This is a genomic window from Lawsonibacter sp. JLR.KK007 (assembly GCF_036941135.1).
In the GTDB taxonomy this organism is placed as follows: Bacteria; Bacillota; Clostridia; order Oscillospirales; family Oscillospiraceae; genus Lawsonibacter.
In genome coordinates, this window is record NZ_JAYWSY010000002.1 from 276,696 (window position 1) to 331,155 (window position 54,460).

The 54,460-nt window shown below is 61.4% G+C and carries 61 protein-coding genes, 2 tRNA genes, 1 pseudogene, 2 riboswitches and 1 other annotated feature (2 of these 67 only partly in view); of the genes and pseudogenes, 27 read left to right on the forward strand and 37 right to left on the reverse strand.

Annotation, left to right across the window (positions count from 1 at the left end; translation table 11 throughout):
* From VV088_RS11120 to VV088_RS11150, 7 genes are all read right to left on the reverse strand, one after another.
* On the reverse strand, positions 1–58 hold the 5' portion of the coding sequence (locus VV088_RS11120; RefSeq protein ID WP_334600749.1) for an ATPase domain-containing protein. Its footprint begins 698 nt before the window's first position; 58 of the gene's 756 nt are visible here — the first part of the coding sequence; the start codon lies at positions 56–58; its stop codon lies beyond the left edge, outside the window.
* 52 nt (positions 59–110) lie between these two features.
* Positions 111–476 carry a hypothetical protein gene (locus VV088_RS11125; protein ID WP_334600750.1) on the reverse strand — a complete coding sequence of 122 codons (366 nt, stop codon included), beginning with the start codon at positions 474–476 and terminating at the stop codon, positions 111–113.
* A gap of 53 nt (positions 477–529) precedes the next feature.
* Positions 530–688, reverse strand: coding sequence for a hypothetical protein (locus tag VV088_RS11130; protein ID WP_334600752.1), 159 nt, complete (start codon positions 686–688; stop codon positions 530–532).
* A 164-nt stretch (positions 689–852) separates the two neighbouring features.
* The gene (locus tag VV088_RS11135; RefSeq protein ID WP_334600753.1) at positions 853–2,202 is read right to left on the reverse strand and encodes an AAA family ATPase; all 1,350 of its coding nucleotides are present in this window, start codon (positions 2,200–2,202) and stop codon (positions 853–855) included.
* Positions 2,203–2,214: 12 nt separating this feature from the next.
* A complete protein-coding gene (locus tag VV088_RS11140; RefSeq protein WP_334600754.1) occupies positions 2,215–2,511 on the reverse strand; it encodes a hypothetical protein in 297 nt (98 codons plus the stop codon).
* On the reverse strand, positions 2,508–2,705 hold the full coding sequence (locus VV088_RS11145) for a DNA-binding protein (protein ID WP_334600755.1): 198 nt from the start codon (positions 2,703–2,705) through the stop codon (positions 2,508–2,510). Before VV088_RS11145 ends, VV088_RS11140 begins: the two co-directional genes overlap by 4 nt.
* 3 nt (positions 2,706–2,708) lie before the next feature.
* A complete protein-coding gene (locus VV088_RS11150) occupies positions 2,709–2,909 on the reverse strand; it encodes a helix-turn-helix domain-containing protein (protein WP_334600756.1) in 201 nt (66 codons plus the stop codon).
* Positions 2,910–3,058: 149 nt separating this feature from the next.
* Between VV088_RS11150 and VV088_RS11155 the strand changes: the two genes are divergently transcribed.
* A complete protein-coding gene (locus VV088_RS11155) occupies positions 3,059–3,463 on the forward strand; it encodes a helix-turn-helix domain-containing protein (RefSeq protein WP_334600758.1) in 405 nt (134 codons plus the stop codon).
* A 306-nt stretch (positions 3,464–3,769) separates the two neighbouring features.
* Complete coding sequence (locus tag VV088_RS11160) at positions 3,770–4,927, forward strand: site-specific integrase (protein ID WP_334600759.1); 1,158 nt, start codon at positions 3,770–3,772, stop codon at positions 4,925–4,927.
* 432 nt (positions 4,928–5,359) lie between these two features.
* Here VV088_RS11160 and VV088_RS11165 read toward each other — a convergent pair whose 3' ends face one another.
* Genes VV088_RS11165 through VV088_RS11175 form a run of 3 tightly spaced genes read right to left on the reverse strand, consistent with a single transcriptional unit; the run spans position 5,360 to position 6,419 of the window.
* On the reverse strand, positions 5,360–5,617 hold the full coding sequence (locus tag VV088_RS11165; RefSeq protein ID WP_334600760.1) for a spore coat protein: 258 nt from the start codon (positions 5,615–5,617) through the stop codon (positions 5,360–5,362).
* Between the two features lie 16 nt (positions 5,618–5,633).
* Positions 5,634–5,819 carry a hypothetical protein gene (locus VV088_RS11170; protein WP_334600761.1) on the reverse strand — a complete coding sequence of 62 codons (186 nt, stop codon included), beginning with the start codon at positions 5,817–5,819 and terminating at the stop codon, positions 5,634–5,636.
* A gap of 60 nt (positions 5,820–5,879) precedes the next feature.
* Positions 5,880–6,419, reverse strand: coding sequence for a hypothetical protein (locus tag VV088_RS11175; protein ID WP_334600762.1), 540 nt, complete (start codon positions 6,417–6,419; stop codon positions 5,880–5,882).
* A 318-nt stretch (positions 6,420–6,737) separates the two neighbouring features.
* On the opposite strand from VV088_RS11175, the gene rpsB reads away from it, so the two are divergent.
* From rpsB to VV088_RS11225, 10 genes are all read left to right on the forward strand, one after another.
* Entirely contained in the window at positions 6,738–7,466 is a 729-nt protein-coding gene (gene rpsB, locus VV088_RS11180) for a 30S ribosomal protein S2 (protein WP_334600763.1), read from the forward strand.
* Between the two features lie 73 nt (positions 7,467–7,539).
* Complete coding sequence (gene tsf, locus VV088_RS11185) at positions 7,540–8,460, forward strand: translation elongation factor Ts (RefSeq protein WP_334600764.1); 921 nt, start codon at positions 7,540–7,542, stop codon at positions 8,458–8,460.
* A 490-nt stretch (positions 8,461–8,950) separates the two neighbouring features.
* Positions 8,951–9,718, forward strand: a complete 768-nt coding sequence (locus VV088_RS11190) for a succinylglutamate desuccinylase/aspartoacylase family protein (RefSeq protein ID WP_334600765.1) — start codon at positions 8,951–8,953, stop codon at positions 9,716–9,718.
* A complete protein-coding gene (locus tag VV088_RS11195) occupies positions 9,715–11,151 on the forward strand; it encodes a sensor histidine kinase (RefSeq protein WP_334600767.1) in 1,437 nt (478 codons plus the stop codon). The genes VV088_RS11190 and VV088_RS11195 overlap by 4 nt, the downstream gene beginning before the upstream one ends.
* Positions 11,114–11,737: a response regulator gene (locus VV088_RS11200; RefSeq protein WP_334600768.1), complete on the forward strand. Its 624-nt coding sequence runs from the start codon at positions 11,114–11,116 to the stop codon at positions 11,735–11,737. Before VV088_RS11195 ends, VV088_RS11200 begins: the two co-directional genes overlap by 38 nt.
* 200 nt (positions 11,738–11,937) lie before the next feature.
* Entirely contained in the window at positions 11,938–13,758 is a 1,821-nt protein-coding gene (gene ggt / locus VV088_RS11205) for a gamma-glutamyltransferase (protein ID WP_334600770.1), read from the forward strand.
* A gap of 33 nt (positions 13,759–13,791) precedes the next feature.
* Positions 13,792–14,445: a DUF6305 family protein gene (locus tag VV088_RS11210; RefSeq protein ID WP_334600773.1), complete on the forward strand. Its 654-nt coding sequence runs from the start codon at positions 13,792–13,794 to the stop codon at positions 14,443–14,445.
* A 65-nt stretch (positions 14,446–14,510) separates the two neighbouring features.
* The gene (locus VV088_RS11215; RefSeq protein WP_334600774.1) at positions 14,511–15,797 is read left to right on the forward strand and encodes a TRAP transporter large permease subunit; all 1,287 of its coding nucleotides are present in this window, start codon (positions 14,511–14,513) and stop codon (positions 15,795–15,797) included.
* A 12-nt stretch (positions 15,798–15,809) separates the two neighbouring features.
* Entirely contained in the window at positions 15,810–15,959 is a 150-nt protein-coding gene (locus VV088_RS11220) for a hypothetical protein (protein ID WP_334600776.1), read from the forward strand.
* A 13-nt stretch (positions 15,960–15,972) separates the two neighbouring features.
* Positions 15,973–17,091: a succinylglutamate desuccinylase gene (locus tag VV088_RS11225; RefSeq protein ID WP_334600779.1), complete on the forward strand. Its 1,119-nt coding sequence runs from the start codon at positions 15,973–15,975 to the stop codon at positions 17,089–17,091.
* A 228-nt stretch (positions 17,092–17,319) separates the two neighbouring features.
* Here the strand turns inward: VV088_RS11225 and VV088_RS11230 are convergent, their stop codons facing one another.
* From VV088_RS11230 to VV088_RS11240, 3 genes are read right to left on the reverse strand one after another with little or no spacing between them, the layout of a single operon-like run.
* Positions 17,320–17,838 (reverse strand): hypothetical protein, encoded by a 519-nt coding sequence (locus tag VV088_RS11230; RefSeq protein ID WP_334600780.1) that lies wholly within the window; start codon positions 17,836–17,838, stop codon positions 17,320–17,322.
* Positions 17,835–18,611, reverse strand: coding sequence for a response regulator transcription factor (locus VV088_RS11235; RefSeq protein ID WP_334600782.1), 777 nt, complete (start codon positions 18,609–18,611; stop codon positions 17,835–17,837). The genes VV088_RS11230 and VV088_RS11235 overlap by 4 nt, the downstream gene beginning before the upstream one ends.
* Complete coding sequence (locus tag VV088_RS11240; protein ID WP_334600783.1) at positions 18,604–19,344, reverse strand: polyphosphate polymerase domain-containing protein; 741 nt, start codon at positions 19,342–19,344, stop codon at positions 18,604–18,606. Before VV088_RS11240 ends, VV088_RS11235 begins: the two co-directional genes overlap by 8 nt.
* Positions 19,345–19,486: 142 nt before the next feature.
* Between VV088_RS11240 and VV088_RS11245 the strand changes: the two genes are divergently transcribed.
* Entirely contained in the window at positions 19,487–20,920 is a 1,434-nt protein-coding gene (locus tag VV088_RS11245) for a carbohydrate-binding domain-containing protein (RefSeq protein WP_334602063.1), read from the forward strand.
* A 210-nt stretch (positions 20,921–21,130) separates the two neighbouring features.
* Here the strand turns inward: VV088_RS11245 and secA are convergent, their stop codons facing one another.
* Positions 21,131–23,887: a preprotein translocase subunit SecA gene (gene secA / locus VV088_RS11250; protein ID WP_334600784.1), complete on the reverse strand. Its 2,757-nt coding sequence runs from the start codon at positions 23,885–23,887 to the stop codon at positions 21,131–21,133.
* Between the two features lie 253 nt (positions 23,888–24,140).
* Positions 24,141–24,228: riboswitch (glycine riboswitch) on the forward strand.
* A 3-nt stretch (positions 24,229–24,231) separates the two neighbouring features.
* Positions 24,232–24,316, forward strand: a riboswitch (glycine riboswitch).
* Between the two features lie 109 nt (positions 24,317–24,425).
* Here secA and VV088_RS11255 point away from each other — a divergent pair.
* Positions 24,426–25,817: an alanine/glycine:cation symporter family protein gene (locus tag VV088_RS11255; RefSeq protein ID WP_334600785.1), complete on the forward strand. Its 1,392-nt coding sequence runs from the start codon at positions 24,426–24,428 to the stop codon at positions 25,815–25,817.
* A 78-nt stretch (positions 25,818–25,895) separates the two neighbouring features.
* On the forward strand, positions 25,896–27,257 hold the full coding sequence (gene rlmD / locus VV088_RS11260) for a 23S rRNA (uracil(1939)-C(5))-methyltransferase RlmD (RefSeq protein WP_334600787.1): 1,362 nt from the start codon (positions 25,896–25,898) through the stop codon (positions 27,255–27,257).
* Positions 27,258–27,489: 232 nt separating this feature from the next.
* On the opposite strand, the gene VV088_RS11265 is transcribed toward rlmD, so the two are convergent.
* The 3 genes from VV088_RS11265 to VV088_RS11275 form a co-directional block, all read right to left on the reverse strand.
* Positions 27,490–27,578: transfer RNA gene (locus VV088_RS11265), tRNA-Ser, on the reverse strand.
* Between the two features lie 36 nt (positions 27,579–27,614).
* Entirely contained in the window at positions 27,615–28,274 is a 660-nt protein-coding gene (locus VV088_RS11270; RefSeq protein WP_334600789.1) for a YigZ family protein, read from the reverse strand.
* A 5-nt stretch (positions 28,275–28,279) separates the two neighbouring features.
* Entirely contained in the window at positions 28,280–28,471 is a 192-nt protein-coding gene (locus tag VV088_RS11275; protein ID WP_334600792.1) for a helix-turn-helix domain-containing protein, read from the reverse strand.
* Between the two features lie 125 nt (positions 28,472–28,596).
* Between VV088_RS11275 and VV088_RS11280 the strand changes: the two genes are divergently transcribed.
* Positions 28,597–28,842: a hypothetical protein gene (locus VV088_RS11280; protein ID WP_334600794.1), complete on the forward strand. Its 246-nt coding sequence runs from the start codon at positions 28,597–28,599 to the stop codon at positions 28,840–28,842.
* A gap of 298 nt (positions 28,843–29,140) precedes the next feature.
* On the opposite strand, the gene hflX is transcribed toward VV088_RS11280, so the two are convergent.
* Together hflX and VV088_RS11290 are read right to left on the reverse strand one after the other, a co-directional pair.
* A complete protein-coding gene (gene hflX, locus VV088_RS11285) occupies positions 29,141–30,430 on the reverse strand; it encodes a GTPase HflX (protein WP_334600796.1) in 1,290 nt (429 codons plus the stop codon).
* A gap of 5 nt (positions 30,431–30,435) precedes the next feature.
* Complete coding sequence (locus VV088_RS11290; RefSeq protein ID WP_334600797.1) at positions 30,436–30,792, reverse strand: winged helix-turn-helix transcriptional regulator; 357 nt, start codon at positions 30,790–30,792, stop codon at positions 30,436–30,438.
* 139 nt (positions 30,793–30,931) lie between these two features.
* Between VV088_RS11290 and VV088_RS11295 the strand changes: the two genes are divergently transcribed.
* On the forward strand, positions 30,932–31,867 hold the full coding sequence (locus VV088_RS11295; RefSeq protein WP_334600798.1) for a radical SAM protein: 936 nt from the start codon (positions 30,932–30,934) through the stop codon (positions 31,865–31,867).
* Between the two features lies 1 nt (position 31,868).
* On the opposite strand, the gene VV088_RS11300 is transcribed toward VV088_RS11295, so the two are convergent.
* The 3 genes from VV088_RS11300 to VV088_RS11310 form a co-directional block, all read right to left on the reverse strand.
* On the reverse strand, positions 31,869–32,369 hold the full coding sequence (locus VV088_RS11300; protein WP_334600799.1) for a flavin reductase family protein: 501 nt from the start codon (positions 32,367–32,369) through the stop codon (positions 31,869–31,871).
* An 89-nt stretch (positions 32,370–32,458) separates the two neighbouring features.
* Positions 32,459–32,662, reverse strand: coding sequence for a 50S ribosomal protein L31 (rpmE, locus tag VV088_RS11305; protein WP_120395541.1), 204 nt, complete (start codon positions 32,660–32,662; stop codon positions 32,459–32,461).
* Positions 32,663–32,776: 114 nt separating this feature from the next.
* Positions 32,777–33,190 (reverse strand): dihydrodipicolinate synthase family protein, encoded by a 414-nt coding sequence (locus VV088_RS11310; protein WP_334600804.1) that lies wholly within the window; start codon positions 33,188–33,190, stop codon positions 32,777–32,779.
* Between the two features lie 109 nt (positions 33,191–33,299).
* Positions 33,300–33,537: a binding site (T-box leader), on the forward strand.
* A gap of 52 nt (positions 33,538–33,589) precedes the next feature.
* On the opposite strand from VV088_RS11310, the gene VV088_RS11315 reads away from it, so the two are divergent.
* Positions 33,590–34,204, forward strand: a complete 615-nt coding sequence (locus tag VV088_RS11315) for a hypothetical protein (protein ID WP_334600806.1) — start codon at positions 33,590–33,592, stop codon at positions 34,202–34,204.
* A gap of 27 nt (positions 34,205–34,231) precedes the next feature.
* A complete protein-coding gene (gene leuA, locus VV088_RS11320) occupies positions 34,232–35,917 on the forward strand; it encodes a 2-isopropylmalate synthase (RefSeq protein WP_334600807.1) in 1,686 nt (561 codons plus the stop codon).
* Positions 35,918–35,944: 27 nt separating this feature from the next.
* On the opposite strand, the gene VV088_RS11325 is transcribed toward leuA, so the two are convergent.
* Positions 35,945–36,103, reverse strand: a complete 159-nt coding sequence (locus VV088_RS11325) for a hypothetical protein (RefSeq protein WP_334600808.1) — start codon at positions 36,101–36,103, stop codon at positions 35,945–35,947.
* A 90-nt stretch (positions 36,104–36,193) separates the two neighbouring features.
* Between VV088_RS11325 and VV088_RS11330 the strand changes: the two genes are divergently transcribed.
* On the forward strand, positions 36,194–36,400 hold the full coding sequence (locus VV088_RS11330; protein WP_334600809.1) for a helix-turn-helix domain-containing protein: 207 nt from the start codon (positions 36,194–36,196) through the stop codon (positions 36,398–36,400).
* 36 nt (positions 36,401–36,436) lie between these two features.
* Here VV088_RS11330 and VV088_RS11335 read toward each other — a convergent pair whose 3' ends face one another.
* The 4 genes from VV088_RS11335 to VV088_RS11350 are packed head-to-tail and all read right to left on the reverse strand — an operon-like array spanning position 36,437 to position 39,565.
* A complete protein-coding gene (locus VV088_RS11335) occupies positions 36,437–38,344 on the reverse strand; it encodes a heavy metal translocating P-type ATPase (protein ID WP_334600810.1) in 1,908 nt (635 codons plus the stop codon).
* 13 nt (positions 38,345–38,357) lie between these two features.
* Positions 38,358–38,972 carry a class I SAM-dependent methyltransferase gene (locus VV088_RS11340; protein WP_334600811.1) on the reverse strand — a complete coding sequence of 205 codons (615 nt, stop codon included), beginning with the start codon at positions 38,970–38,972 and terminating at the stop codon, positions 38,358–38,360.
* Entirely contained in the window at positions 38,969–39,187 is a 219-nt protein-coding gene (locus tag VV088_RS11345; protein ID WP_334600814.1) for a cation transporter, read from the reverse strand. Before VV088_RS11345 ends, VV088_RS11340 begins: the two co-directional genes overlap by 4 nt.
* Before the next feature lie 18 nt (positions 39,188–39,205).
* Positions 39,206–39,565, reverse strand: a complete 360-nt coding sequence (locus VV088_RS11350) for an ArsR/SmtB family transcription factor (protein ID WP_251315742.1) — start codon at positions 39,563–39,565, stop codon at positions 39,206–39,208.
* Positions 39,566–39,817: 252 nt separating this feature from the next.
* On the opposite strand from VV088_RS11350, the gene VV088_RS11355 reads away from it, so the two are divergent.
* The 3 genes from VV088_RS11355 to VV088_RS11365 all read left to right on the forward strand — a co-directional run bounded on the left by VV088_RS11355 (position 39,818) and on the right by VV088_RS11365 (position 43,550).
* Positions 39,818–40,855 (forward strand): DUF4358 domain-containing protein, encoded by a 1,038-nt coding sequence (locus tag VV088_RS11355; protein WP_334600816.1) that lies wholly within the window; start codon positions 39,818–39,820, stop codon positions 40,853–40,855.
* A gap of 160 nt (positions 40,856–41,015) precedes the next feature.
* Complete coding sequence (locus tag VV088_RS11360; RefSeq protein ID WP_334600817.1) at positions 41,016–42,419, forward strand: MBOAT family O-acyltransferase; 1,404 nt, start codon at positions 41,016–41,018, stop codon at positions 42,417–42,419.
* A gap of 12 nt (positions 42,420–42,431) precedes the next feature.
* Positions 42,432–43,550, forward strand: a complete 1,119-nt coding sequence (locus tag VV088_RS11365) for a DHHW family protein (protein WP_334600818.1) — start codon at positions 42,432–42,434, stop codon at positions 43,548–43,550.
* Between the two features lie 48 nt (positions 43,551–43,598).
* Here the strand turns inward: VV088_RS11365 and VV088_RS11370 are convergent, their stop codons facing one another.
* From VV088_RS11370 to VV088_RS11380, 3 genes are all read right to left on the reverse strand, one after another.
* Complete coding sequence (locus VV088_RS11370; protein WP_334600822.1) at positions 43,599–45,233, reverse strand: anti-sigma-I factor RsgI family protein; 1,635 nt, start codon at positions 45,231–45,233, stop codon at positions 43,599–43,601.
* Positions 45,230–45,811: an RNA polymerase sigma factor gene (locus VV088_RS11375; RefSeq protein WP_334600824.1), complete on the reverse strand. Its 582-nt coding sequence runs from the start codon at positions 45,809–45,811 to the stop codon at positions 45,230–45,232. The genes VV088_RS11370 and VV088_RS11375 overlap by 4 nt, the downstream gene beginning before the upstream one ends.
* Positions 45,812–45,973: 162 nt before the next feature.
* Positions 45,974–46,531, reverse strand: a complete 558-nt coding sequence (locus VV088_RS11380) for a biotin transporter BioY (RefSeq protein WP_334600825.1) — start codon at positions 46,529–46,531, stop codon at positions 45,974–45,976.
* A 264-nt stretch (positions 46,532–46,795) separates the two neighbouring features.
* Here VV088_RS11380 and VV088_RS11385 point away from each other — a divergent pair, with 264 nt between their 5' ends.
* Both VV088_RS11385 and VV088_RS11390 read left to right on the forward strand, forming a co-directional pair.
* Positions 46,796–47,329 carry a hypothetical protein gene (locus tag VV088_RS11385; RefSeq protein ID WP_334600826.1) on the forward strand — a complete coding sequence of 178 codons (534 nt, stop codon included), beginning with the start codon at positions 46,796–46,798 and terminating at the stop codon, positions 47,327–47,329.
* A gap of 71 nt (positions 47,330–47,400) precedes the next feature.
* Positions 47,401–47,476 (forward strand) — tRNA-Gly (locus VV088_RS11390).
* Between the two features lie 76 nt (positions 47,477–47,552).
* Here the strand turns inward: VV088_RS11390 and VV088_RS11395 are convergent.
* The 7 genes from VV088_RS11395 to VV088_RS11425 form a co-directional block, all read right to left on the reverse strand.
* The gene (locus VV088_RS11395; RefSeq protein WP_334600827.1) at positions 47,553–49,205 is read right to left on the reverse strand and encodes a putative manganese-dependent inorganic diphosphatase; all 1,653 of its coding nucleotides are present in this window, start codon (positions 49,203–49,205) and stop codon (positions 47,553–47,555) included.
* A gap of 57 nt (positions 49,206–49,262) precedes the next feature.
* Complete coding sequence (locus tag VV088_RS11400; protein WP_334600829.1) at positions 49,263–49,553, reverse strand: hypothetical protein; 291 nt, start codon at positions 49,551–49,553, stop codon at positions 49,263–49,265.
* A gap of 217 nt (positions 49,554–49,770) precedes the next feature.
* Positions 49,771–49,905 carry a hypothetical protein gene (locus VV088_RS22785; protein WP_442913149.1) on the reverse strand — a complete coding sequence of 45 codons (135 nt, stop codon included), beginning with the start codon at positions 49,903–49,905 and terminating at the stop codon, positions 49,771–49,773.
* Positions 49,906–50,169: 264 nt separating this feature from the next.
* On the reverse strand, positions 50,170–51,024 hold the full coding sequence (locus VV088_RS11410; RefSeq protein ID WP_334600831.1) for an AAA family ATPase: 855 nt from the start codon (positions 51,022–51,024) through the stop codon (positions 50,170–50,172).
* 1 nt (position 51,025) lies between these two features.
* Positions 51,026–52,432 carry an AAA family ATPase gene (locus VV088_RS11415; RefSeq protein WP_334600832.1) on the reverse strand — a complete coding sequence of 469 codons (1,407 nt, stop codon included), beginning with the start codon at positions 52,430–52,432 and terminating at the stop codon, positions 51,026–51,028.
* A gap of 399 nt (positions 52,433–52,831) precedes the next feature.
* Positions 52,832–53,479, reverse strand: a complete 648-nt coding sequence (locus tag VV088_RS11420) for a hypothetical protein (protein WP_334600833.1) — start codon at positions 53,477–53,479, stop codon at positions 52,832–52,834.
* 57 nt (positions 53,480–53,536) lie between these two features.
* On the reverse strand, positions 53,537–54,094 hold the full coding sequence (locus VV088_RS11425; RefSeq protein ID WP_334600834.1) for a hypothetical protein: 558 nt from the start codon (positions 54,092–54,094) through the stop codon (positions 53,537–53,539).
* Between the two features lie 34 nt (positions 54,095–54,128).
* On the opposite strand from VV088_RS11425, the pseudogene VV088_RS11430 reads away from it, so the two are divergent.
* A pseudogene (locus VV088_RS11430) lies at positions 54,129–54,340 on the forward strand (ATP-dependent Clp protease proteolytic subunit).
* Between the two features lie 14 nt (positions 54,341–54,354).
* Positions 54,355–54,460: the 5' portion of a hypothetical protein gene (locus VV088_RS11435; RefSeq protein WP_334600835.1), read on the forward strand. Its footprint extends 95 nt past the window's final position; the window shows 106 of its 201 coding nt (coding positions 1–106); its start codon is at positions 54,355–54,357; the stop codon falls past the right edge of the window.

The window sequence follows — 54,460 nt, forward strand, 5'->3', positions numbered from 1 at the left end:
CATAGGTGGCACTGGCCTCACACTTCCGGTTGATGGTTGCCAGTAATTCAGGATTCATACTTGCAATCCTCCTTGTCTTTCTGTAGAATAGGAGGCGGAAACGGTTCTCTCTATTCCATTTCCGCCTTGCCGTCCTCGGTGTTCGCTGCACCGGGGGCGGTCTCTTTTTCCAAAATCCCAATCGTTTGGGATTTTGCCCTCTTCGCCTTTGCGAGTGTGCGGTCAAGCTCGTCCCGCTCCTGGGCCAGATGGGCCACGGCGGCGGTAAGCAGCTCAGGGTCTTTGCAGGTGTCCAGGCTGACCACCTCCCCCCGGTCCCGGAGGTAGACCACCGTCCGCACACCGTCCTGATCCCGGGCCTCCAGACACGTGACAAAGATCGCCAGCTCAGCCAGCCCGAAGGAGACTTCCTGAGGGCCATAGGGCTGGGGCTCGGGGTTGCGGCGCGCTGCTGCGTCCTTGGTATTGCTATTCATCGGTTTGCTCCTTCCTGATTTCGTCAGCGTTGACGGATTTGGGCGACTGCAGCTCATGCATCATCACGCAATTTATTTTGCAGGCTCTCCAAGCTATGAGCGATGGAGGTAATGGCACAGGTGCCATCATACGCCAAAGCGCAGCGGTCCGGTCTGCACACGAAATCTTCAAGATCAGCGGTACTTGCAAAGAACAGCGGGCAAACTCTCATATGGTCTCACCTCCTTCAAATCCGCAATTCATTCTTTTGCAGATCACTTATGATTTTCAATTCCACTCTCTTGTTCCTCCTTTGTGTGGCAGACATACCCCAAAATAAAACGTTCATTTCGTTCTTTTCGTTCTATGACTGGAATGGCAGGAACGAAATGAACGTTATTTTTCACTATCTGTCTGCCACGGCAATTCTTGTTGACCGTCATCAGGCAGTTCTTCAAACTGCCCAAAGTTCTGATAGTAGAAGCTGTGTTTCTTGCCCGCAGTCCCATGACTGGATGCAGCATGAACGATTCCGTCGTACTCAAACAGGGGCTTTTCAAGGGCTGTGATCTCTCTCCCCAGCTTCTTAGTGCTGAGAGACAGGTAAGTTTGGGCGATATACTTCCCGGCCTCCATCAGTTCTGATGCGGTGCCGTCCCAGCGGTACTCCAGGGACTGCTCCAGCAGTTTCTTGACGGTCTTGACAATGGGGCTCTGATTGTACTCCAGCCGGGCCCGCTGCTCCGCCAGCCAATCTACCGCCCCCAACTGCTCCCACATACAGCGCTCCTCATCGAAGCGGATCGCCGTGTCGCTTTGCCGCACATCCCGCCCCGTGATATGCAGCACGGCCTCGCAACCGTCGCGCCTGTCTTTTGTGATGGTCCATACGGTATCCGCCGCGCCCATAATTCCGTTTGTCCCGGAAATCATGTTGAATGGGTCCCCATCGTCTCTCATTTTCCGGTTGTGGTGGAGAAACTGGACAGATAGAGCGTACTTATCCATAAACTCCTTGACAACCCCCATTTCCCGATAGTCCTGGGCGTACGCCGCTTCTCTGGAAAGGCTCTGTCCCCTGATTTTCTGGAGCGTGTCAATGATGAAAAACTTGGTGTCCGGTTTGCGCTGTAAATGGTCGTCCAGCGTGTCCAGCAACCCCCTGTCCAACGTGGGCGCCTTTGTAGTAAAGCCGAACAACGGCGGCGCAGGAGCTTTGCCCCAGACTGTTTTCATACGGCTCTGCAGGCGCTGCAAACTGTCCTCCAAGGCCAGATACAACACACCAGTCTGATGGGTGTCGTGTCCCAGGAAGGACTTGCCAGAAGCGAGACAGAGGCCCAAATCAAGAACCATCCAGCTTTTCCCGATCTTGGAGGCGGCGGACAGTAGGCTTGTCCCCTCTGGGAGAATGCCGTCCACCAAATACTTGATTGGGGGCAGATTCGCTTTCTGGAGGTCTGGCGCGGATATTACTTCCAGCCCCTTTATCTCCTTTTTCGGTGCCTTCTCGCTCTGGTCGCTTCCGGCCCGCTCCTTAGCAAAGAACAGATCCGTGACCCCCAGCCCCATAGCCTGGACGATTTGATATCTTTTGCAGCCATGGGCGCACGCAAGCACTATCTCCGCCGCCCCCTTGGTCACGGTCAGGCCGGGGCCGTTATGGGCGGGACATACAGCGCTCCACTGATTCTGCCCGTGGGTCTCCACCCCCTCCAGGCGGCTTAGAAACTCATTGATGCTCAAGCTGCCGCCTCCTCATCCATACAGGTAATCCCACTTGGCCTTGTCCTCCTGGTGCTCTGCGTACTTTCGGATCAACTCCTCCAGGTTGATGGTCATGGACAGCTTGTCCGGCTGGCCGATCTCGATGACGGTGTAGCCCTGCCGGTCACAAATCCGCTCGATCAGCTCCGTGGAGCTCTGGCCCACCAGCTGGGCGGCCCGCAGCTGCTCCTTGGTCACGGGGACGGTGATGGCCTCCTCCTTGCCGGTTCTGTGGTCGTGAACCACCAGCGGGAACACCCGCGCAGTAATCATGATCTGGTTTTTCATGCTGTTTGCTCTCCCTTCAGATAGTCGATTAGCAGGTCAACATTGACCAGGTACTTGACGCCTGCCCGGACGCTGGGCAGCTGCCCGGTTTTGATAAGACGTCTGATGTAGTGCTCAGTGATGGCGCAGTCCGGGTCCTGCTCCCGCAGGAACTCTACAGCTCCATGGGGTGTGCGCATTCTTGGGATTGCCATGGTCTACACCTCCTCAATGAGGGCCGCCGGGTCCACACTGAGCGCCGCCGCCAGTCTCCGCAGGGTGGACAGCTTCACGGTCCCGCCGTTGTTGCTCCGGCTGATGGTGTTGATGCTCACCCCGGACACCGCCGCCAAATCCCGGATGGATTCCACTCCGGCGTTCAGCATGGCCAGCGCCAACTTGCTTTTGCTGATTCGCACTTTCTTCTTGCACTCCTTTCGATTTTGTGGTATGTTGTGGGTAGTTCTTACTACAATGAGATAATATCTTATTTGAGTAAGAATGTCAAGCCACATTTCTTACTCGAATAAGATTTATGAAATCTGCACAAGATTGGAGGTGTTTTTTGATGTTCTATGAACAATTTCTTGTTCTATGCCAGAAAAATGGCACATCTCCAGCCGCTGTAGCACGAGCATTAGGGCTTGGTAACTCAACCACCACTGTTTGGAAAAAAGGCTCCATCCCAAAAGGCGATACTCTCCAGAAGCTGGCGGACTATTTCGGGGTATCGGTGGATTATCTGCTGGGCATATCGGACAGCGCATGGGCAAAGGCTGAGCAGCAGATCAGGGACACATCCAGCCCGTCCATTCTGGGCGAACCGCTCCCGGAGGACGTGCAGCGGGTGGCAAGCTCCATGGAGCAGATGAATGAGGAGGGCCGGGGGAAGGTGGTGGATTACGCCGAGGACCTGGAAGCGTCGGGCCGATATAAAAAACGTGGTGCGGCTGGAATGGGCAAAGAGGCGTAACCAGGAGCGCCCATAGCGGCGTTTTCCCGCTCCGGAGGGTACAGCTACCACCCCGCCCCAGGATGGCTCAGATGGGCCGCAGGAGGGCTGAGAGAGGGCTTGAATCGGCAGGCGCTTGCCGATTTCCCTCAGCAAGACCAAATCCGACAGCGCCGTCGGATTTGAGCACAAAAAACCGCCTCGGTGCAGCGAACACCGAAGCGGTCAGAGATGCACAAAAATAACCCATCGACTAAACAAGGCACCTTTGCGCCCTTTTATGATATCATATCGGGGCAAGGGTTGTCAAACATGAAAGGAGCAATTATGGCAACCTATACAAAACGCGGCAATTCCTACCGGATTCGTGCCTCTGTGGGCTATACCCCGGAGGGCAAGCAGGTGATGAAGAGCCGGACCTGGACGCCCACACCAGGAATGACGGAGCGGCAGATTGAGAAGGAGCTTACCCGACAGATGGTCCTCTTTGACGAGGAGTGCCGCGGCTCGTCCCTCACCGATGGCCACATCAAGTTTGAGGCTTTCGCCAACCAGTGGTTCACGGAGTATGTGGAAAAGGCCCTGGGCAAGAAAACGCAGGCCAACTACCGGCAGATGGCCCCACGCATCTATGAGGGCATTGGGCACCTGTACATGGACAAGATCACGCCCAGGCAGCTCCAGAAGTTCGTCAACGGTATGGATGGGCTGTCTCCCAAAACCATCAAGAATCATCTGTCGCTGATCTCCTCCGTCTTCACCTACGCTGTGAGGATGGGGATGGTCCAGCACAATCCATGCCGGGCCGTCACGCTGCCGCCACTGGAGACAGGGAAAGAGAAGGCCTGCTACACCCTGGAGGAGGCCCAGGCTTTTCTTGACGCCTTGGCCAGTGCCCCGCTCCGGTGGCAGGTGTTCTTTTCCCTGGCCCTGTTCGGCGGCTTCCGCAGGGAGGAGCTGTGCGGCTTTGAGTTTGACGACTTCGACATGGAGCAGCACACTGTCTCTGTCCGTCGGGCATCACTCTACACCAAGAAGGACGGTATCTTTACCGCTCCCACCAAGACCGCCAAAAGCCGCCGCACCTTGAAGCTGCCTGCGTGGATCTTCGACATGGTAAAGCAGCTCCGGGCGGAGCAAATCACGCAACGGCTCGCCCTGGGGGATCAATGGCATGAGTGTGGGCGTCTATTTACCAAACTGGACGGTTCCCCAATCTCCCCCGAACAGCCCTATAAATGGCTGAAACGATTTTGCAAAGAAAATAGGCTCCCCTTCCTGGGCATTCATCAATTCCGCCATTTGAACGCCTCGCTGTTGATTTACACTGGTGAAGATGTGCGCAGCGTCTCCGCTGCCCTGGGCCACAGCCAGACCTCCACCACACTGAATATTTACGCCCACACCTTCGAGACCGCCCAGGCCCGTGCCTGTGATGCCTTGGCTAAGGCGCTGCCGGTGAAATTCGGGAAGAAACGGGCGTGATATGTGGTCATTATTTGGTCGTTATTTTGGCAAAAGGTAACGACCAATGGAGGCAGGATACAAAAGCCACAACACGAAAGTGCTTGTGCCACAATGGGTTGCGCAACTCACGCAACGACACAAAAGGCGGGGTATACTTTTCAAGTCCTGTCCCCCCAATCACGTCGGAGCAAGCTGCATATCGCTTGCTCCGACTTTTTTTCAAAAGTCAGAGCGCGCTCATTGCGCTGCTCCTCCTTTCCAAATCGAACCCGCTTCGCTGGGCTTCGATTTGGTTTTGGGCGCAGTCTCAAAAGAAAATCGATTTTACCCACTTATTACAAAAAACCGCTGTTTTCTGGTGAAAACAGCGGTTTTTCATTGGAGAACAGTGTGATAAGGACGTTTGGACTGCCAATCACATGGGCAGACGGTTCGTGGATGGCGGCGGGCTTAAGCCGTGGGCTGCTGATTGGAAAATTTGGTATATGCCAGGCTCACCTTATCCTTTGGCGCCTGCTCCACCTGATACCAGCCCTTGGCCTGGGCCATGCGGAACAGATCGCTCTGGGTCTGATGGCTCTGGTTCAGGATGCGGAGAAAGTCATCCCGCAGAGCCAGGTTGACGCATTCAGAGGCGTAGGTGTCATAGTTGGACGACATTTTCTTCTCGCTGCAGATAAAATCGGTCATTCGCTCCTGATCGTTCATGGGTGCTCCTCCTTTGTCAACGCAGATAGTTCAGCAGGGTGTTGTAGTTATTCCGGTGCTGGCTGGCGCAGGACTGAAACTTGCTGATCAGCTCCTGGTCCTGGCTCTCCTGGACGGCGGCGAGGTACTTGCAGTGGAGCACCCGTTCAAAATCCAGCTGGTCGGACAGGGCGGTGAGCTCCTTGCTGGTGAGATTGGCCATGGAAAACTGCCTCCTTTCAACGCGGGGTGATCCCCGGTGCTGGCAGTTAGTGTGTCTGGCTCAGCTGTTTTTATGCGGGACTTTTGGATTTCCCTGGGAATCAAACTCCCAGACCAAATGGAGCTGGCCGTCCCGGCGCTCCACCCGGGAGAAGCAGAACAGGGCGGGCAGGCGGACCGGCTGGTCGGTGCGGAAGGGGGCGGACAGGGAGAAGGCCCCCTCTTCCCGGCGGCACAGCATGGCCCCTCGGAGCCTGGCCTGGAGGAGCGGGTCCCGCACCATCCGCTCCGGGTGCTGTTCGCAGTACCACCGCCCGCCGGACGGAGCATCAAAGGCGAAGGCCAGCGCCGCCTCCGCCCGGAAGCGGGGCCAGCAGCCCGCCCGCTCCAGGACGCCGACGGACAGGGTGCGGCTCAGCCGCAGCACACCGTTTTCCGGAACCAGCGTGCCCAGCAGGAACCTGCCTCCGTGATCGCCGTGGAGCCACACCTTATACAGCCCCCGGCCGTCGGAGGGACGCTCCGCCGTAATCTGCACCCGCAGACCCTCCTGCCGCAGCGCCAGCACTCCGCCGCCCCCCATGGCCAGCCGTTCTTCCATTTGCTCCGCCCCCTCTCCCGCCATTCTATGCGGCGGGAACGGAAAAATCCACCTGGAAGCCTGCATTTCGGAACTGACCGCAGCGATCATACAGAATGGGAGGCCATGGCTTGGAGCGGGACTCGGCTGGAAAAATCAGATTGGAATAATTCCCGGAAAATCAGGAAAAAACTGTTGCAAAGGCAAAACAAGTGTGGTATACTACCAAGGCATTATGCGTGGGAGTGCGGATCATCCGCCCGGTGCCCGGAACAAACCGGGTTGGCGGAGGACATGATGCCCCCAGAAGAAGAACTGAAAAACAGGAGGAAACAAATTATGGCAGTCGTATCTATGAAGCAGCTGCTGGAGGCCGGCGTACACTTCGGCCACCAGACCCGCCGGTGGAACCCCAAAATGGCCACCTACATCTACACGGAGCGCAACGGCATTTATATCATCGACCTGCAGAAAACCGTGAAGAAGCTGGAGGAAGCCTATAACTTCGTCCGTTCCCTGGGCGAGAAGGGCGAAACCCTGCTCTTCGTGGGCACCAAGAAGCAGGCCCAGGAGGCCATCAAGGAAGAGGCCAGCCGTGTAGGCATGTACTGGGTGAACGCCCGCTGGCTGGGCGGCATGCTCACCAACTTCAAGACCATGCGGGGCCGTGTGGACCGTCTGGCCCAGCTGAAGAAGATGCAGGAGGACGGCACCTTCGACATGCTGCCCAAGAAGGAAGTTATCAAGCACATGGGCGAGATCGCCAAGCTGGAAAAATACCTGGGCGGCGTCACCGAGATGCGTAAGCTCCCCGGCGCCCTGTTCGTGGTGGACCCCCGCAAGGAGCGCAACGCCATCAACGAGGCCCGCAAGCTCCACATCCCCATCGTGGCCATCGTGGACACCAACTGCGACCCCGATGAGATCGACTACGTCATCCCCGGCAACGACGACGCCATCCGCGCCATCAAGCTGATCTCCTCCGTCATGGCCAACGCCATCCAGGAGGGCAAGCAGGGCCAGGACGCCGCCCCCGCCGAGGAGGCCGCTCCCGCCGCCGCGGAGTAAGCTAGGAATCTTTCAGCGCCCGCCCAGGCGGGCGGGCGCTGTCTTTTACAAAACAAATTGGAGGTAATTTATTATGGCAATTTCCGCAAAAGACGTACAGAAGCTGCGCGAGATGACCGGCGTAGGCATGATGGATTGCAAAAAGGCCCTGGTTGAGGCCGACGGCGACTTCGACAAGGCCATTGAGTGGCTGCGGGAGAAGGGCCTGGCCGCTCAGGTGAAGAAGGCCGGCAAGGTGGCCGCCGAGGGCGCCTCCTGCGCCTTTGTGGCCGACAGCGGCGTTGGCGTCATCCTTGAGGTCAACTCCCAGACCGACTTTGTGGCCAAGAACGAGGTGTTCCAGGGCTTTGTGAAGGACGTGGCCTCTGTGGTGGCCGCCGAGGACCCCGCCGATGTGGAGGCCCTGAAGAACTGCAAGTACCCCGGCACCGACCGCACCATCGCCGACGTCACCGCCGACAAGGTGCTGGCCATCGGTGAGAACATCCAGATCCGCCGCTTCGTCCGCTATGCCGGCGGCGTGAACGTGCCCTATATCCACATGGGCGGCAAGGTTGGCGTGCTGGTCAACCTGGAGGTCGAGGGCATCGACGCCGCCAAGGTAGTGGAGCTGGGCAAGGACGTGGCCATGCAGATCTGCGCCATGAATCCCACCTACCTGGACAAGTCCGACGTGAGCCAGGAGGTGCTGGACAAGGAGAAGGAGATCCAGCTGGCCGCCATGGCCAACGACCCCAAGATGGCCTCCAAGCCCGACAAGGTGAAGGAAGGCATCGTCATGGGCAAGCTTGGCAAGTACTATGAGGAGAACTGCCTGCTCCAGCAGGCCTTTGTCAAGGAGAACAAGATCTCCGTGGAGAAGCACGTGGCTGCCGTGGCCAAGGAGCTGGGCGGCAAGATCGCCGTGAAGGCTTTCACCCGCTTCGCCACCGGCGAGGGCATTGAGAAGGCCGAGGACGACTTCGCCGCCGAGGTCGCCTCCATGATCAAGTAAACGCCCCGGTCGTTGTCCACTTCACATCCGACAGAGTGTCCCTAATATCTTGACCCACAAAAGGGCCCGAGTGATTCACTGTCACTCGGGTTCTTTTCTTTATTTTCATCGGAATGTTTGCCGAAACATTTTGAATGAACGTGTTTGGACCGAGAGAAGATAATCCAAGCCTGCAAACTCAAGGGACCGGCTTGTTCGTGTTATTTTTCTCATATCTCTCTCTTGACGGACTAAAATATGCTCCTTTATCATGTTAATGTAGCGTTATCATCGTCTGGTTCACAAATGGACGGCGTCCAAGATACACGCGCCGGTGATTGCGCCCGCATCAAAACGCATCGTCTCAGGTACATCGGCCGGCCAACGATATTCTGGAGGGACCGTGATCAGGCCATCTTCGTCCAAAAAACGCCAACTGATGCAGACTGCCTCGATGCCCGCCTGATGAATCGCTCATAGAGACAGTCCATCCGAAATGGGGAGTGATATTATGTATGGCAGGAGCGGCAGCCACAATCGGATCTGGCTTCCGGCGCTTGCGGCGGGAGGACTGATCCTGTTTTTGGCGCTTCGGTTCAGCCCCGGCGGAGCGCCGGAGCAGTACACGCTGCTGCCCGGCAGTGAGATGGAGGTCCCCGTCTATGTACAGAGAGGGGGGCGGGACGGCCCCACAGTTTATGTCGTCGGCGGGACCCACGGGGATGAGACGGCAGGCTGGCAGGCGGCTGCTGAGCTGCGCCGGACAAAACCGGAGGCCGGAACGCTCTATGTGGCCGCTCCCCTGAACGCCTACGGCGCGGAGCACAACCAGCGAAAGACCCGGGAGGAGCGGGACCTGAACCGCAACTTCCCCGGCAATCCGGAGGGCTGCGATGCGGAGCGGATCGCCTGGGCTGTCTATCAGGACATCCAGGAGAAGGACCCTGACCTGGTCCTAGACCTCCACGAGGCCAAACCCCCGGAGGGGACCCGGGACGATCTGCGCAGCTCCCTGATATGTCAGGACATGCGGCCCGTGGCGGACCTGATCCTGGACCTGCTGGAGGAATTCGGGACGGACAGCCGGCCCCTTACCCTCTACGGCTCTCCCCCCCAGGGAAGTCTGAACCGCACCGTAACGGAGCAGCTGGGAATTCCCGTCATCACAATCGAGACCGGCCGCGACGAGGCACTGTCCAGCCGGGTGCGGCAGCAGCTGGATATCGTGGAATTTACACTGACCAGGTATGGCATGCGTTCAGAACAGGGGGCGTCATGACAAAGATTGGAACCATTCGAGGGCTGACGGTTTTTGTACACAGCCGGAGAATTTTACTTGTGGGCTTTGGGCTGATTGCGTTGAGCTTCTGTATGCCCCAGCTGTTCACGGTGGAAAACGTTCAGGTACGTCACTTTCTCCATCTGGCGTTGATCAACGGGGAACGGCTGGACCTGATCAACGCCGCTCTGCGGCTGGTGGTATTGAATACAGTGCGCGCCCTCCCGCACTATTGCGGCGCCTTTCTCGTTGCCGACGCCCTGGAATTCCGGTGGAACGGACGAGAGGCGTGGTTCTGCAACGCCGGGCTGATCCTGCTGCTGCTGTACGCCACTTACCGCAGCATTCATCTCGCCTACGGCATATACTACGACTTTGGCCTTCCTGCCATTACCGCGGCGTTTTTCATCATTTTATTCATCAAATTGAATTACCGGTATATTTCTTCCATCAAAAAAACGCTTTTTGTCACAATGGAGCTGGCCGCCTGGCAGTTTTTAGATATTATGCCTTCAGCCTCCTTCCTGCCCGTGGGCAGGGGCGAGATCTCGATCGCCATCAAGCTGGCCGGCCGGCTGCTGGATGGGGAATCCGCCCTGGACACCATGGGCACGATCGGCATATTTTCCTTTGCCTTCTGCGCGGTTCTGCTGTTCATTCTGCTGCGGGATGAGAACTACCTCCGGGAGATCGACGCCCTCAAAGAGCAAAACAGCGCCATCCAGGCCAAATCCCATCTGAACGAGATGCGCACCCGGACCTACCAGGAGATTCAGCATCTTGTCCACGATCTAAAATCTCCCTTGACGGTGGTGCAGACCCTGGTGGGGGCCTGCAAGCTGAAATGCGAGCAGAACGGCGAACTGGAACAGCTGGAGCTGCTGGGACGGGTGGAAAACTCGGTGGACCACATGAGCCAGATGATCTCTGAGATCCTCTATCAGGATAAGACAAGCCTTGTGTCCGTGGAAAAACTCTTGAACCGGGTATTGGCACAGATATCAATCGAGAATTACGCCCCCTACGTCCACCTTGAGATGGATGTTACCAAGGCAAGGATACGTGTCAATGGAATTCTCTTTTCCCGTGTGCTGGTCAATCTGGTGCAAAACGCCGCCAATGCCATTGAAACAAGCCGAGCGCCCAACATTACGATTCGCGCAGGCATGGATGGGGCCTGGGTCCGTTTTCAGGTGATCGACAACGGAACGGGAATCGAAATACAGAAGCTGAAGGACATTTGGACCAGGGGGTATTCCGGCGGCGGCTCCAGCGGACTGGGACTCTTTTTCGTTCGGGACGTGGTAGAGCGCTTTAACGGTATCATTGATCTGTGGAGCGAGGTAGGAAAAGGCACTGTAATCACCATCAAAATTCCAAAGGAGGCGCAAGAGGATGGACCAGAGACAAAACGTGACGATTCTGTGCATTGACGACGAGGAGGACATCTGCTTTGCCCTGAAAACGCTGTTCCGCACCCAGGACTGGAACACTGCCACGGCCTGCGATGTGGACGCAGGAATCAAGCTGTTTACCCAGCTGCGGCCCACCATCGTACTCATTGATTACCACATGCCTGGGATCAACGGGGTGGAGGGGGTGCGGATGCTGCGCTGTCTGTCGGCCACCGTGCCCATCATCGTGTTCACCATTGACGAGTGCCAGAAGGTGGCGGACGAGTTTTTAGCCGCCGGGGCCAGCGACTTTGCGCTGAAGCCCATCAAGGCCCCCGACATCATCAGCCGCGTCAGGCTCCACCTGCGGCTTCTGGAGCGGCAGAATATCGACATCAGCTTTACCAAGGGGATCAGCCATGGGACCCTGGAGCTGATCCTGAACTACATGCGCCAGTGCAGCGCCCCCGTAACCGCCAACGATATCTCCAAGGAGACCGGCCTGGCCTATCAGACCGTGTTCCGCTACCTCCAGCACATGACCCAGCAGAAGCTGGTGGATGTGGACAGCGTCTACGGAAAGGTGGGCCGGCCTAAACACCTCTACCGCATCCGGCAGATTTGAATATGAGGCTCCCGTCCGTGCGGCGGGAGCTTTTTTGTCCCAAGAGAGGACGCCGAAAATTTCTACATAGAAAATAAGAGAGATATGAGAGAAATATAGACAAAAACAGAGCTATTTTTATATCATTGTTCTGTCAAAAGCGCGACAGGATCAGGCGCGCGACTGTCCTGGACCGTGAAATTGTAAAAGGAGGAATTTTGATGAAAAAACTCACAGCCCTGCTAACCACACTGGCACTGGCCCTCTCTCTGACCGCGTGCGGCCCCAAAGCACCCGCCGCCAGCTCTGGCAGCGGAACGCCTGCCGCCAGCAGCAACGCTCCCGGCGACAGCTCCGCACAGCCTGCGGACGACGGCTATACCTCTCTGGACGATTTCATCCTCTGGAACGAGGACGGCACCCTGACCACCACCGGCCGTGACGCCACCGGCCAGAACGCCGTGGTGTCCTCCGGTAAGTACGAAGCCTCCAAGATCGGCCGCACTATTATCGAGAACGGCGGCAACGCGGTGGACGCAGCCGTGGCTGTGGCCTTTACCCTGGGCCTGGTCGAACCCAATGCCACCGGCCTGGGCGGCGGCGGCTTTATGACCATGCGCTCCGCCGAGACCGGCGAGATCAAGTTCATCAACTTCCGTGAGTGCGCTCCCGCCGCCGCCACCCCCGATATGTGGCAGGTGGACGCCGAGGGCAAGGTGATCGGCAGCCAGAATATGTCCGGTGGCAAGGCCGTTGGCGTACCCGGCACAGTGGCCGGTATGCTGTACGCCCTGGAGAACTACGGCACTATGTCCCGGGATGAGATCGTGGCCCCCATCATTGAGCTGGCTGAGAAAGGCTTCACCGTTACCCCCACCTTATCTGCTGACATGAACAACACCTATGACAAGCTGATGCTTTACTCTGAGAGCGGCAAGATTTTCCTGAAGGATGTTGACGGTATACTTTTGCCCTACGATGTGGGGGACACCTTTGTCAACAAGGACTACGCCAAGACCCTGCGCCTGATCGCCAAGGACGGCGCCGATGTGTTCTACAAGGGCGAGATCGCTGAGGCTATGGTGAAGGCCGTCCAGAAATACGGCGGACTGCTGACCATGGAGGACCTGGCTAACTACCAAGTGGAGGTCATGGAGCCTGTCCACGGCACCTACCGTGGCTATGACATCTACTCCTCTCCCTCCCCCTCCTCCGGCGGCACCATCATCCTGGAGATCCTGAACATCCTGGAGAACTTCGACGTCCCCTCTATGGAGCATGACTCCGCCGAGAAGCAGCACCTGGTTGGCTCCGCCTTCGCCATGGCCTACGCCGACCGGGGCGAGTACATGGGCGATACCAAGTATGTTGACGTGCCCGTGAATGGCCTGGCTAACAAGGACTATGCCGCCAAGCTGGCCGCTAAAATTGACATGGACACTGCCATGACCAATGTACTCCCCGATGATCCCTGGATGTACGAGCATGAGGATACGACCCACTTCTCCGTGGCTGACAAGGAAGGCAATATCGTCTCCGTTACCTTTACCGTGAACGGCTACTTCGGCGCTGCTGTGGCCGCCGACGGATACGGCTTTATCCTGAACAATGAGATGGGCGACTTCAACGTAGGTGCTGGACACCCCAACTCCATCGCCGGCGGCAAGACCCCCCTGTCCTCCATGTCTCCCACCATCATCATGAAGGACGGCGAGCCCTTCGCCGCTATCGGCTCTCCCGGCGGTACCACCATCATCGCCACTGTGGCTCAGATCTGCTCCAACCTGATCGACCATGGCATGACCATGCAGGAGGCCGTGGACGCCCCCCGTATCTCCGGCTTCAGAGACACCACTCTGAACTATGAAAGCCGCTTCTCCTCTGAGACCATTGCTGAGATGGAGGCCAAGGGCTGGACCATGAACGCCAGCGATGAATTCAACCGCAGCTTTGGCTCCGTAAACGCAGTCCGCTACGCGGAGGACGGCACCTTGGACGGTGCCGGTGATCCCCGACGTGACGGCAAGGCCCTGGGCTTCTGAGCGTAGACAAAAAATGGAAAGGAAGTTTTGAACATGAAAAAACTGCTGATCTTGGGTCTGGCTGCGGCCATGACCCTCTCCCTGGCCGCCTGTGGCGGCGACAGCAAGACCCCCACCGCCTCCAACAATAACAACAACACCTCCAGCGCCTCCGGCTCCCAGGCCGGCGGCGACAGCTCCAGCCTGCCCGAGATCGAGGCTGGCTCCTGCGCCACCCCCGCCGTCCTCACCAGCGTTGGCCAGAGCGCCGACGTGGAGATCGTGGGCACCCTGTGCGGCAAGGCCGGCATTGAGGTCACCCTGGACAACACCATCAACGCCGAGGACCTGCCCTCCGACTGCAAAACCCTGATTCTGGCGGTGGGCGGCTCCTCCAAGGGCCTGGGCGCCGCCGGCATCGACGCCGACCAGGAGCTGGCCCGCACCGACGCCCTGCTGAAAAAGGCCGATGAGCTGGGCATTACCGTGGTGGCCATGCACACCGGCGGCTCCGCCCGCCGGGGCACCCTGTCCGATTCCTTCATCACCCCCTCCTTTGCCGCCGCTGACGTCGCCGTTGTGGTGGCCGAGGGTGACGGCGACGGCCTGATGAGCGGCATCCTGGCCGGCAACAGCACCCCCAGCGCCTACGTGGAGCAGGTGGCCGACTGCATCGCCACCCTGAAGACCCTGTTCGGCGTTGCGTAATGGAATCTAAACTTCCCGCTCCGGACTGGAGCGGGAAGCAAATAAATCTGGAAGAAGGAAAACATATGACCGCTTATGTCATCACATTTGTCATCATGGTAGGCGTGTTCATGGCGGGCTGCTTCGCGCTGAAGCTGCCGGTGGGCGTGTCTATGATGATCGCCGCCCTGTGCGGCGCGATCCAGGGCGGCCTTGGCCTGGAGACCCTGCGTATGATGGTAGAGGGCGAGTTCGGCTATGTGGACACCATCCTTACCATCGGCTGCGCCATGATCTTTATGAAGGTCATTGAGGACTCCGGCGCGCTGGATGCCCTGAGCAGCCTGATCATTGAGAGGTTCCACAAGGTCCCCGCTGTGCTGCTCATCCTCATCATGCTCATCATCATGTTCCCCGGCATGATCACCGGCTCCTCCACCGCCGCCGTGCTGTCCGCCGGGTCCATCATGGCCCCTGTGCTGGCCCTTATGGGCATCGACGCGGTAACCGCCGGCTCCATCATCGCCATGGGCGCCCTGCTGGGCATGATCGCCCCCCCGGTAAACACCGCCGCGCTGATTATCTGCGCCGGCATCGACGTGCCCTATGTGGGCTTTGAGGGTCCTCTGGCCCTGCTCACCTTCCCCCTGGCCATCCTGTTCGTGCTGCTGCTGGGCTACAAGCAGGCCCGGCATCTGGACTATGAGAAGCTCAAGCCCGCCCTGGTGGAGCAGGACGCTGTCCGCAAGCAGTACGGCTTCAAGATCTACATCCCCCTGGTGGTGCTGGTGGTCCTGATGGTGGTCTTCAAGGTGCTGAAGCTGGGAGAGGACATCGGCATGCCCCTCATGTTCATGCTCAGCGCGGTATCCGGCCTGTTTACCGGCAAGAAGATCAACGTGCTCCAGGCCGTCCCCGCCGCCATCCGCACCGCCGCCCCCGTCATGGGCATCCTGATGGGCGTAGGCATGTTCATCGAGGTCATGACCGCCACCGGCGTCCGCGGCCTGGTGGTCATCAGCTGCCTGCGCCTGCCCCAGGTCCTGTGGCTGGTGGCCTGCGCCGTCAGCATCCCCCTGTTCGGCGCGGTGTCCTCCTACGGGGCCTGCTCCGTGCTGGGCGTGCCCTTCGCCTACATCTACGCCTCCCTGCTGGGCGGCAACTCCGTGGTGGTGCTGGCCGCCATCAGCCTGATCGCCGCGGTGGGCGACATGATGCCCCCCACCGCCCTGGCCGGCCTGTTCGCCGCCCAGATCACCGGCGTCAAGCCTTACACCAAAATCCTCAAGCGCTGCATGGTGCCCATTGTGATCCTGCTGGTCTACGCCTGCTTCTTCCTGGCCAAGTCCAAGCTGATCGCGGGACTGTTTTAAAGGAGGGTATTTATGATTACATATATCTATTTGGGCATCGCCCTGATCGTGTTTGTCAGCACCCTCTATAACCTGATCTTCAAGGAAGAAAAGCTGGCCGACCAGATCAACGCCGGCATGATTTTGATTCCGCTGCTGCTGCGGATTCTGCTGATTAAGTAAGGGGGCGGGCCAAATGAAAAAGAATTACATGACCGGCGCCGCCATTGTACTGGCCGCCGCCATCATCGCGGGAATCGCCGGGATGAGCTTTTACGCCAAGCGCCATTTTGTGGAGGACGTGAAGCGGGGACCCGGCGTCACCGAGGTGTTCAAGCTGTCCACGTACAACGAGAACCTGGCCGGCACCATTGCCGACGTGGACGTGTATGTCATGAAGGGCGAAAAGGAGGGCGGCTCCCTGCTGGTGCTGGGCGGCACCCACTCCAACGAGCCCGCCGGCCACATGGCCGCCATCATCCTGGAGGAGAACGCCATGGTGGAGCAGGGAACCGTCTATGTGATCCCCAACATCAACAACTCCGCCCTGACCCACAACGACCCCCTGGAGGGCAACCCCCAGTACATGCACTTCACCACCAAAAACGGCGAAACCCGCACCTTCCAGTACGGCTCCCGGGCCACCAACCCCATCGACCAGTGGCCCGACCCGGATATCTACACCCACACCTCCGGCCAGACCCTGTCCGGCTCCGAGACCCGGAACCTGAACCGCTGCTATCCCGGCGTGAAGGATGGCACCATCTCGGAGCAGGTGGGCTACGCTGTGACCAACATGATTAACACCCTGGGCATCGACATGGAGATTGACCTCCACGAATCCAGCCCGGAGTACGCCGTCAACAACGCCACCGTGGCCCACGAGCGGGCCATGACCATCGCCTCCGAGGGCGTGCTGGACCTCCAGCTGGAGGGCATCAAAATGTCTCTGGAACCCTCCCCCGTCAGCCTCCACGGCCTGACCCACCGGGAACTGGGCGACTGGACTAACACCTATGCCCTGCTGATGGAGACGGGCAACCCGGTCCAGGGCCGCCTGCGGGGCTACACCGACGAGGACCTGATCATGACCGGCGAGGACCCCTGCTATGCGATCGCCTACGACCTGAATCTGCTGTATGTGGACTACAGCGCCGGCAACTTCCCCATGGAACTGCGTGTGGGCCGCCATTTAGCGGGCATCAGCGCCTACATCAATGCGTTCAACAACAACAGCGACAAACAGATTCTGGTCTCCGGCATCCCCAGCTACGACGAGATGGTCAACGGAAACGTGGGAGACTATCTGCTGTAACGAGCCAATCATCACAATCCAGAAATGGGGCCATCAGTTCTTCGGAACTGAGGCCCCATTTCGCTCCCCTCTCTCCGACTATTATACCGGGCCCCAGGGGCAACGTCCATCGTGGATGCGAAGAAATGTGGCAGGTTGGCTCGACTATTCTGGTTTGTCTTGGGCAATCGCGACAACTGCGGCGCGCTTCAGTGGCGCGAAGCTGAATCCGTCCTTCTGCGGCGCCGGTCACTCCCGCAGCGCCACACAGATGACCGCCACCAGCAGGGAGATGAACGCAAAGGTCCGGATGGAGTGCAGCTCCCGCTGGCAGTCCAGGAAAATGGCCATGTACCGGCCCTCCCCGACAGAGGTGACGGAGTATTTGTAGTTTCCCGTGTAGCCCATGCCCTCCCCATGGCGCAGCGCGATGGACAAATAGTGGCTGGTATCCTCCTCCCGGACGGCGGCGATATGCCGCATGTCGGTGCGGTCCAGGGAGCCGTCCGCGCTGTAGTACAGGACGAAATACCGGGTGGAGTAGGGGGTCTCCGGGGTGAACTGCCCTCTGGGGGGCTTTTCCGGCCTGCCGCCGGGGAACTGAGGGATCATGCCCTGGTTTTCCCCGATCATGTGGAGGGTATTGCTCAGACTCTGGCCGGTGGACAGGTAGTTGAACAGATTGATGGACACCGTCAGCAGGAGCACCACCAGGGTGACCGAGAGCATGGCGATCCTGATAAACTTCCGGCGCAGTCGGTTGATCATCCGGCGTCCTCCAGGGAGTAGCCCAGGCCCCGGCTTGCGCGGATGGTGACGGTGGAGCCGGCGGCGCTCAGCTTCTTGCGCAGATTGGAGATGTGGACCCAGACCACGTTGATCTCCGCCTCCGTGTCCCAGCCCCACACCCGCTCCATAATCCGCTCTGCGGAGAGAATCACCTGGGGGGAGCGCATAAACAGCTCCAGCACCTGGAACTCCCGGCCGCTGAGCCGCTGGAGCTGCTCTCCGCACCGGAGGGTGCTGCTGCCGCAGTCCAGCTCCAGGTCACCGAAGCGGAGCACCGGGGGCTTGTAGTCCCCCGCCCGCCGCAGCATGGCCCGTACCCGGGCCAGCAGCTCGTCGGGAGCGAAGGGCTTGGGCAGGTAGTCGTCCGCGCCGGCGTTGAAGCCGGTGACCCGGTCGTCCTTCTCCCCCCTGGCCGTCAGCAGCATAACGGGGGTGTCCACCCCGGCGGCCCGCAGCCGGGTCAGCACCGCCAGGCCGTCCAGCTTGGGCATCATGATGTCCAGAATGATGGCGTCGTACTCCCCCGCTGAGGCGTAGTCCAGGGCGGCGGCGCCGATGTTGCCGTTCACCAGCAGGATGATGACCTGCACCACGGCGGGGAGCATGGCCAGGGTGATGACAAAGCTCTGGGTATAGCTGCTTCTGTACATGGACAGCAGGGCGATGCCCAGCCCCAGCAGCAGAGAGGCGGCGGTGCAGATCAGAAAACCGTCCAGGGTGACCTCTGCCCCGATGATGATGGAATCAAGCACAGGCGCAGACCTCCTCTCGGATGGAGCCGGGCTGCGGACGGCCCAGAAGATTTTGCTGATAGCAGGCGCCGTATTTGGAGAAGGAGGTGGGGAAGGCGCCGGTCCGGCTGAGCAGCTGGGCCAGCCAGACGGGGGCGGCGCCGGGGATCTTGATCTCCATCAGGATCTGGCCGGGGTCCAGGAGGGGTGCGCCATAGTCCCCGGCGCGCAGATCCAGGTTCCGGTCCCGCCAGCGCAGGTTGGTGTCGAAGGTCAGGCGCAGCTCGGGGACCTCGATCCCGGCGAAGGCGGTGCGGTCGCAGGCGATGAACACCTTGGGGCTGGGGCGGTAGGTGTGCATGAACCAGTCAATCTCATGGCAGATCTGGTCCTCCCGCTCCGGGACGGCCCCGCTCTGGAGGTAGGATACCGCATCGGCGGCCGTCATGACCGTGCGGCGCTTGTAGACCACGCGGTCAAACTTCTTTTTCAGCTCCACAAAGACCTTGTCCTGACTGCCCGGAACGCCGTAGCTGCGCATCCGCAGCTTCTCCTTGTAGACGGGCTTTTCCAACGAAGTCCGGATCAGCTGATAGCTGTCGGTGTCGTAATAAAGGCTGCAGATGGTGTAGCATCCAAACTCGTCGGGGCGCATGTGCGCCTGGATGCCCGCCGTGATCTGCACAAGCTGCTGGGGGGTCAGCATATACTTTTTCTCATAGCGTTTGAAGCAGAACTGTAATGTACCGGCCATGAAGAAACCTCCTTGATGTGTGGTGTGAACAGCATAGAGGCCGTTCCTAAAGTGAAGCTAAAGAATGGGGACGGGCCTGTGAATATTTTGTAAACTCGGGGAAGGGGCCTTGGGCTTTAACTTCTCTTTAGGTTGACCGGGTATAAACAGAGAGGGGGCGGGGACGCTGACCGTCACGGCCAACTGCGGCAACGGCGTCACCAGCAAGGACACCTTGCAAATTTATGACGGCGTGCTCTCCGTCCAGGCGGTGAACAATGGCATCAACGGCAAGGATTCCAACACCATCGACAGCGCCTCCATCACCGTGACCTGCGGCGGGGATGCCATCCGCTCCACCAATGACACCGACGGCACGCTGGGCTGGGTCAGTATCTCCAACTCCCTCCTGGACCTGACCGCCGGGGAGGACGGCGTTCAGGCGGAGACGGCGCTGACCATATCGGAGGGCAGCTGTACCGCCGTCTCCGGCGGCGGCAGCGGCGTGCAGCCCTCCGACAGCATCAGCGCCAAGGGCCTCAAGGCGGGAACCACCCTGACCCTCAACGGCGGGACCTTCACGCTGGACTGCTCTGACGACGCAGTCCACTCCAACGGCGACGTGACCGTCTCCGGCGGCGTCTACACCATTTCCACCGGCGACGACGCCCTCCACGCCGATGAGGCCCTGACGGTATCCGCCGGGGAGATCAACATCCTGACCTCCTACGAGGGGCTGGAGGGTACCTCCGTCTCGGTATCCGGGGGGACGATTTACATTGTGTCCTCCGACGACGGCGTGAACGCGGCCGGGGGCGCGGACGGCAGCGGCTTTGGCGGCTTTGGCCGGGGAACTCCCTTCGGCGGCAATTCGGGTTCCCTGATCCACATCTCCGGCGGCTACCTGGTGGTCCGGGCAGGGGGCGACGGTCTAGATTCCAACGGAAACGCCATCATGTCCGGCGGCACGGTGATCGTGTCCAGCACCGGCCAGGGGGACGGCGCACTGGACTATGACGGCTCCTTCACCCTGTCCGGCGGCATTCTGCTGGCGGCGGACAGCGGGGCCATGTCCCAGTCCCCCAGCGAGGCCAGCCAGTACACCCTCTCCCTGGGCTTTGACAGCGTCCTCCCGGCGGGGACCTTCATCAGCCTGGAGCGGGAGGAGCAGAGCCTGGTCTTCGCTCTGCCGTCCAACGCCAGCCACGTTGTGATTTCCTCCCCCGAGCTGGAGGGAGGGGCCGTCTATACGCTCTCCTATGGAGGGGAGTACAGCGGCCAGACGGCGGACGGCCTCTGCTCCGGTGGGACCTGCTCCGGCGGCACGGAGGCGGCTGAGCTGACCCTTTCAGACTACATCACCACCTATGGCCGCGCGGACATGGGCGGCCGCCCCGGCGGACCGAGGGGCGGGACGCCCAGAGAGGACTGGGGCGAACCGCCCACAGAGGGCATGCCCCCGGACCAGCGGCCCGGCGGCGGAGAGCGGGTCCCCGGTACCGGCTGGGAGGGCCAGCAGGGTCACAGCGGACCGGACGGCATGCCGGACGGAAGGGGCGCAGGCCGCGGCGAACCGCCGGAAGAGGGCGCCCTTTGACGCCAGCCCGCTCAGGAAGCAAACAGAGGGCGGAGCCGGTTTTCGACTGCTTGGTCGAAAACCGGCTCCGCCTGTTCGATCTCTGAAGCTGTAATGGCCAAAATCCAGCCGCAGCCGGGAAAAAGGCCCATCGTCCCATGCCGTCCCCCTGCGGTCCGCACGTCAAACCCTCCCCTCCCCCGCCGCAGGGACGGGAGAGGGGAGGGTTGCTTACTTCAAATCCGGATGATACTGGGGGCAGGTACACTTTTTCCACTTCAGCCCGGAGCCGCAGGGGCAGGGATCGTTGCGGCCGATTTTGACCACCTTCTTGACGGGCTGCTTCTTCACGGTGCCGTCTCCGGCGCCGCTCTCGCTGGTGACCTTGGCCACCCGCTCCCGCTTGACCTCCTCGTTCTTCCGCAGGCGGACCAGGAACAGCCGCCGCAGCGTCTCCTCCTGGATGGCGGCCACCATGTTCTCGAACATCTCGAAGCCTTCCTCTTTGTAGGCCACCACAGGGTCGTTCTGGGCCAGCGCCCGCAAGCCGATGCCCTGGCGCAGCTCGGTCATAGCGTCGATGTTGTCCATCCAATACTCGTCCACCACCCGCAGCATAATGACCCGCTCCAGCTCCCGCATCAGGGGCGGGGTGATCTCCTGCTCCTTCCGGGCGTAGACCTCCTGAGCCTTGTCCAGCACCAGCTGAATCAGGCCGTCCCCGTCGTACCGGGCCAGCTCCTCGGTGGTGGGGTGGAGCTCACCGGGCAGGATGAACATGGAGCGGAAGTGGGCGATGGCCTCCTGGAAGGACTCCTCGTCCATGTGCTTCTGCTCGCCCATGTGGCCCCGGATGGCGTTGGCGACCATGGTGCGCAGCATGTTCTGGATGGAAGCCTGAATGTCCTCCCCGTCCAGCACCTGGCGGCGCTGCTTGTAGATGATCTCCCGCTGGGTGTTCATCACGTCGTCGTACTGGAGGACGTTTTTCCGGGTCTGGAAGTTTTTGGACTCCACCTGCTTCTGGGCGTTTTCAATGGCCCCGGACAGCATTTTTGCATCGATGGGGGTGTCCTCGTCCACGCCGAGCTTCTCCATCAGGTTGTACACCCGCTCGGAGCCGAACAGACGCATGATGTCGTCCTCCAGGGAGAGGAAGAACCGGGTCTCGCCGGGGTCGCCCTGACGGCCGGCGCGGCCCCGCAGCTGGTTGTCGATACGGCGGGACTCGTGGCGCTCGGTACCCAGGATGAACAGGCCGCCTGCGGCGCGGACCTTGTCCGCCTCCTCCTGGATCTCCCCCTTATACCTGGCCTCCGCCTCAGAGAATTTCTTCCGGGCATCCAGGATTTCCTGGTTGTCCGTCTCGGCAAAGCCGGTCGCCTCGGCGATGAGCTCGTCGCTCATCCCCGCCTTGCGCAGGTCGGCCTTGGCCAGGAACTCGGCGTTGCCCCCCAGCATGATGTCGGTGCCGCGGCCCGCCATGTTGGTGGCCACGGTGACCGCCCCGAACTTGCCCGCCTGGGCCACGATCTCCGCTTCCTTCTCGTGGTTCTTGGCGTTCAGAACGTTGTGTTTGATGCCCTTCCGCTTAAGGATGGCGGACAGCTCCTCCGACTTCTCGATGGACACGGTGCCCACCAGCACCGGCTGGCCCTTGGCGTGGCACTCCTCGATCTGGGCCACGATGGCCCGCAGCTTGCCGGACACGTTCTTGTACACCACGTCGGGCTGGTCGATCCGGGCCAGGGGCCTGTTGGTGGGGATCTCTACGATGTCCAGCTCGTAGATGGTGCCGAATTCCTCCTCCTCGGTGAGGGCGGTGCCCGTCATGCCGGACAGCTTGTCGTACAGGCGGAAGTAGTTCTGGAAGGTGATGGTGGCCAGCGTCTTGGACTCGTTGGCCACCTCCACCCCCTCCTTGGCCTCGATGGCCTGGTGGAGGCCCTCGTTGTACCGCCGGCCGAACATGAGCCGGCCGGTGAACTCGTCCACGATGATGACCTGGCCGTCCTTCACCACATAGTCGATGTCCCGCTTCATCACGCCCCGGGCCTTGATGGCCTGGTTGATGTGGTGGGACAGGGTGGTGTTCTCCATATCCGCCAGGTTCTCCACCTGGAAGGCTTCCTCCGCCTTCTTGATGCCCCGGGCGGTGAGGGTGGCGGTGCGGGCCTTCTCATCCACGATGTAGTCGGCGTCGATGTCCACATCCTCTTCTTCCTTCTCGTCCACCTTCCGCACCCGCTGGCACTTCAGCCGGGCTGCGAACTGATCCACGATGGTGTACAGCTGGGTGGACTTCTCCCCCTGGCCGGAGATGATCAGGGGGGTGCGGGCCTCGTCAATGAGGATGGAGTCCACCTCGTCCACGATGGCGAAGGCGTGGCCCCGCTGGACCAGCTCCTGGGAGTAGATGGCCATGTTGTCCCGCAGGTAGTCAAAGCCGAACTCATTGTTGGTGCCATAGGTGATATCCGCCTGATAGGCGGCCTTCTTGGCCTCCCCCATCACGCCGTGGATCACCAGGCCCACCGTCAGGCCCATGAAGCGGAAGACCTTTCCCATCCACTCCGAGTCGCGCTTGGCCAGGTAGTCGTTGACGGTGATGATATGCACCCCCTTGCCCGCCAAGGCGTTGAGGTAGGCGGGGAGGGTGGCCACCAGGGTCTTGCCTTCGCCGGTCTTCATCTCGGCAATGCGGCCCTGGTGGAGCACAATGCCGCCCACCACCTGCACCCGGTAGGGCCGCAGGCCGATGACCCGCCAGGCGGCCTCCCGGCAGGCGGCGAAAGCCTCGGGAAGGATGCCGTCCAGGGTCTCCCCCTTGGCCAGACGCTCCTTCAGCTCCGGAGTCTTGGCCTGGAGCTGGGCGTCGGTGAGGGCCTTGAACTCCTCCTCCAGGGCGTCCACCTTGTCCGCGATGGGATAGATGGACTTCAGCTCCCGCTGGGAGGAGGTCCCGAAAATTTTTGTAAACAGGCTCATAGTTATGAAACACCTCTCGGTCGTACTTGATCTGGAATATTTTTGGACATACTCATACAGTTTAATGTATCTTACAGAGTATACCACACTCTTTCCTCCAAAAAAAGAGCAAATTGTAAACTTTCTTCCGGGAAAATTCCGTCTCCTTCGTTCAATCAGCCAAAAATTCCACATCCGGCGCATTATTGTCCGCCAGACGTTGACAAGGCGCTGCATTGTGTGGTAAGGTAGGAATGTAATTGAATCGAGACAGACGAAGCGTACAGGAAAACGGCCCCACGGCCTGCCGAAGGAGCAACACTCTCAGGCGTCCCTCCCGGGATAAGGACTGCACGTGGATGTGACTCTGGAGAAGCTCGTTTACCGGGTGCCGAAGGTGCAACGGGCCAGGATCTGACCGGCTCGAATCTCTCAGGCAAAAGGACAGAGGAAAGCGGAGAACGGCGGGGCGCGCCCTGCCGGGATGGCGTTTTCTTTGGGCAGCGGGCAGTTCCGCGGCCCGTTTTTTGTCTGTCACGAGAAAAAGGAGAGAACATGTATGGAAAAATTCCTGGAGATCGTTGAGCTGGTCAACGGCAAGATCAACGACTTCGTCTGGGGCCCCATCATGCTGGTGCTGCTGGTGGGCACCGGCGTATACCTCACCTGCCGCACCGGCTGGGTCCAGGTGCGCTGGTTCGGCTACATCATGAAGAACACGGTGGGCTCCCTGTTCACCAGCAGGCAGAAGAAGGACGGCAGCAACCTGACCCCCTTCCAGGCAGTGACCACCGCCCTGGCGGGCACCGTGGGTACCGGCAACATCGCCGGCGTCACCGGAGCCATCTTCGCCGGAGGGCCGGGGGCTGTGTTCTGGATGTGGGTATCCGCCTTCTTCGGCATGTGCACCAAGTACGCCGAGATCGCCCTGGCGATGAAGTTCCGCAACACCGACGCCAACGGCGTCCACAAGGGCGGCCCCATGTACTACATTGAAAACGGCCTGGGCAAACGCTGGAAGTGGCTGGCGGTGATCTTCGCCATCCTGGGCGGACTGGCCTCCTTCGGCATCGGCAACATCGCCCAGTCCAGCGAGATCGCCGGCTCCCTCAACGGCCTGTTCGGCCTGGACCCCCTGGTCAGCGGCATTGTCCTCACGGTAGTGGTGGGCATCGTGGTGCTGGGCGGCGTGCAGCGCATCGGCCAGGTCACCTCCCTGCTGGTGCCCTTTATGGCTATCTTCTATATCCTGGCCGGGATCTTTGTCATCGTCCTGCGCATCGCCGACATCCCCGCCGCCTTCGGGGCGATCTTCTCCAGCGCCTTCAGCCTTGAGGCCGTGGGCGGCGGCATCTTTGGCTACGCCATCATGCTGGCCATGAAGAACGGCTTCGCCCGGGGCGTGTTCTCCAACGAGGCCGGTTTGGGCTCCGCCCCCATCGCCCACGCCGCCTCCTCCACCGAGGAACCCGCCGAGCAGGCCATTTGGGGCGTGTTCGAGGTCTTTATCGACACCATCGTCATCTGCACCATCACCTCCCTCACCGTTATCCTCTCCGGCGTGCTGGACGCCGCCGGCGGCCTGGATACCTTCGGCACCAAGGGCGCCGCGGCAGTGGCCGCCTTCAACTCCATCCTCCCCGGCACCCTGGGGGGACTGGTCATCCAGATCAGCCTGATCTTCTTCGCCCTGTCCACCATCCTCAGCTGGAGCTACTACGGCGAACGGTGCTGGGGCTATATCTCCAACGACAACAAGATCTTTGTCGCCGCCTATAAGGTGATTTTCGTGCTGTTCTGCATCGTGGGCACCACCGGCTCCGGCCAGCTCATGTGGGACATCTCCGACACCCTCAACGGCGCTATGGCCATCCCCAACCTGGTGGCCCTGCTGGCCCTGTCCGGGGTGGTGGCCAAGATCACCAAGGATTATTTCGGCTCCAAGAAGTAAACCCGTTGAAGCGGCTGTCCACTGGACGGCCGCTTTTTTATATGGTATGATAACCTGACTTCAAAGGGGGAATGCACCATGGCAGATATCCGAAAAAACACCGTTCACACCCTGGACATCACCGGCTACACCGCCGAGGGGATGGGGGTGGCCCGACTGGAGGGGCAGGTGGTCTTTGTCCCGTACACCATCCAGGGGGAGCGGTGGCGGGTCCGGCTGGAGAAGGTAAACAAAAACGTGGCCTGGGGCCGTGGAGTGGAGCTGCTGCTCCCCTCCCCCATGCGCCTCCAGCCCGACTGCCCTCTCTTCGGCAAATGTGGCGGCTGCCAGTTCCGCCACATGCGCTACGAGGAAGAGCTGCGGGCCAAGGGCCAGCGCATTGCCGATGCGCTGGAGCGGGTGGGGCACGTCAAGCTGGACCTGCCCCCCGTCCTGGGGGCGGAGCGTCCCGACCGCTACCGGAACAAGGTGCAGTTTCCGGTGTCCCAGGGGAAACAGGGACTCGCTGTGGGCTACTACCGCCCCCGGAGCCACGACGTGCTGGACGCCCCGGACTGCCCCCTCCAGCCCGAAGCAGTCACCCGGCTGCGGGCCGCCTTCAAGGGCTGGATGGAGGCGCACCGCGTTCCCCCCTACAGCGAGGGGACGGGCAGGGGGCTGATCCGGCACCTCTATGTCCGCGCCAGCAGCCGGGGGGAGAGTCTGGTGTGTGTCGTAGCCAACGGGGACAGTCTCCCCAACGGCAGCGCCTTAACAGACGCCCTGCGGCAGGCGGAGCCGGGGCTGGCCGGAGTGGTCCTCAATACCAACACCCGGGATACCAACGTGATTTTAGGGGACCGGTATGACACCCTCTGGGGCCGGGACTGGCTGGAGGAGGACTTATGCCAGCTGACCTTCCGTCTCTCCGTCCCCTCCTTCTTTCAGATCAACCGGGACCAGACCGAACGGCTCTACCGCACCGCCCTGGACTTCGCCCAGCTCACCGGAAGCGAGACCGTGCTGGACCTGTACTGCGGCATCGGTACCATCTCCCTGGCCCTGGCGAAACAGGCCGGGCGGGTCATCGGGGCGGAGCTCGTCCCCCAGGCCATTGAGGACGCCGGGGAGAACGCCCGGCGCAACGGGATCACAAACGCAGAGTTCTTCTGCGGCGACGCGGGGGCGGTGGCCCGGCGGCTGGCGGAGGAGGGGGTCCGCCCCCAGGTGGTCTGCGTGGACCCGCCCCGGAAGGGGCTGGCCCCGGAGGTCCCCGCCATCCTGGCGGGCATGGCCCCCGACCGGATGGTCTATGTCTCCTGCGACCCCGCCACCCTGGCCCGGGACACAGACCGTTTCCGCGCTTTGGGGTACCGGCCGGTCAAGGCCCAGGGGGTGGATCTGTTCCCCCGCACCGCCCATGTGGAGACGGTTGTGTTGCTACAAAGAGAAAACTCGTAGAAATCCTGCGTTTCCAGCACGTTGCCCGGCATAACGTCTGTTTGTTTCCCCGCCGCGGTCTGCTGATTGTTCCGTTAGCCGGGGTATACTGAGGATGCGTGTATCCAAGTATCAGGATTTCTCCCGAAATGCCATTCTGCCGCAGCTCCAGGTCGATGGCAAGCCCGGTCCAAGGTCAGGCAAAAAAGAAAAGCCTACAAACGGCGCAAACCCGCTTGTAGACTGATCTTTTTGGCGCAGCGGGAGGGATTCGAACCCTCGTGGGATTGCTCCCAAACTGATTTCGAGTCAGCCCCGTTATGACCACTTCGATACCGCTGCACAGCTTATTTAGGATACCAGACATTGGGGAAAAAATCAAGGGGTTTCCGAATCTTTTCCCAGCGGTTCCTGCCAGGGGACGTCCTTGAGCTGCTCTCCGGCCTCCAGCACCTCCACCGCCCCGGCGGTCACATCCAGGACGCGGGCGGCGAAGGTCTGAGCCTTCTCCTCGGGAAGGAGGGCGGAGAGGAGCACATCCGCGCCGTAATCCACACGCTCCACCACGCCGTCAAAGCTGGTCACCTCCCGGCGCATGGACTCGAACTGGGCATAGGTACAGGGGACCTCCATCGCCACCCAGCGGCGGACAACGGAAATGCCGGCGGCATCCAGGGCATCCTTGGCCGACTGGGTGTAGGCCCGGACCAGCCCCCCGGCCCCCAGAAGGACGCCGCCAAAGTACCGGGTGACCACGCAGGCCACGTCGGTCACGTCCTCCCGCTGGAAGACGTTGAGCATGGGCTGACCGGCGGTGCCCTGGGGTTCGCCGTCGTCGGAGTACCGCTCCACGCCCCCCGCCCGGATGCGATAGCACCAGCAGTTGTGGCGGGCGTCGTAGCGCTTCTTTTTGGTCTCCTCAATCCGCGCCCGGGCCTCCTCCTCCGAGCTCACCCGCCACACCTGGCCGATGAACCGGGACCGCTTTTCCACCAGCTCCGTCTCGCTGTGGCCGGTGGGGATGTAATATTCTGTCATGGAGATCACTCCTCCGGAAATACCTTGATTTGCAGCGCCTCACAGATGCGGAAAAACTGCTCCAGCGATGGATTTTTTCTGCCCCGCTCAATTTCGCTCAGGAACGTCTGTGTAATGCCAAGCTGTTCCGCCAGCTTATGCTGGCTCAGTCCAAGGGCTTCCCGCTTCCGTTTCAGGATCAGCCGGTAATTTTCCACGCCATCACCTTCTTCACTCCTATTATAGCTGACAGCTATTAATTTGAAAATGAGAGCTTTTAGCTCTTGACAAATCAAGAGCCATAAGCTATAATAGCCATTGGCTCTATACGGAGGTGACACAAATGCAAGAACCCTGCTGGCTGGAGGAGTTCAAGGACACTTGCCAGGACATTATGGAAGACACGTTCCTTCTGGACGCGGTATCCAAGTACATAGCCAACGACCACTATTTCATGCCTGGGGATCAGCTGGACTGCGCCCTCCTCGTATACTGCCGCCTGTGCGACTATCTGTCCCAGCATGTCACGGAGCTCCACCGCCTGGAAAAACGGTTCGGACCGGATCTCACCATGAAATCCGGCCCTTGACACAAGCAAAGAGTTGTGGTAAACTGAATATATAAAAGGCGCTGCGATAAGCGGTTAGCCTTTGTGCTGGAGTCTAGATGTAAAACCTAGACAGCCGTCACTGGGCCGAGTGGCGGCTGTCCCATTTTACCTTTATCGTTACGGTAAACCCGCAAAGATGAAATGTAATGGTCAGGGGCATTTGCCTCACCTCCTTTAGGGAGGATTTGGCTGACCGCCTATCGTTTTCCCGTGTTTATGCAGCGCCCTGGTCCCCAAGGGGACCAGGGCCTATTTTATCATATCCGGCCGGTTTCTGTCAATCCTCCCAAAACTCCTTACGGGGCTTCCAGCCCTCCACCAGGGGACCCAGCTGGCCGATGACCTTGGGGGTGCAGACCGCCTCCACGTCGATGGTCTCGCCGTAGTCCACCTTCTCCACCTTGGCCTCCAGATAGAGCTTGTCCAGCAGGCCGCCCCTGTCGTAGGGCAGATGGATGGTCACCCGGCGGGCGCCGTTGTCCAGCACCCGGCCGATGGCGGCCAGCAGATCGGGCACCCCCTCCCCGGTTTTGGCGGAGATGGACACCCGGTCCTCCCCGTGGGGGCGGATGTCCCCCGTCCACAGGTCGCACTTGTTGAACACCTCGATGCGGGGGGTCTGCTCGGCCCCCAGCTCGCGGATGAGCTGGTCCACCACCTCCGCCTGCTCCTTCCACTGAGGGCTGGAGGCATCGATGACATGGAGCAGGAGGTCGGCGTACTCCAGCTCCTCCAGGGTGGCCTTGAAGGCCTCCACCAGGTGGTGGGGCAGCTTCCGGATGAAGCCCACCGTGTCGGACAGCAGAACGGTGCAGGTGTCGGAAATTTCCAGCGTCCGGGTGGTGGTGTCTAGGGTGTCGAACAGGCGGTCGTTGGCGGGGATCTCCGCCCCGGTCAGGTGGTTGAGCAGGGTGGATTTCCCCGCGTTGGTGTAGCCCACGATGGCCACCACCGGCACCTCGTTCTTGATCCGCCGCTCCCGCTGGGTGGCCCGCACCCGGCGCACGTCCTTCAGCTCGCTCTCCAGCTTGGCGATCTTACGGCCCAGAATGCGCCGGTCGGATTCCAGCTGAGTTTCGCCGGGGCCTCGGGTACCGATGGCTCCCTCCTGACGCTCCAAATGCTTCCACATGCCCAGCAGACGGGGCAGCAGATACTTGTACTGGGCCAGCTCCACCTGAAGCCGGCCCTCCTTCGTCCTGGCCCGCTGGGCGAAGATGTCCAGGATCAGGGCGGACCGGTCCAGCACGCCCACCTTCAGCTCCTCGGCCAGGTTGCGCTGCTGGGAGGGGGACAGAGGGTTGTCAAAGATGACCATATCGGCGCCGGCGGCCTCCACCAGCGCCTTCACCTCGGCCACCTTGCCCTCGCCGATGAAGGTGCGGGGGTCGGGGCTGTCCTTGGACTGGGTGACCGCTCCCACCGTCTGTCCCCCCGCCGTCTCCAGCAGGGCGGACAGCTCCTCCATAGACTCCTCGTCCGCGTTCTCCTCCCGGCTCAGGCTGAAGGCGCTCAGCCCCACCAGGACGGCCCGGTTAAATTGTGTGTTTCGTTGAATATCCGGCATATTGTTCAAAAATTCTCCGTTTCTTTTGTCAAATTCTCCCGGCTCCACTCCAGCATAGTGTGGAGGAGCGGGGCGAAGCTCTCCCCCAGGGGGGTGAGGGTGTACTCCACCCGGGGCGGCACCTCGCCAAAGACCTCCCGGTGGAGGAAGCCATCCTCCTCCAGCTCCCGGAGCTGCCGGGTCAGGGTGGAGTGGGTGATGCCCTCCAGCCGCCGGCGCAGCTCCCCGAACCGCTGGACCCGGTAGGCGGCCACATACCACAGGATCAGAATCTTCCACTTGCCCCCCAGCACCGACTGGAGCCGGCCCATCGCTTCGCACCGGGCCAGCGTCTCTGGAGCGGTAAATTTGTTGTCGGCCATAGTTCCTTCCCCCCTGTGGTATCAAAAAAGGTACTCATTCCAAAAAAAGACCGTACTTGCGCTCCTGGTTTCGTTGTAGTAAGGTGGTTTCGACGGCGGAGGGCCCCCGCCGGTCCCATCCACGAAAGGAGCGTCTGCAATGCACTTTACCGGCACCATCTGGAGGCCGCCCTATGAGGCCGCCTCCCTGCTCATCCAGGTGACGGCGGGCTGTACCCACCATCGCTGTAAATTCTGCACCCTTTACAACGACCTGCCCTTCCCCTTCCGCATGTCCCCGCTGGAGGAGATCGAGGCCGACCTGCTGGAGGTCCAGACCGCCCTCCACTCCCCGATGGGGAAGCTGACCGCCGCCCTTCAGGGCCGGCCCGTCCAGCCAGGGCCGGACCGGGCCTTTCTCACCGGGGCCAACCCCTTTGTGCTGAAGCCGGACCGCCTGCTGAACATCGCCCGGCTCATCCGCCAATCGGTCCCCACCGTCCAAACCATCGGGTCCTTCGCCCGGATCACCGACGTGGGGCTGAAAACCGATGGAGAGCTGGACCGGCTCCGGGCCGCCGGGTACGACGGCCTGACCCTCGGCGTGGAGACCGGGGACGGCCCCTCCCTGGCCTTCATGGACAAGGGCTATACCCCAGAGGATATTCTCGTCCAGTGCCGGCGGCTGGACCAGGCGGGCATCGGCTACCGCTTCTTCTACCTCACCGGCATCGCCGGGGCGGGGCAGGGGGAGCGTTCCGCTCTGGCCAGCGCGGAGGTCTTCAATCAGCTCCACCCCCAGCTCATCGGCTCCTCCATGCTCACCGTCTACCCCGATTCCCAGCTGTATCAGGAGCTTCAGGCGGGACGCTGGACGGAGGCCGGAGAGCGGGAAAAATATCAGGAGCTGAACACCCTCATCGCCCATTTGGACATCCCCGTCACCTTCGCCGCCCTGGGGGCCTCCAACGCCTACCAGTTTCAGGGGCGGCTCCCGGAGGACCGGGAGGCTCTGCTGTCCGCCCTGGACCGGATCATCCGGCGGGAGCCGGAGGAGCGCCTCCGCACCTACCGGACCACCCTGCCCCATCTGTAGGTCAGTCCTTGGCCAGAACCTCTATGATCTCCCCGATATACAAAGTGTGATAATCCTCCTGGGGATACCACTTTGTTTTGATTTCCTGGGGAATGCAGGCCGGGTCCATGGGCTGGGCGAACCGTTTGCGGCACACCAGCACCAGTTCGGCCTCCTCGAAGTAGGGAGCGCCGCAGGCGGCGGTCTTCACTGTAAAGCCGCACTCCTTTACTTTATCGATGTCCCGGCCGCTTTTGGAGCCGCAGAGCTGTAAAGCCTTTCGGCTTGCCACCCCGAAGAAGGCCAGGGTGAAGTACTCCTCCCGGTCCACAAACTCCTTGGTGTACCGCTGGGGACGGATGTAGCAGGTGGCCGCAGGGGCGCCCCAGATCACGCCCAGTCCGCCCCAGGAGGCGGTCATGGTGTTGCAGCGGTCCGCCGTCCCGGCGGTGATGAGCATCCACCGGTCGCCGATGAGGGAAAAGACGTTTTGGTCCAGGGTTTTGGGGTCGATGTTGCGCATGGCGGTATTCCTCCTAAACTCAATTCACAAAACAGCATATGCGCAAAAAGCCGCACCGATACACGGTGCGGCTTTTGTACACAGGGTCCTTACTTGTCGAAGCCGAACTTCTTGTTGAAGCGGCTGACACGGCCACCGGTGTCCACCATTTTCTGCTTGCCGGTGTAGAAGGGGTGACACTTGGAGCAAACTTCTACGCGGATGTCCTTCTTGGTGGAGCCGGTCTCGATCACATTGCCGCAGGCGCACCGGATGGTGGTCTGTTGATAGTTGGGGTGGAGGCCTTCCTTCATTTTATCTTCACCTCTTTCTCCTCAGGAGGGTATTCTTGTAAACGCAACTGATATCATAGCATAGTTCCAGCAGAAAATCAACCGTTTTTTCAATTTTTTTCTGCCGGACTGCCCTCATCCCGCCAGCATATTTTTGTCCAATACGCCGTCTACATAATCCATCTGCTCCTGCGTCAGGGCGGAGAAGGGCCTCCGGGGCTGGCCCACGGGACAGCCCTGCCGGGCCAGCGCGTGCTTGATGGCCGCTTTGGCGTAGCGCACCGCCTCATCGGTGGAGATGGCCCCCACATGGGCGATCAAATTGGTCCGGCCCGCAAAGGCGGAGGCGGCCTCAAAGACCTCCACCCGCTCCCCCTCGGTGAGCAGGAAGCACTCCCCGCTGCTGCCGCCTACGAAGAAGCCGGCGGCCCCCTCCTTCCAGTTGCGCTCCATCACCCTCTGAAGGGCGGCGCCATCGATCCGGCCGGAGGCGTCATAAGCCGTGATGCTGGCGGAGTAGAGGCCCCCCAGCTGTTCCTTTGTTTTCATACAGTCTCCCCCTATCTCCAAAGTAGTGGAGCCATTATAGCATAGAAACCGCCCCTGTGCAAATTTTCTTCTTGACAAACGGGACCTTTTCCGCTAAAATACCCAACAAGCAAATGCGATGAAGGGGAAAAAGACAGCTTCCTCCCACTCAGAGAGCCGGCGGATGGTGCGAGCCGGTGTGTGGAGCGCTGTGGATAACTGGCCCCCGAGCAGTCCGCCTGAAGGGTCGCAGTAGGGCGGGACGGCCGGTCTCGTTATTGACCAAAGCCTTGTTGGAGGCTGTGAGGGCGAACAGGTAACTGTCCGCCGAACCAGGGTGGTACCGCGTAGAATTCTGCGCCCCTGACTTGAGAAAGTCGGGGGCGTTTTTCTGTTCCCCGAGGGGGAAGGGAGGCCGAAATGCTAAAAAATCGAATGGTAGACCAGCCCTATGGGACCTACAGCGTCTACTCCGCCCTGAAAACGGGGCTGTGCGTCACCTGCCCCCGCTGCGGCGGGATGGGGCTGGTCACGTACCGGGAGGGGCAGTACCGCTTCCAATGCGCTGCCTGCGGCCACGCCCGGGCAAAACAGCTAAGCGGATACCGCTTCCGGGTGCAAAACCTGTGCCAGTCCTGCGGCCGGTACTACAACGTCCCCATCCAGGACCCGCGCCGGCAGACCTTCCCTGTGCTCCGGGTGCCCTGCCCCTACTGCGGCTTTGTGATGCCGGGAAGGGTGGAAAAAACCGGGCAGGTGGTGTGGTACGGCGGGGACGGCGTGCTCTGGAGGGGTCAGGACCCCATTTTCGGCTTTGACCTGTGGTTTCTGACCAGCTTCGACGGCAAACCGGTTTGGGCCCTGAACCGGGAGCACCTGGCCTATCTCATCGGTTACCTAAGCGCCCGCCTGCGGGAAAAGCCGCCGGACAACCCCGGCCTGCGAACTCAGGCCGACATGCTGCCAGCCTTTATGAAAACGGCAAAAAATCGGGAGCGGCTGGTCAGGCGGCTGAGAGAGCTGCAAAAAAAGTGACTGAAATATTGAAGGAGGACACACAATATGAAACCCGGATTTGAAAAGTATATTCCCTTTACCCCCCAGCCCATCAAGGGCCGCACCTGGCCCGACCGGGTCATCACCAAGGCCCCCGTCTGGTGCTCCGTGGACCTGCGGGACGGCAACCAGGCCCTGGTGGACCCCATGAATCTGGCCGAGAAGCTGGAGTACTTCCACACCCTGGTGGACATCGGGGTGAAGGAGATCGAGATCGGCTTCCCCTCCGCCAGCGAGACGGAGTATGAGATCTGCCGGGAGCTCATCGAGGGGGGACACATCCCCGACGACGTGACCATCCAGGTGCTGGTCCAGGCCCGGGAGCACCTGATCAAAAAGACCTTCGAGGCCATCCAGGGGGCTAAGAACGTCATCCTCCACTTCTACAACTCCACCTCCACCCTCCAGCGGAAGGTGGTCTTTCACATGGACACCGACGGCATCACCAAAATCGCCACCGACGCTGCCGATTTGATCTATGAGATGTCCCAGCCCATGATTGAGGCGGGTATGAATCTGCGGTTTGAATACTCCCCGGAATCGTTTATGGGCACCGAGATGGACTACGCCGTGGAGATCTGCCAGGCCGTCCTGGACCACCTCCACGCCACGCCGGAGAACAAGGTCATCCTCAACCTGCCCACCACCGTGGAGAACTGCATGCCCAACCAGTTCGCCGACATGCTGGAATACTTCATCCGCACGCTGCCCGGGCGGGACAGCGCCATCATCTCCCTCCACCCCCACAACGACCGGGGCTGCGGCGTGGCCACCACCGAGATGGGCCTGCTGGCCGGGGCCGACCGGGTGGAGGCCACCCTCTTCGGCAACGGTGAGCGCACCGGCAACGTGGACATGGTCACCCTGGCCATGAACATGTACACCCAGGGGGTGGACCCGGAGCTGAACTTCTCCAACATCAACAAAATTAAAGAGATGTTTGAGCGGTGTACCAAGATGCCGGTGGGCGACCGCCAGCCCTACGCCGGCAAGCTGGTCTTTACCGCCTTCTCCGGCAGCCACCAGGACGCCATCAACAAGGGCGTGCAGTACATGAAGTCCTCCGGGACCGAGTACTGGGAGATCCCCTACCTGCCCATCGACCCCGCCGACGTGGGCCGGGAGTACGAGCCCATCATCCGCATCAACTCCCAGTCGGGCAAAGGGGGGGCCGCCTATATCATGGAGCACGACTTCGGCTTCGACCTGCCCAAGGCCATGCACCCGGAATTTGGACATATCGTCCAGGTGGAGACCGACAAGGTGGGCAAGGAGATCGCCCCGGAGCGGATCAGCCAGCTGTTCCACCAGGAGTATATCGACGTGAAGGAGCCCTACCAGATGCTGAAGCACTCCTTCCACGAGACCATCGACGGGGAGGGGCACTCCCACGTGGCCTTCCAGGGTACTTTGCGGCACACCGACACCGTGTTTGAGGTCTCCGGCCAGGGCAACGGCCCCATCGACGCCTTCTTCAACGCCATCAAGGGGGAGAAGATTGACCGCTTCTCCTTCCTGGACTACTCCTCCCACGCCATTACCGACGGCTCCGATTCCCAGGGCGTGGCCTATATCCTCCTCCAGGACAAGCGCACCGGAAAGCAGTACTGGGGCGTTGGCCTCAGCCACAACATCAACCTGGCCCCCCTCCGGGCCATCCTGGCCGCCATCAACCGGGCCAAGAGAGCATAACATCAACAGCCCCCTGACATAAATGCGTCAGGGGGCTGTATCGTCCTCATCGGAAAGAACCACGATATTGGGTTCCTCGCTGGCAATATACAGTTCCTCGCATTTCCGCTGGGCGGCAATCAACAGATTGACCGCCTCCTCGCTGGCCTTGAACAGGGTCAGATACATCGTTTTATAGTCTGGCATTGAAGTCACCTCTCACCCATTTTAGAACAATTTATTCAAAACGTCAATAGAACAAATCATTCTATCATATGCTGTAACCGGGTGATTACAGTGACACGATACCGTAGGATACGGGATTTGCGAGAGGACCACGATCTGACGCAAACCGAGGTTGGCGCCGCAATCAACGTTCCGCAGCGGACCTATGCCTACTACGAAACCGGACAGCGGATGGTGCCGCCTTGGGTCCTGTGCGCACTGGCTGACTTCTACCAAGTCAGCGTGGACTATATCCTGGAACGCACCGATCAAACATAAGCGCATCCCCGCCTAACCGGACGGGGATGCGTGTATTTATTTGGCTTTCAGCATCCGGCTGGCGTTAAGGATGGCCAGCACAGACACTCCCACGTCGGCAAAGACGGCGGCCCACATGTTGGCGTAGCCCAAGGCGGACAGCACCAGCACCAGCAGCTTCACCCCCAGGGCGAAGACCACGTTCTGCCGCACAATGGATAACGTCTTCCGTGCGATGCGCACCGCCACCGGGAGCTTCAGCAGGTCGTCGTCCATCAGGACGATGTCCGCCGCCTCAATGGCCGCGTCGGAGCCCAACGCCCCCATGGCCACCCCGATATCCGCCCGGGAGAGGACGGGCGCGTCGTTGATGCCGTCCCCCACGAAGACCAGATTCTCCCTGGGACCCTTGTCCCGCAGCAGATCCTCCACCCGCTCCACCTTGCCGGCGGGGAGGAGCTGGGCGTAGAACTGATCCAGCCCCAGCTCCTGAGCCACGGCCTGGGCCGCGCCCTGAGCGTCGCCGGTGAGCATGACGGTCTGCCGCACTCCCGCCGCCTTCAGCTCCGCCACCGCCTGGGCGGAGGTGGCCTTGGGCTGGTCGGCAATGACCAGATGCCCGGCGTATTGGCCGTCCACCGCCACGTGGATGATGGTGCCGGGATGGTCGTGGCCGGCGGGGACGGAAATGTTCTCCCGGTCCATCAGCTTCCCGTTGCCCGCCAGCACCAGACGGCCGTCCACCACCGCCCGGACGCCGTGTCCGGCGATCTCCTCCACATCCACGGCCCGCCCCTGATCCGGGGTTCCGCCCCAAGCGGTTACGATGGACCGGGAGATGGGGTGGGTGGAGCTCTGCTCCGCCAAGGCGGCCAGCTCCAGCAGCTCCTTCTCCTCCATCCCCTCCGGGTGGACGGCTGTGACGGCAAACCGGCCCTGCGTGAGGGTACCCGTCTTGTCAAAGACCACCACGCCCGCCTGGGCCAGGGCCTCCAGGTAGTTGCTCCCCTTCACCAGGATGCCCTGCTTGGAGGCCCCGCCGATCCCGCCGAAAAAGCTGAGAGGGATGGAGATCACCAGGGCGCAGGGGCAGGACACCACCAGGAAGTTCAGGGCCCGGGGCACCCAGGTACCCCACTGGCCGTCCAGCAGCGAGGGGATCACCGCCAGGGCCAGGGCGGCAAAGACCACGATGGGGGTGTAGTACCGGGCGAATTTGGTGATAAAGTGCTCCGCCTGGGCCTTTTTCTCGCTGGAATTCTCCACCAGGTCCAGGATTCGGGTGACGGTAGACTCCCCAAAGGGCTTGCTTACCCGCACATGGAGCAGGCCGGTGAGGTTGACGCAGCCCGAGATCACCTCGTCCCCGGCAGACACGTCCCGGGGCAGGGACTCGCCGGTGAGGGCGGCGGTGTCCAGGGCGGAGGTCCCCTCCAGGACGGTCCCGTCCAGGGGCACCCGCTCCCCCGCCTTGATGACAATCACATCCCCTACAGCCACCTCGTCAGGGTCCACCTGACAGAGCTGGCCGTCCTTTTCTATGTTGGCGTAGTCGGGGCGGATGTCCATCAGGGCCGAGATGGACTGCCGGGACCGGGAGACAGCCACATTCTGGAACAGCTCCCCCACCTGGTAGAACAGCATCACCGCCACCGCCTCGGGGTACTCGCCGATGACCAGCGCCCCGACGGTAGCCACGCACATAAGGAAGTTCTCGTCAAAGACCTGCCCGCCTTTGATGTTGCGGAGGGCCTTCCAAAGCACATCCCAGCCGATGACCAGGTAGGGGACCAGGAACAGCGGCCACTTTGCCAGGGCATACGCCCCACAGCCGTTCTGGTCCTGAACCACACTAAGCAGCGGAATAGGGCCGGGCAGCCAGACAGTGGGCAAAAGCAGGCAGACAACAAACAATACAAAGGCAATGAGGATGCGGTAAAGCATCTTTTTTTGCTTTCGGGTCATTACAAACACCTCTTTATATGGGCTTTTCCAGCACGCCGATGCCCTCAGGCACCCGGCCTGGAATGACCTCCACAGTTACCGGGACCAGGTTCAGGCTCTCCAGCAGCATCCGGTAGGTCTCCGGGGTGAAGGCGTGTTCGTAGTGAAAGCCTGCGCCCTGGTAAATTTTAATCATGGTCCCGTAGGCCGTCCCCACCCGCCCCTGGAGGTAGGTGGGCAGAATCAGCCGCCCGCCGGGGGCGGTGACCCGCCACAGCTCCCGCACCGCCTTCTCTGGCTGAGAGAGCAGGTGAAGGACGTTGGCGGCAATCACCGCTTCGAAGCTGCCGTCCGGGTCGGACAGGGCGGTCACGTCCCGCTGGGCGAAGCGGATGTTGGTTACCTTCCGCCGGGCCGCCTTCTTCCGGGCCTGCTTCAGCATGGCCTGGGACTGGTCGGTACACAGCACCGTTCCGGCCCGTTTTGCCGCCGCCAGGGAGAATTCCCCCGTCCCGGCGGCGCAGTCCAGAACCCTGGCCCCGGCTGGAACCAGCTGGGCCGTCCGGGCGGCCGCCGCAGTATTGACCGCCCGGTTGCTCCGCTCCACCAGGTCGTACAGCCAGGCCACCCGGTCCCAGAAGGTGCTCACAGCACGATTTCGCAGTCGGGCTCCACCTTTTTGCAGGTCTTCACCACCTGCTTCATGATGTCGTCAAACTGGGCGCTGTCCGCGTCGATGGTCATTTTCTGGGTCATGAAGGAGACGGAGGCGTCCGCCACGCCGGGCAGCTTTTTGATGGCGGTCTCCATTTTGGCGGCGCAGTTGGCGCAGTCCAGGTCGATGAGCTTAAAGGTCTTTTTCATGGGAATACATCCTTTCTGTTACTCTAAAATATGTTCCATACCCTGAGCCAGGATATGAATGACGTGGTCGTCGGCCAGGGAGTAGTACACTGTTTTGCCCTCCCGGCGGAATTTTACCAGCTTGCTGTTTTTCAGCACCCGCAGCTGGTGGGATACGGCGGACTGGGTGACCTCCATCAGCTTGGCGATGTCGCACACGCACAGCTCCGACTCCAGCAGGGCGTAGAGAATCTTGACCCGGGTACTGTCCCCAAAGATCTTGAACAGCTCCGCCAGGTCGTATAGCTGCTCGTCGGGGGGCAGCTGGGCGCGGACCTTCTCCACGGCGTCCAGGTGGACGCACTCCTCCTCGCAGTGAGGGATGGCTTTCCCTTCCATAGCGTTCTCCTTTCAACATATGAGCACTTGTTCATGTGTTGGCATTATCATACTACACAGCCCCCCCCTTTGTCAAGGGGGACCGGGAATTTTTTTCGGCGCCCTTGCCAGCATGGGAGAAAGACAGTATAATATTCCTGCCGCAAATTTTTTTCTCCCAGCCGGGAACCTTTTTCCGCGCTCTGCGTCAAAGCTCTCAGAACCCAAAACCGGGTCAAAACATAACCCCAACAGAAAAGGAGTTTACTTATCATGAAACGACGCATCCTAGCTATGGCCCTGGCCAGCGCCCTGGCCCTGTCCCTTGCCGCCTGCGGCGGCGGAAACGGCGGCGGCAGCGCCTCCTCCACCCCCGGCGGAAGCTCTTCCGTCAGCTCCAGCCAGCCGGACGGCTCCGCGCCCGACGGCTCCAATCCGGACGTTTCCAGCCCGGACGGCTCCCAGCCCGACGCCTCCGCCCCCGACGGCAGCGCCAGCGGCTCCGCCGGCGGCAGCGCCTCCTCGGCGGAGGGCTTGAAGGTCACCCTTACCCTCAACCGCACCAACATCGAGCTGAATAAGGCCGGGGCCACCTTCCGCCTGCGCTATACCGCCGAGCCCGACACCGACGGCATTCCCACCTTCACCTCCAGCGACACCAAGGTGGCCACCATCGACGAGAGCGGCAATATCAAGGCCGTGGCCCCCGGCAAGGCCACCATCACCGTGGAATACGACGGCGCCAAGGCCACCTGCGCCGTCACCTGCGACTGGAAGGAAGAGACCAAGCCTGAGCAGAAGCCCGACCCCAAGCCTGAGCAGAAGCCTGACCCCAAGCCTGAGCAGAAGCCCGACGGCAGCGGCAGCGGTTCCTCCTCCGGCTCCGGCGATTCCAGCACCCCCTCCACCAACGTGGACCTGTCCGCCTTCTACAGCACCATCACCGGCAAGTATGAATTCGGCTTCCTGGAGCTGGCCGACAGTTCCATTCTGGACAATGTCTACCCCGGCCTGTCCGGCATCAGCGCCGAGCAAATGCTGGTCTATGTCTGCATGATCTCCATGAACAACGGCGAGTTCGGTCTGGTCCAGGTGAAGGACAGCAAGGATGTAGACGCGGTCAAGGCCGCCTTCCAGTCCCGGATCGACTACATGGTGGGTGACGGCAACGGCCCCGGTGGCGCGCAGTACCCTATGGCTATGGACCAGTGGGAGAATAACTCCCGTATTGTCTCCAACGGCAACTATGTGATGATGGTGGTTCACGAGAACTGCGACGATATCGTCAATGAATTTAATGCTCTGTTTTAAGGTATCCTGAAAAAGGGCCGCCGCCCTCGGCGGCCCTTTTCGCCTGTAGGGCGCGACGACCCCGGCGCGCCGTCAAACCCGGTTCGCCCCCTGAGAATGGCGGGCCGAGGTCGTCCCGCCCCACAAGGGCTTCCATAAAATACTCCGTGAGGTGTCCGCTATGGTCTTTTCCACCCCCATTTTCATGTTTTACTTTCTGGTCCTCACCCTTTTCCTGTACTATATCGTTCCCCGCGGGGGGCGCAATGTGGTGCTGCTGTGCGCCTCCCTGTTCTTCTACTGGTGGGGGGAGCGGGCCTATGTTGCGATCATGTTCCTGTCCACCGCCATCGACTACACCCACGGCCTGCTGGTGGAGCGGTGCAAAGCAAGGGGGAACGACCGGGGCGCAAAAATGGCGGTGGCCTCCTCCATCGTGTTCAACCTGGCCCTGCTGTGCTTCTTCAAGTACTGGGACTTCATCGCCGGAACCCTCCAGTCCGCCGGCCTGACCTTTATGCCGGTGCTGAACATCCATCTGCCCATCGGCATCTCCTTCTACACCTTCCAGACCATGAGCTACACCATCGACGTCTACCGGGGGGACGCCCGGGCCCAGCGGAGCATCCTCAACTTCGGCGCCTTCGTCACCCTCTTCCCCCAGCTCATCGCCGGTCCCATCATCAAGTACAAGGACCTGGGGGACCAGATTGACGAAAGAACCTGCTCCACTGAAAGGTTCGCCTCCGGGGTGCAGATTCTCATGGTGGGCCTGGGAAAGAAGCTGCTCATCGCCAACAACGTGGGGATGCTTTGGGACAGCTGCAAGGCCATGGCCCCATCCGAGCTGACGGTGGCCGGGGCCTGGCTGGGGGTGCTGGCCTTCACCTTCCAGATCTATTTCGACTTCTCCGGCTACTCCGACATGGCCACCGGCCTGGGACGGATGCTGGGCTTTGAGTTCCTGCCCAACTTCAACTACCCCTATATCTCCAAAAGCATCACCGAGTTCTGGCGGCGGTGGCACATCTCCCTGTCCACCTGGTTCCGGGAGTACCTGTATATTCCCCTGGGGGGCAACCGGTGTTCCAAGCCCCGGTGGATGTTCAACCTGCTTGTGGTGTGGGCGGCCACCGGTATCTGGCACGGGGCCAGCTGGAATTTTCTGCTGTGGGGGCTGTACTTCTTCGTACTGCTGATGGTGGAAAAGTTCTTCCTGCTCAAGCCCCTGGAGAAGGCCCCCGCCCTGGCGGGCCATGTGTACACCATGTTCTTCGTCATGGTCAGCTGGGCCATCTTTGCGCTGGAGGATTTTGCCCAGCTGGGCGCTTACCTGAAGGTCATGTTTGGCCTGTCCGGCGCGGCCCTGCTGGATCAAAGGTTTTTCTACTACCTCACCAGCTATCTGCCCATCCTGTTTGTGGCGGCGCTGGCCTCCACCCCCCTGGGACGGACCGCCTACCGCAGTCTAAGTCTCAGGAAGCAGCAGGCGCTGTGTACCGTCCTGATCGCGGCGGGACTGATCGTCTGCACCGCCTATCTGGTGGACGGCACCTACAACCCCTTCCTGTATTCCAACTTCTGAGGAGGTGCGGACATGACAAAAAAATACAGTATCTTTCTCACCGTCCTGTTCTGCGCCTTCATCGGGTGCATGTCCGTGGTCAGCCTGCTGCTGCCGGATGTGAACTTTTCCCCTCTGGAAAACCGCTACCTTCAAAAGCCCCCCAAGCTGACGGCGGAAAACCTGAGCAGCGGCAGGTTTATGGAGGATGCGGAGGACTACGTCTCCGACCACATTGTGGGCCGGGATTTTTGGGTGGCCGCCAAAGCCTGGAGCGAGCGGCTCAGCGGCAAACAGGAGAACAACGGGGTCTATTTCGGGAAACAGGACACCCTCATCAACCGGGTGGACACCCCAGACCCGGCCAAGCTGGACCGGGATATGGGGTATCTGGACGCCCTGGTAGGCAACGTGTCCGTGCCGGTGTATTTTGGACTGATCCCCTCGGCGGCGGAGATCTGGTCCAGCCGGCTTCCCGCCGGCGCGCCCACGGCGGACGAGAAAGGGATCATCGACGCCCTCTACTTCTCCACCGGGGCCTCCACCATCGACCTGTACAGCGCGCTGGAGGCCCACAGCGCCGAGGACATCTACTACCGCACCGACCACCACTGGACCAGCCTCGGGGCCTTCTACGGGGCCAACGCCATCTTTGGGGCCATGGGCCTGGAACCCATCCGCCTGGAGGACTACCAGAAAACCACCGTCACCGACCAATTCTACGGCACCCTCTTTTCCTCCTCCGGGGTGCGCTGGCTGCCCCCCGACTCCATCGACACCTACGTCCCCGGCCAGGGGATCAAGGTGACCTCCTGGTTCAAGGGAACGCCGGAGCCGGGCAGCCTCTATATGGACAGCTATCTGGAGGTAAAGGACAAATACTCCTATTTCCTGGGCGGCCGTCAGCCACTGTGCGTGGTGGAAAAGGAGGGCAGCGCTGGCCCCAAGGTGCTCCTCGTCCGGGACTCCTACTCCGATTCTCTGACCCCCTTCCTCACCGAGCGTTGTTCCGAACTCCACCTCATCGACCCCCGGGACAACCTGAGCAGCATCAAGGGCTATGTGGAGGAGCACAACATCGACGCTGTCCTTGTGCTGTACTCCTTCGCCAACTTCTCCACCGACGAGAACTTGGTCCTGCTGGCCCACTAACAAAAAGCTCCCTTCCGTACTGGAAGGGAGCTTTGCTTGTCAATAGGGTCAGTCGTCCCACTCGTACTCCAAAATGGCTCCGGTGGTCCCGTCGATGGTGTACTCATACTCCATGCGGCCCGACTCAAACTCCACCTCATACTCCAGACGGCCGTCGTCCCAGTCCTGCTCCACCTTCATCTTGGTGGTCTGGCTCTCGCTCACGCCTGCGTGACTGAGCGCGGCGGCCTTGGCGGCATCCCGGCCGATGTCAGCGGAGGGGGCAGTATTCCCGCCTGTCACCGTCCCGTTATGGTGAGGGTCACTGTGGTGGCCGGCGCTGCTGTTCCCGTGGTGGTCGATTTCGCACTTCAAAACGGCGCCGGTGTGGCCATCCACGGTACAATCATACTCGGTGACGCCGCACCAGAACTCCATCTCATACTCCAGCCGGCCGTCGTCCCACTCCCGCTCAACCTTCCAGTTGGTCACGTCGCTCTCAGACAGACCCGCATTGTCCAGGGCGGACCGCTTGGCGGCCTCCTGACCTATGTCCGCCTCAGAGGACGCCGCCGGGGAAGGCTGCTGCGCGCCGGACGGCGAAGACGGCTGCGTATTGGACGGCGAAGTATCCGCCGGTGCGGGCGCATCGGTTCCTGTGCCGGAGGGATTGGATGGCTGTCTGTCCCCACTTGAGGCGTAGCTCAACACATCCTTAGGCCCACTGAGTACCTCCCCCGTAAAGGCGTCTACCTTATAATCGAACTCGCCGAAAGCGGTTTTCAGCTCCACGTCGTAGTGGGGCGGGATGTCGTCCAGCTCCGGGTCCACATCTACGACCGCTGAACTGATGGCCACTGTCCCAGCGTACTCCTCCACAGCCAGAGCGGCGGCAGCCTTGCCGATGGGGATACGCTTCTCCCCCGCCTTCAGCAGGTCGTTCAGCTCCTCCACCGACAGGGCGGCCAGCTGGTCGAAGGCAGCGGCATCCACGCCATTCCTCTCAATCACCTTCTGCACCAACGCAGCCTTTCCCACAGAGATACCGCTGTTGAAATTGGAGTACTCCGTCCCGGCATCTGTTGTGAGTACCTGACTGAACACGTCGGTGCCCGGGGCCTGAGTCTTGAGGACCCCGTCCACCGAGGCCACCAGCTCCGCCTGGAGCCGGGCCGCCCGGTCCTGGTCGTTGTCCTCCACCGAGATGAGGATGGCGGAGGAGATGCTGTCCAGATAGCCCTCCCGCACCAGCGCCCCTACGATAGCGTTCACCGCCACGTCCAGCTTGGTGCCCTTCAGGTCGGCTCCGCCGTCCATATCGAAGAGGACCGCCGCCGCCTCGGTGTTCAAGGCGGTGCAGGAGATCACCCGCTCGTTCCGGTTCACCCTCAGCTCGATGCTGGGGTTCACGTCCAGCGACACCACCGACGCCACAGCATAGCTCTGGTGGTAGACCAGCCCGCCGCCCCCCGCACCCAGCAGCACCAGCGCCGCGCAGGCTGCGGCCAGCCAGCGGGACCGCCGCCTTTTGGGCTTCACCTCGGTAACGTCCACGTCTATGATGTTCGAATGTTCTTGCAGCGCGTTCAATTTCATCACACTCCCGTTTTGCGCACCGCAGCGGGAGAGGATCACGTCCAAATCGTCAGGGGCAGTCCGCTCCATTGCGGCGGCCAGCCTCCGCTCCAGATCCCGGTCTGTCATTGGCCGTTCTCTCCTTTCATCAGGCTGTGCAGTTTTTTCAGCCCGCGGTGGTATTTTGACAGGACGGTGGACAGCGGCAGCTCCAGCAGGGCGGCGGTCTCCCGGTGCTTCAGGCCGGACACGGCGTGGAGCAGGATGATCTGCCGCTCCTCCCCGCTCAGCCTGGACAGCGCCTGCTGAAGCAGCGCCCGGTCCTCGGCGGATACGTCGGGCGGGGCGGCGGGGATCGCCTCCCACGCCTCCTCGTCCAGCCCCACCTGGCGCCCGCTCTGGCGCAGACGGGTCCGGGCCAGGTTCCGGGTGATGGTGAGCAGCCAGGCCATGGGCGAGCCCTGGGACCGGTAGCCGGGGGCGCTCTCCCACACCCGGACAAAGACATCCTGGGCCGTATCCTGGGCCTCCTGCGTATGATGGAGCAGGGACAGCGCCAAACCGTACACCCCAGTCCGGGTCAGGCTGTACAGGCGGGCAAAGGCCTCCCGGTCTCCCTGGCCCACCCGGAGCAACAGCTGGTCCAGCTCCCGGCGGCGGCGCTCATCCTCTTCTTCCGTTATCTGAACGCTCAAGGCAGCCAGCATGATCCATTTCTCCTGTCATAACAGGAACGCGCGAACCAAACCTTTTATCGCACGCTCTGAAAATTTTTTTCATATTTATTATATTGCCCTTCTTTTCGGAAAGCAAGAAAAAAATCCGCTGCCTCATCACCTGAGGCAGCGGCAGCAGGGGAGCGCAGATCTCTAACCCTCCGGGTGGATGCCGGCCATGACCAGCCGCTCCCGCAGGAGGGGGCCCAGCAGGGCGGCGGCCGCCATTTTAGCCAGGTCCAGCGGGATAAACGGAAGCACACACCATTTCATGGCGAAGGCCAGGCCGTTGCCGGACAGGAACATGTACCAGGCCGTGCCGAAGGCATAGAGCACCCCAGTGGCCCCCGCCATGCCCAGAAGCTGGACGATACGGTTTTTAGGGGCCACGCGGATAGCCAGGCCGGTCAGCGCCGTCATCGGGATGTAGCCCAGAATATAGCCCCCCGTGGGACTCATCAGCACGCCAAGACCGGCCTGAAACTTGCTGAACACCGGCATGCCCACCATGCCCAGCAGGATATAGACCAGCGCAGCTGCAGAGGCCCCCTTCCACCCCAGGATATAGGGGGAGAAATACAGCGCCAGCGTACACAGGGTGATGGAAACCGGTCCAACGGGGATCGCAAAGGGGCTGACGGCCGCAATCAGCGCCGCCATCACGGCGGTCATCGCCAACGTGTACACATTGCTTCTTGTTCGGGCTTCCATCGGTCCCACCTGTCTTCCTCGAAAAATTGTAAGCTGATTTTTAATTCAGTATACAATACTTTGGTCCTCTTGTCAACCGTATTGCTAAAACGTTTCCCGTTTGACGACGCCAGCCGAAAATTTTCAGGAAATCTTAATCTTTCCTTCAAACCATTTTAGAGTTACCATGGTACTATCTTTCTTGTACTCGAAATACATGTAAAGCGGCCATTTGCTTTGCGCCGGCGGACCCGTCCGCCAGATCTCGGAAGGGAGCGATATTCCATGGCGGAACGTACGATTTATATTTTGCTCACCCGGTCGGGGACCTGGTTTTCCCGGCTGATCCACCTGGCCACACAGGACCGCTACACCCACGCCTCCATTGGCCTGGACGGTCCCGACGGTCCCTTTTACAGCTTCGCCCGGAAGTACCGCTACCTGGCCCTGCCCGCCGGACTGGTGGAGGAGCAGGTCACGGTCTACCGCCGCGCGGTCCCCTGCTGCCTGTACGAGCTGAAGGTGAGCGAGGAGACCTACTTCCGCCTGCGCCAGCGGCTGCGCTCCATGTACCTCCAGCGGGAGATCTACCACTACAGCGTGCTGGGCGTGTTCGCCTGCTGGTTCAACCTGTCCCTGCAGCGGCAGCACCACTACTTCTGCTCCCAGTTTGTGGCCGGCCTGCTGGAGGACTGCGGCGCAGTGGCGCTGCCCAAGCCCCCCACTCTGCTGCGTCCGTCGGATTTCTGCCGGGTCAAGGGCCTGCGGCCCGTCCACCAGGGGGCGCTGGAGGGCATTTTGTCCCAGCCGGCGGCCTGAAAAATTTTTTCCGTTTTTCCAATTTAGGGGTTGACTTTGGCCGCAGTTCTGCTATAATACCATTTGTCGCTGCGAGTGTAGCTCATCTGGTAGAGCGCCACCTTGCCAAGGTGGAGGTAGCGAGTTCGAGCCTCGTCACTCGCTCCAGAGACTAAGAACGGACTGTTTTTACAGTCCGTTCTTTCCTTTTTCAATGAAAATCAGGGGGCACAACCCCCTGATTTTATTCCTGATCCAGCTTGATGGTCTTGATGAGCGCCGGGATCATCTGCTTCTTCCGGCTGACCACGCCGGGCAGGGTGGCCACGCCGTCCACAATCTCCACGTCGAAGGTCTTGGTGATCAGCTCCTCCGCGCCGGCCCCAGCCATGAGCAGCTCGGTGCTGGAATTGCGCACATCTGTGAACATATAGAAAATGTAGTCCAGTCCCTGCTTCTCCAGCGCCTGGGGCAGGTAGGGTCCCACCAGGCCCTGGGCCGCTTTCCGGTTCTTCTCCATCATATAGCTCCCCTGGCCCACGCCAAAGCGGACATCCCCGCTGGTGAAGATCTTATAGTCCCCGCTGAAGACCTCCGCCGCCGTCTTGCCCGTCACATCGCCGCCGTGGGTAAACATATCGTCGGCATAGGTCTCTAAATCCACACCGGCCAGCTCCGCCAGCTTCCGGGCGGCCCGCTCGTCGGCGGGCGTGCAGGTGGGACTGCGGAACATCAGCGTGTCGGACAGGATCGCGGACAGCATCAGGCCCGCCATGGTGGGGTTGATCTCCACGTCATATTCCAGATACATCTGGTAGACGATGGTACACGTGCAGCCCACAGGGACGTTGCGGAAATAGACCGGACCGTCCGTCTCCATAGCGCCAATGCGGTGGTGGTCGATGATCTCCAGCACCTCGGCCTCGTCGATGCCCTCGGCAGCCTGGCTCTTCTCGTTGTGGTCCACCAGGATCAGCTGCTTCTTGTGCAGATTCAGCAGATTCCGGCGGGAGACCACGCCGATGTACCGGCCGTCGTCATCCAGCACCGGGAAGTAACGGAAGCGGACCGAGGCCATCACCCGGGTCGCCTCCTCCACCGGGGTGTGGAGACCGAAGGTGAGCAGCTTGCCCGAGGTCATGTAATGGCGGATGGGGGCGGCCTGGCTGAGGATCTGGCCGGTAATATACGTGTTGTTGGGGGTGCTGATGACGATGCACCCCTTTTCCTCGGCCAGCATCTGCATGGTGCGGGAGAGCTTGCTGCTGGAACCGACGATCATACAGGCGGCGTCCATCTCCAGCGCGGCCAGCTGGCTCTCCGCCCGGTTGCTCACGATGACGATATCCCCCGGCGAGATGGACCGCTCGATCAGCTCGGCGCTGCCGGCGCCGATGACGACCCGGCCCTCCACCCGCTTGCCGGTGATGTCCCCCACCAGAACGGTCCCGTCCAGAATGTCCAGCAGGTTCTGATAGCTGGTGCCGGCCTGCTCCAGGGTGTGAGGGTCCACGCCATTCATGTTGGCTGTGGCCACGTCCTTGACGGTGATGACCCCCTGCAGAACCTGATTCTCATCCACGATGCACAGCGTGTCCAGCTCCTGGTCCCGCATGGTCATCCAGGCCCGGCGCAGGCTGGTCTCCCCGTCCACCCCGGCGGCGGGACGGATGTCCACATCCCGGATGTGGGGGCTGACGTCGGTATACAGCTGGGGCACCGGGACCTTGAAGTAGTTCAGGACAAACTCGGTCTCCCGGTTGAGCAGTCCGGCCCGGCAGGGCTTGCAGGGGTGCTCCGGGTCGATCAGATTTTTCAGATTGCTGTAGGTGATGGCGGCGCAGATGGAGTCGGTATCCGGATTGCGGTGGCCGATCACCTTGATCTTTTTTTCCATGATATCCTCCCTTTTCCGCCGGACAGTCCAGCGGACCCGATCAGTTCGCTGTCCCCATCATATCACGCCGGCCCGCCTTTCGCAAGAAAAATCCGACTCTCCCTGCAGCCACTCCACCTCCAGCGCCTCGCCATCCTCCGGCGGGCCGCTCCGGACAGGGTGCGCCGTAAGATGTCCGTTCCTCTCCCGGTCCAGCAGCAGGCGGTCCAGGTCCACCGGCCCGCCCTGGAAGACGGACCGGCGGTCCACGATCTGAAGGCGGCCGTCCAGCTTCAGCACCTCCATGCTGGAGCACTCCAGCAGGTAGATCCTCCGGTTGGGGTCCAGATAGTGGACCAGCTCCGCCATATGGGGCTGTGCCTTCAGCTCCTGCAGGATGCTCTCCTGATCTAAGCTCTCCTCCAGCCGGTAGGGAATGTACTCAGCGATTTCCCCCTGATTGCCAACCGGTTCCTTTCAGACCTGAGGCAGAAGAAAATGATAGCTCCTCTGCTTCTCGCTCATTGGTGTGTCCTCCTTGCCGCTTTATCGTAACAGAAGGATACCAAACCGGAGCGGGCAAATTTTACGAGCGGTAGGTGTTCAGCGCCGCCTCCAGCTCCTGGGCGATCTCCTGGCGCAGGCTCTCCGGCTCCAGCACCTCCACGCTGCCGATGTACTGCAGGGCAAACAGCTTCGCCCCCGCCGGAGCCACCGACATGGACGCCTCCACCATTTGTCCGGGCCGGGGCGTGTACTCAGGCGCGTTAGCCAGGTAGTAACGCCGGGGACAGTTGTTCCGCTCTGCGGCCTTTTCCCCCCCTCCAGGGTCAGGCCGTCCTGAGCCAGCACCGCTCTTCCTCCCCCGCCCGCCGTTTTGACGGCCTGCAGCGCAATAATTCCGTTTCAGTGTAGCACAATTTCCAGCGAAAGGCAATCAAAACCGCCCGGAGCCCCCCCGACGGGACCGCTCCGGGCGGCAGGGTCAAAACCCAATGGAACGCCTCTCCTTCCCCGGCTGGGCCAGCAGCCGCTTCGACGCCTCCTCCAGGTCCGCCAGGACCAGCGCCTCCTCCAGGTCCGCCAGGACCAGCGCCTCCTCCAGGTCCGCCAGGACCAGCGCCTCCTCCTGTCCCTCCAGAACCCGCAGAGCCATCTCCTCCACTGCGCCCTGATACAGGCGGCGGGCCTCACGGCCGTTGCCGAACCGTTCGCCCTTCCGCTGGCGCAGCTCCGCAAAGAAGGCATCGCACAACTCCCGGGTCCCCTCCGGCAGGGCATAGCCCTCCCGGCGGGCAAAGCCCTGGAAAATGTCCCACAGAATGCCGTCGTCATAGCCTGGAAAGTCCAGCACCTGGGCCACGCGGCTGGACAGACCGGGGTTGGAGGCCAGGAGCCGCTCCATCTCCCCCGGATAGGTGGCGAAAATAACGGTCGTCTCCGGCTCCAGCTCCATGTGGCGTACCAGGGCGTTCACCGCCTCCGCGGCGTAGATGTCCTGCCCGTCGTCCAGCAGGGCCCCCGCCTCGTCGATAAACAGCACGCCGCCCTTGGCCCGCTGGAACAGCTCCGCCACCATGGGGGAGGTCTGGCCCAGATAGGACCCGATGAGCTGCTCCCGGCCCGCCTCCACAAAGCGTCCAGTCCCCCGGCCCTCCTCCCGCAGAATCCGGGCCGCCAGCCGGGCGGTGACGCTCTTGCCCGTCCCCGGCGGGCCGGAGAAGGCCATGTTCCGGCACGCCGGCTCCACCTTCAGCCCCCGCTGGCGGCGGTGATCCTCCAGGGCGGCGGCGGCCAGGCGGCGGCGGAGGGTCTGCTTGACCTCCTCCAGCCCGACCATCTCAGACAGGTCCCTCCAGCCCGGTGTTCTCCCAAAAGCTGTCCTCGCTCCTCTCCTTCTCCCGCTGCCTTCCCCGCTCGGTCTGCTGGGGGTCAAAGGAGATGTCTGTCAGCAGCTCCTTAAACTGGGGAAAATCGTCGCTGACCAGGATACGCAGTACCGCAGTGCTGTCGGTGATCAAATGGAACAAAAATTCCAGATGGGGCTGGCCTGCCAGGGCCTTGCGGCACACCGCCAGCATGTTGGTGATGGCCTTCCCGGTCCGCTGGTATGCCTCCATCCGGGGGGCGCGGACCTGATCCCGAAACTGCGTCTTGATCTGCTCCCAGCCGGCCAGGGAGTTCACCTCTCCCATCGCCAGCCCCCGCAGGAAGCTCTGAGCGGGGCGGTCCTCCACCGATCCGCTCCGGGCAATCAGCTCCTCGCTCAGGCATCCGGCCAGCGCCGGGTCCTCCTTCATCTGCTGGGACAGGCCGGCCAGCACCCCGTGGACCACCCCGGCGGTGTCATCCAGGCAGACGGCCTCCTCCGCCATGGTCTGTACCCGGCGCAGCAGCGCGGACACCAGCGACCAGCTGCGCTGGAAGTTCATCTGCTTGATGGCGGCCAGCGCCTTGGGGGACCCCTCCAGCACCAGCTGGATGACGCCGGAGGCAATGACCGAGGCGTACTGGGTGTAGTAGCTGAAAAAGCTCCGGGCCGCCTCCCCCGCCTGAATGTACTGGGCCATCAGAGCCAGGTCTGGCTGCTGGCCCGACTCCTCCAGGCGGGTCAGCATAATGGACAGGTCCTCCCAGCCCCGGGCGGTCACCAGGGCGGTACCATCCTCCTCCCGCTGGCAGATGTAGAAGTGCTCCTTGTGGTTGTCCAGGTAGGACAGCACCACCGGATGGATGTCCCGCGTTTTGGCATAGGCCCGCCAGGCGGGGTAGTCCGGGACGATGTGGACCAGCCGCATCCGGTCGGCGGTGACCGGGTCCAGGGCGGAGGCCGCCCGGTTGTACTCCGTGGGGTTGCCCGCCAGCACCAGCATCCACCCGTCCGGGATGGCGTGGGGACCGAAGGACTTGTCCTGCAGCAGCTGGAGCATGATGGGCCGCAGAGACTCGGAGGCGCAGTTGAACTCATCCAGGAAGAGGATGCCCTCCTGCAGGCTGGTCTCCTCCATGGTGCGGTAGATCTGGGCGATGATTTCGCTCATGGTGTACTCGGTCATGGACACGGTGCGCCCCTCCATGGTCCCCTGGATCAGCCTCGGCAGGCCGATGATAGACTGCCGGGTGTGGTGGGTGATGGAGTAGGACAGAAAGGCCAGCCCCTTGTCCTGAGCCACCTGGCGGACGATCTCCGTCTTGCCCACCCCCGCCGGACCCATCAGGCACACGGGCCTGGCCCGGCGGCGTTCCATGCGGTAGCGCCGCCGCCTGGAGGCAGAAGTCCAGCCCGACCCGTCCCGAGTCCGCCAAGCTCCAGCAGTTCAGCAGGCGCTTGGTCAATGTCACATCCAGCTCCGGCTCCTGAAGCAGCCGCTCCACACTGTGGTGCGCACAGCCCTCCATGGCGGCCTCAAGCGGGGACCTGCCCGAGCCGAGCCGGTTGACATTGCCTCCCCGGCTGAGCAGGATGTCCAGAATGTCCACCCGGTTCCGGCCGGCGGCCCTCTCCACCAGACCGCCATCCGCATCCTCCTTCCCCTGGCTCAACACCCACTCCACTGCCTGCATCAGCCGGTCCATCTAGCTCTCCGGCTCGATCCGCAATTCACCGAGCTGCTCAGAGTCTGTAGAGAGTACAGCAACCCCGCCCATCATACCAGTTCCTCTCCGTTATTCATCATCGCCCGCAGATCAGAGCGGGGCATCTTCGATTCTTTCCGTCCGCACAGCCTCTGGACTGTCACTCCGCCGTACAGCTCCAGCAGAAGGCAGCACTCCTCCTGTTCCGCCACATGGGCGCAGTCCAGAGGGGCGACGGGAAACATCCCTATCCCATCCACCCGCGACAGCCAGTTCCCCCCTGTGGTGCAGTCCAGGCCGTTCGGATCGGCGCCCAGTTCCAGCAGGGCCTCCAGGCAGCGTATCGAACCCATCTCCGCGCGCCACTTCAGATAGGCCTGGACCATCTTCGGGTCCTCCGCCGCCAGAATTGCCGCCGCCTTGGGGCTCTCCAGCATCTGGCGGCACTGGCTCTCCAGGTCGCCCCGGGCATGCAGGCAGATGAACCATGCTCTCAGCACCGCCATGGCCAGCCCGCTCAAGCCGCCCTCCGGAGCCTCCCCAATCACCGTCATGCGCTCCAGAATGGCCATCAGGCAGTTGAACGATAGCAATGGAAAGACCTGACACCGGTCGACCGACCGATGGACCCGCGGATGGGAAAGCACCCTCTGGAGCGATCCATCCTTACCGCTTTTTTTGCCGGTGCTGTTCATCAGATCCAGCACAACCTGGCTCATCAGATACTCGGGGATGAGGGGCAGGGCGTTCCAGGCCCAAGCTGCTCCTGGTCCCCATCAGGTCTGCCCGGCTTCCTGCACAAAATGGGAGGCAATGGACAGATTGAACCACTCCGGATGCCTCTCCAGGCAGGGCAGAAACAGGGGACTGTTCCTGTTTCCGAAGTCACCGGGGGTCAGCAGCTCTGCCAGCTCTATGCCGTACTTGCGGCACACGATCTCCTCCACGGCCTGACGTTGCGCCTCATCCCCCGGCAGAGGCCCCCAGCTCAGGGCCTTGCGGGCAAACCGGGAGATGTCCTCCGCCCTCACCGGCAGCAGGCGTTCCACGCAGCGTATGGCGCCGCACCAGATGGCCGCACTCAGCGGCTCACTGTTACGCCTGATATCGTAGGGATATACCTCCTCCTTCTGATGGACATAGCCAATGGGTTCCATCCACACGATATCCAGATCCATCTGATACAATGATCTGGCGATCTCCTGGTACCAATCTCTCTGGCCATCTGGCTCTCCGGCGGAGAGGGGCTGGCCCACGTCCCAGAAAGATAGATGGTATCCCCGCCCGATCAGCTTGATCACCGCCGCCAGATCGTCCAGCGCCGCCGGCGCCAAGGGGAAGCGCAGGGCTCTGCCCCACGCCGAGGTGATGATCCACCAGCCCTTGGGGGGCAGGGCGGTCAGACCAGCGATGTGCTCATCCACGCCCGCCACCTGGAAAAGTGCCGCGAGACCCTCACCGGTCTGCTAGCCGAACGCACCGGGCAATCCCGGGAAAAGCTGGCCGCCGGCATGGAGCGGGACTGCTTCCTGGACGCTCAGGAGGCGCTGGACTACGGCCTGGTGGACCAGGTTCTGTAGCAAAGGAGGATTCTATGGACTATCAGGCCGCCGCGAAGCTCTGCTTTCTCCTGGGGTTCCTGTGCTGCTGGCTCATCACGCTGACCATCCGCGCCGCGGCGGGAGCCGTCCGCCTGCTGC

Excerpts from the sequence above, each read along its gene's own strand:
- VV088_RS11335 (WP_334600810.1), bottom strand. The coding sequence starts at position 38,344 with ATGACCCGAAAGCAAAAAAAGATGCTTTACCGCATCCTCATTGCCTTT.
- rpsB (WP_334600763.1), top strand. The coding sequence starts at position 6,738 with ATGGCAGTCGTATCTATGAAGCAGCTGCTGGAGGCCGGCGTACACTTC.
- VV088_RS11400 (WP_334600829.1), bottom strand. The coding sequence starts at position 49,553 with ATGGCGGAGCTGGTCCACTATCTGGACCCCAACCGGAGGATCTACCTG.
- VV088_RS11225 (WP_334600779.1), top strand. The coding sequence starts at position 15,973 with ATGAAAAAGAATTACATGACCGGCGCCGCCATTGTACTGGCCGCCGCC.
- VV088_RS11310 (WP_334600804.1), bottom strand. The coding sequence starts at position 33,190 with ATGAAAACAAAGGAACAGCTGGGGGGCCTCTACTCCGCCAGCATCACG.
- VV088_RS11200 (WP_334600768.1), top strand. The coding sequence starts at position 11,114 with ATGGACCAGAGACAAAACGTGACGATTCTGTGCATTGACGACGAGGAG.
- VV088_RS11415 (WP_334600832.1), bottom strand. The coding sequence starts at position 52,432 with ATGGAACGCCGCCGGGCCAGGCCCGTGTGCCTGATGGGTCCGGCGGGG.
- VV088_RS11255 (WP_334600785.1), top strand. The coding sequence starts at position 24,426 with ATGGAAAAATTCCTGGAGATCGTTGAGCTGGTCAACGGCAAGATCAAC.
- VV088_RS11300 (WP_334600799.1), bottom strand. The coding sequence starts at position 32,369 with ATGCGCAACATCGACCCCAAAACCCTGGACCAAAACGTCTTTTCCCTC.
- VV088_RS11190 (WP_334600765.1), top strand. The coding sequence starts at position 8,951 with ATGTATGGCAGGAGCGGCAGCCACAATCGGATCTGGCTTCCGGCGCTT.
- VV088_RS11175 (WP_334600762.1), bottom strand. The coding sequence starts at position 6,419 with ATGGAAGAACGGCTGGCCATGGGGGGCGGCGGAGTGCTGGCGCTGCGG.
- VV088_RS11395 (WP_334600827.1), bottom strand. The coding sequence starts at position 49,205 with ATGGAAAAAAAGATCAAGGTGATCGGCCACCGCAATCCGGATACCGAC.
- VV088_RS11130 (WP_334600752.1), bottom strand. The coding sequence starts at position 688 with ATGAGAGTTTGCCCGCTGTTCTTTGCAAGTACCGCTGATCTTGAAGAT.
- VV088_RS11355 (WP_334600816.1), top strand. The coding sequence starts at position 39,818 with ATGAAACGACGCATCCTAGCTATGGCCCTGGCCAGCGCCCTGGCCCTG.
- VV088_RS11345 (WP_334600814.1), bottom strand. The coding sequence starts at position 39,187 with ATGAAAAAGACCTTTAAGCTCATCGACCTGGACTGCGCCAACTGCGCC.
- VV088_RS11170 (WP_334600761.1), bottom strand. The coding sequence starts at position 5,819 with ATGGCCAATCTCACCAGCAAGGAGCTCACCGCCCTGTCCGACCAGCTG.
- VV088_RS11165 (WP_334600760.1), bottom strand. The coding sequence starts at position 5,617 with ATGAACGATCAGGAGCGAATGACCGATTTTATCTGCAGCGAGAAGAAA.
- VV088_RS11220 (WP_334600776.1), top strand. The coding sequence starts at position 15,810 with ATGATTACATATATCTATTTGGGCATCGCCCTGATCGTGTTTGTCAGC.
- VV088_RS11370 (WP_334600822.1), bottom strand. The coding sequence starts at position 45,233 with ATGACAGACCGGGATCTGGAGCGGAGGCTGGCCGCCGCAATGGAGCGG.
- secA (WP_334600784.1), bottom strand. The coding sequence starts at position 23,887 with ATGAGCCTGTTTACAAAAATTTTCGGGACCTCCTCCCAGCGGGAGCTG.
- tsf (WP_334600764.1), top strand. The coding sequence starts at position 7,540 with ATGGCAATTTCCGCAAAAGACGTACAGAAGCTGCGCGAGATGACCGGC.
- VV088_RS11410 (WP_334600831.1), bottom strand. The coding sequence starts at position 51,024 with ATGGTCGGGCTGGAGGAGGTCAAGCAGACCCTCCGCCGCCGCCTGGCC.
- VV088_RS11240 (WP_334600783.1), bottom strand. The coding sequence starts at position 19,344 with ATGGCCGGTACATTACAGTTCTGCTTCAAACGCTATGAGAAAAAGTAT.
- rpmE (WP_120395541.1), bottom strand. The coding sequence starts at position 32,662 with ATGAAGGAAGGCCTCCACCCCAACTATCAACAGACCACCATCCGGTGC.
- hflX (WP_334600796.1), bottom strand. The coding sequence starts at position 30,430 with ATGCCGGATATTCAACGAAACACACAATTTAACCGGGCCGTCCTGGTG.
- VV088_RS11315 (WP_334600806.1), top strand. The coding sequence starts at position 33,590 with ATGCTAAAAAATCGAATGGTAGACCAGCCCTATGGGACCTACAGCGTC.
- VV088_RS11290 (WP_334600797.1), bottom strand. The coding sequence starts at position 30,792 with ATGGCCGACAACAAATTTACCGCTCCAGAGACGCTGGCCCGGTGCGAA.
- VV088_RS22785 (WP_442913149.1), bottom strand. The coding sequence starts at position 49,905 with ATGTCGGTGGCTCCGGCGGGGGCGAAGCTGTTTGCCCTGCAGTACATC.
- rlmD (WP_334600787.1), top strand. The coding sequence starts at position 25,896 with ATGGCAGATATCCGAAAAAACACCGTTCACACCCTGGACATCACCGGC.
- leuA (WP_334600807.1), top strand. The coding sequence starts at position 34,232 with ATGAAACCCGGATTTGAAAAGTATATTCCCTTTACCCCCCAGCCCATC.
- VV088_RS11280 (WP_334600794.1), top strand. The coding sequence starts at position 28,597 with ATGCAAGAACCCTGCTGGCTGGAGGAGTTCAAGGACACTTGCCAGGAC.
- VV088_RS11325 (WP_334600808.1), bottom strand. The coding sequence starts at position 36,103 with ATGCCAGACTATAAAACGATGTATCTGACCCTGTTCAAGGCCAGCGAG.
- VV088_RS11160 (WP_334600759.1), top strand. The coding sequence starts at position 3,770 with ATGGCAACCTATACAAAACGCGGCAATTCCTACCGGATTCGTGCCTCT.
- VV088_RS11145 (WP_334600755.1), bottom strand. The coding sequence starts at position 2,705 with ATGGCAATCCCAAGAATGCGCACACCCCATGGAGCTGTAGAGTTCCTG.
- VV088_RS11125 (WP_334600750.1), bottom strand. The coding sequence starts at position 476 with ATGAATAGCAATACCAAGGACGCAGCAGCGCGCCGCAACCCCGAGCCC.
- VV088_RS11195 (WP_334600767.1), top strand. The coding sequence starts at position 9,715 with ATGACAAAGATTGGAACCATTCGAGGGCTGACGGTTTTTGTACACAGC.
- VV088_RS11350 (WP_251315742.1), bottom strand. The coding sequence starts at position 39,565 with ATGGAAGGGAAAGCCATCCCTCACTGCGAGGAGGAGTGCGTCCACCTG.
- VV088_RS11420 (WP_334600833.1), bottom strand. The coding sequence starts at position 53,479 with ATGAGCCAGGTTGTGCTGGATCTGATGAACAGCACCGGCAAAAAAAGC.
- VV088_RS11270 (WP_334600789.1), bottom strand. The coding sequence starts at position 28,274 with ATGACAGAATATTACATCCCCACCGGCCACAGCGAGACGGAGCTGGTG.
- VV088_RS11155 (WP_334600758.1), top strand. The coding sequence starts at position 3,059 with ATGTTCTATGAACAATTTCTTGTTCTATGCCAGAAAAATGGCACATCT.
- VV088_RS11140 (WP_334600754.1), bottom strand. The coding sequence starts at position 2,511 with ATGAAAAACCAGATCATGATTACTGCGCGGGTGTTCCCGCTGGTGGTT.
- VV088_RS11375 (WP_334600824.1), bottom strand. The coding sequence starts at position 45,811 with ATGCTGGCTGCCTTGAGCGTTCAGATAACGGAAGAAGAGGATGAGCGC.
- VV088_RS11210 (WP_334600773.1), top strand. The coding sequence starts at position 13,792 with ATGAAAAAACTGCTGATCTTGGGTCTGGCTGCGGCCATGACCCTCTCC.
- VV088_RS11295 (WP_334600798.1), top strand. The coding sequence starts at position 30,932 with ATGCACTTTACCGGCACCATCTGGAGGCCGCCCTATGAGGCCGCCTCC.
- VV088_RS11360 (WP_334600817.1), top strand. The coding sequence starts at position 41,016 with ATGGTCTTTTCCACCCCCATTTTCATGTTTTACTTTCTGGTCCTCACC.
- VV088_RS11380 (WP_334600825.1), bottom strand. The coding sequence starts at position 46,531 with ATGGAAGCCCGAACAAGAAGCAATGTGTACACGTTGGCGATGACCGCC.
- VV088_RS11385 (WP_334600826.1), top strand. The coding sequence starts at position 46,796 with ATGGCGGAACGTACGATTTATATTTTGCTCACCCGGTCGGGGACCTGG.
- VV088_RS11365 (WP_334600818.1), top strand. The coding sequence starts at position 42,432 with ATGACAAAAAAATACAGTATCTTTCTCACCGTCCTGTTCTGCGCCTTC.
- VV088_RS11215 (WP_334600774.1), top strand. The coding sequence starts at position 14,511 with ATGACCGCTTATGTCATCACATTTGTCATCATGGTAGGCGTGTTCATG.
- VV088_RS11230 (WP_334600780.1), bottom strand. The coding sequence starts at position 17,838 with ATGATCAACCGACTGCGCCGGAAGTTTATCAGGATCGCCATGCTCTCG.
- ggt (WP_334600770.1), top strand. The coding sequence starts at position 11,938 with ATGAAAAAACTCACAGCCCTGCTAACCACACTGGCACTGGCCCTCTCT.